The organism is Marinomonas fungiae, from assembly GCF_001418205.1.
Classification (GTDB): Bacteria; Pseudomonadota; Gammaproteobacteria; order Pseudomonadales; family Marinomonadaceae; genus Marinomonas; species Marinomonas fungiae.
On sequence record NZ_LIQF01000010.1, the window covers coordinates 1 to 57,671 of the forward strand.

The following is a 57,671-nucleotide window of genomic DNA, read 5'->3' on the forward strand; positions in this document are numbered from 1 at the left end:
CAGAAGTGACTCTTTACACGCCGCAGGCGCTCGCCATCGCCGATGGTAGTGTGGGCTTTTCTTAAGAATTGATGGGCATGTGAGAGTAGGTCGTACCGCAAGGGCATAAATATCGTCAAGCTTTTCATTAAGAATCCCTGATCGCTAACGCGGCCAGGGCTTTTTTACGTCTTGCGAAAAACACTCCGGCCCTTCATCCCCGATAGAGTCGGGTCATATGAGGTTTGCATCTTAGCTCGATAGGCAATGGGGCAGATCCCTCGACAGATGGCGGTCATTGATACCTGATGTAAGTATAGGGATCTGAGCCCTGAAGAAAACAAGTCCCGTAGGTTGGAGTCATCCAACAAATTTTATAAACACCGACTAGACAACGTCGGATGGCGTCACAAGCTCCTTATCCCGACGGCTCATTAGTAAATATGTCTAAACTTAATTAGCAGAGTACATATTAATTTTGGTTATTATTTCTTTCGCTTCCTCTTCCAGTGCTGCAATAAAGTCATCTAAAAAAGGGTTAAAGGGACGGTGTAAAGGCAAAAGTATATTGACGGTAAATGGGTAAGACACATTCAATGGACGAATTTGCAGGCCATGATCAATAAAATCCAGAGCGGTTAGCGGGTTGATGATGGCAATTCCCGCCCCTTTGCTTACCAGCTTACAGACAGACGCGGCGGTGGGGGTTTCTATCACTGTTTTACGATTGATTCCAAGTTTATGTAGCTCTTCATCCAATTTGATTCGATAAGGATCAGTAGGCGATAAGTTAACAAAAGGTTGACCTTCGAAATCTCGAATATCAATAGTATCTTTTGTTAATAATGGATGGTTATTTGGCAAAATACAGACTTCATCGATGCTTAACAAAGGTTTAAGTGTAGTGCCTGAAGGTGAGTAGTTGTTTTCGGTCAAACCAAGATCGTATTGCTGGTACGTTAAACTTTGCTCTAAATAAGGTGGTTCTTGTACCGAAATAGAGATGCCGACATTTTTGCTGGTGTTTAAAAACTTTAGACAAGCTCCCGGTAAAAGCGACTGAGAAAAAGCTGGTAATGTCAGTATTGAAAGTCTTCCTACCTGATCAATGCGCAAATCTTCAACGGTTGACCAAATTCTTTCCAAACCTATGTATGAGCGTTTCACCTCCTCAAAAAGAGTGTAAGCCGCATTGCTGGGCTTGAGTCGGCCTCGCACTCGTTCAAATAAACTGAACCCTAATACTTGTTCAAGTCTTGCTAACTCGCGACTAATGGTGGGTTGTGAGGTGTGCAATATATCTGCAGCGTTGGTCACGCTTTCCGCAGTCATCAAAGCATTGAATATTTCAATTTGTCGGAATGTTAGCTTCATGGGTCATATCAGAAGTGAATAGAAATTGAATAAATAGATATTATTTGTGTTTTTGTCTGAGCGCTATGATTGATTCACTTTCAATAACTAGAAAATTGACTCAAATAATCTATAGGGGCATGGCGAAGTGACTATTTTTAATCCCAATACACTAATAGAAATAACCCAGCAGTTTGGTACTCCTGTGTGGGTGTACGATACGGCCACTATTCGGCAACAGATAAGACGGCTTCGAGAGTTTGATGTCATTCGTTTTGCGCAAAAAGCTTGTTCGAACACGCATATATTACGATTAATGCGAGAAGAAGGCGTAATGGTAGATGCCGTGTCCGCTGGAGAAATTGAAAGAAGTTTAGTAGCGGGCTACAGCAACAGTGACAATCCCGAAAGCATTGTTTTTACCGCAGATCTGATAGATCGTGAAACGATAGAATTGGTAATTCAACACCACATTCCTGTCAATATTGGCTCTATGGATATGTTGTATCGAATTGCAGAAGTAAATCCTCACCATCCAGTTTGGATACGTGTAAATCCTGGGTTTGGCCATGGGCATAGTGAAAAAACCAATACTGGTGGACCAAATAGCAAACATGGTATTTCGCTTGAAGATTTGCCGCACGCCGTTGCTGTGATTCAACAATATGGTTTGGATTTAATTGGCATTCATATGCACATTGGTTCAGGTTCAGACTTTGCACATTTGTCTCAAGCCTGCCAAGTTATGGTCGAGATAGTGAAATTAGCCAATGTGGATATTCGAGCTATTTCTACTGGAGGTGGGCTTCCTGCGACTTATACAGAAAAGGATGTAGAATTAGATACCAATAGCTTTTTTAGATTATGGGATGAGGCTCGTAAAGAGATAGAAAATCATTTAGGCCACGTTATTAAACTAGAAGTAGAGCCAGGACGATTTTTAGTTGCAAACGCGGGTGTTTTGGTGGCGGAAATCCATTGCTTGAAATCAACGCAGCACCACAATTTCATTTTAGTCGATGCAGGTTTTAATGACCTGTTAAGACCGAGTATGTATGGCAGCTATCACAAAATTGAGGTGGTTCATCAAGCAACACATCAGAAGCCTGCAATAATACAATCTAATGAGCTTGAGTATGCGGTGGCTGGCCCTTTGTGCGAGTCTGGCGATGTATTTACTCAGGATGCAAATGGAGTAATTTGCCATCAAATATTAGTTAATGCTAAAGTTGGTGATCTGTTGGTATTTAATGATGCAGGGGCCTATGGTGCTTCTATGTCATCAAATTACAATAGTCGACCACTAGCGCCTGAAGTAATAATTGAAGAAGGAAAATATCGTCTCATCAGAAAAAGACAAACCATAAGTAATCTTTTGGCATTAGAAGCCCTTTAGAACTTCTGCTGTTTAATAAAGTCAAATGAGGCGGATGGTGTTGCAAGCTCCTTATCCCGGCTTACGCTTTTACTTGACGATCATAGAGTACCTGATCTCATCCGCGTTTTATGCTTGTCACAGACGCTCAGAAGTGACTCTTTACACGCCACAGGTGCTCACCATCGCTGATGGTAGTGTGGGTTTTTCTTAAGAATTGATGGGCATGTGATAGTAGTTCGCACCGCAAGGGCATAAATATCGTCAAGCTTTTCATTAAGAAGCCCTGATTGCTGATGCAGTCAGGGCTTTTTTTACGTCTGTCGAAAAGCACTCCGACCCTTCCTCCCCGAACTGAGTCGGGTCGTTCGAGAACGTGTTCCCGCGCTATGCGTGGACCTACGATGCAAGGGCGGTGATCTTGTAGGTCTTCGCAGTGCGAAGGAAGGTACAAGCAAGCTTAGGAAGAGCAGCTGTAATGACTAACACCACCCATTCGATAAAACTCTTCTGGGCGAAGGCGGTAGTATTTATCTTCCATTTCTTGAGATTGTTCTTGATAAGGATTGCTAAGAACTTCTTGCAGCTCTTTAATCAACGCGTAGTTACCCAGTTCTGCTTGCTGATATGCTGGAACGACGAGCCACTCGCGCCAAGTGTATTTTGGATTGACCTGTTTCATAGCGTGGCTAACGCTGGTTTGTTGTTCGTCGGCATTGATAGCCGTGCGCCACTGATCAAGCCATTGTTGCCATTGATCTAATTGTTCTTGAGTAGGGTTTTTGTAGAAGCTGCCTACTAGAGCAGAAGCTTCTTCTGGGACATGAGACAGCTCACGAAAGAACATATTAAAGTCGGCTCGATTGTTGATCATTAATGTTAACAGTTGCTCCACAAGCTCTGAGTCGTAACGTTCAAGTCCTAGCTTACCAGCCCACATAGTTTCAACTTTTTGCTGCATCACATGAATAAACTCATCACGGATTTGCAGCAGTGCTTCGTGTGCATTGGGTTCTTCTTGCAGTAAGGGTTCTAAGGATTTACAGAACATGTTGAAGTTTTGCTGTGCCGCTAGAGGCTGGTTTAAGAATGAGAAGTGGCGTCCGCCCCCTGTCCAAGGTTGGAAAACTGGGTCAAACATTTCACAGAAACCAAATGGGCCGTAATCTAAGGTGTAGCCTCCGACAGGACAGTTGTCTCCATTAAAGTTGCCTTGGCAATAGCCCACGCGAATCCAGTCAGCGATTAAGGAGCAGAGTCGGTCACGAAACAATTGCGCGATTTTGACTAGCTTATTTGGGAAAGTCAGAGCGGGATCAATTTCTGCTTGGTACTCACGGTCAATGACATGGCGAACAAGCATTTCAAGCTCTTTGAGTGCCGTTGGGTAGGCATTGGAACGAGTGCGACGAGCAAAAAGTTCAAGCTGCCCGACACGTATGAATGACGGTGCCACTCGAGTTGAAATGGCCACTGAGTTAGCTACCATGGTTTCTGGATCATTGGATTGAGAGCCTTCGAAGTACCAAGGGCGGTGTACTTGCTCTGACTTAGAAACGAACAAACTAAGAGAGCGAGACGTGGGAATGCCAAGGGCATGCATAGCCTCTTGTGCTAAAAATTCACGCACACTCGAGCGCAGTACAGCACGGCCATCTCCACCACGACAGTAAGGCGTGCGTCCACCGCCTTTTAGTTGCATTTCCCAGCGTTTACCCTTGAAGATTCCTTCGAAGATGGACATGGCACGTCCATCACCATAGCCATTTCCGGTACGAAAAGGGCATTGCTGTGTGTATTCAGTACCGTAGATGGAAAGTGCGTAACCAGTGGCCCAGCCAAGCTTTAACATCGGAGCAGGCGCATTAGATAGATCTCCTGAAAAGATGTGCTGGAATCCTTGTGTCTGGACCAGTCCATCGTCTAAGCCGAGTTCTTCAAAGAAGGTGCTACTGTGAGCTATGTATTCGGGGGCAGGCAAAGGTGTCGGTGTTACAGGGACATAGTGGCCGGAGTAGACTTGTCTTGGTTGATGCTCATTGCCATCTTGGTTGGCATCAGGATCGACGTTGAGTGAATCCATTAAGGAGTAGTTAGCTAACTTGGCGAACTCTTCAATGGTCGATATCTTAGAATTGAGGTCGCTGTTGCTGTCGTTTGCCATAGATTATCTTCTCTCTTAAATCGTTCTAGTTTGGATTCATCTTACTTTACATAAATTGTATTTATGCTGCCGCCTGATAGATAGACCTATGGGCATTTTTACTTCTGAACCTCATTACTTTGAGATTAGCTGCGCAATTTATTGAACTGATTCATTAGAATAGGTTGTACTGTATTGAGCGATATAAATAAGGATTTTGGTTGATGAACAGTCAGTCATGGGCAACGAGCCTGTATAAGTGGATGGTGAAATCTGAACAGAAGAAAGAAGGTGAGAAGGAGTCAACCGCAAGAAACTTTTTGCGCTTAATAAGTGCTCAGTTTCTGACTAATACTGGAGACGCCATCGTTAACCCTAAAGTGACTTTGCCTTGGCTTTTGCAAAGTGTTGGAGCGCCAACATTTCTTGTAGGATGGCTCGTCCCCATTCGTGAATCCGGGTCGTTAATACCGCAGTTATTTATAGCGAGCCTCATGCGACGCTTAGCTATACGAAAGTGGGTATGGGTTGCAGGGAGCGCTATTCAAGCGCTATCGCTTTTGCTGATGGCTGGGGTTGCAAACTATTTGGAAGGCTATAGCGCCGGTGTGGCAATTATTGCACTGCTTGCTCTATTTAGTTGTGCGCGGGGCCTTAATTCTGTAGCCACAAAAGATGTGTTGGGCAAAACGATTCCAAAATCAGAGCGGGGGCAGGTTACAGGGCTTTCTGCCAGCGCGGCAGGCTTAGTAACGATTGGCTTAGCTGTAATGATGGCATTGAGTTATGTCTATGATTGGCAGACATCAAGCTACTTTATTTGGGGGCTTATTGCTGGAGCTTTTTTGTGGCTGTTATCGGCTATTATTTTTGCTCGTGTTGAAGAGCCTGCGAGCGAAACGGAAAAAGAAGAATTCAGTATCGCCTCTTCTTTATCTCAGTTGTCCCTTCTTAAAACTGATAAGGAGTTTCGCCATTTTGTCTTCACTCGTGCTTGTTTTTTGGGGACTGCATTAAGCGCGCCATACTATGTATTGCTGGCGGAGAACCGTATTGGTGATTCTATTTGGGTGCTGGCGATGTTTATGGGAATCAGTGGTCTTGCAGGGCTGCTATCCGGTCCTTTCTGGGGCCGTTTTTCTGATCTCTCTAGCCGTAAAGTTCTGATTGCGGCATCTAGCCTTGGCGCATTGACGGGTCTTATACTGTTTGCCATTGCTCAGTGGATGCCTGATTTGCTGGCGTCTATTTGGTTACTCCCCTTATTTTATTTCGCACTGACCGTTTTTCACCAAGGTATAAGAGTCGGGCGTAAAACCTATTTAGTTGATATGGCCGATGGTAATAAACGTACTAGCTATGTGGCCGTCGGAAATACTGCGATAGGTCTAATGCTTTTGCTGTTTAGCTTAATTGGTCTGCTAAGTGAGATTATGTCACTTGAGGCCCTTATTTTAATTTATGCCATCATCACGCTTGCTGGCGTGCTGATGGCTATGCGACTACCTGATGTGTCTAAGCATTAATTAGGTAGAGGCACATGGCTACGCTGCTTAATTTGATTCAGGACGATAGTAGAGCTCACATCCCGTATGCCATCTAGACAGGAAAGCTCTTCAGTAATGAAATCTGATAAAGCAGCGAGATTATGAGAAATTACACGTAACCAGTAGTCACAGGAGCCGCTTACAGCATAGCATTCTAAGACGGTGTCGATATTCGTAACGTGCTCTTGGAAGCTTTGGCGTGCTAGGTTATTGCCCTTCTCTAGGGTAACGGAAATGAAAGCCGTTATTTGGTACCCCAATTCTGATATGTTCAGCTGAGTGTTATAGGATTCAATAAGGCTACTTTGCTCGAGCCGTTGTAGGCGCCGTGAGCATTGTGAAGGTGATAAATTGACCTGTTCGGAGAGGGCGACGTTGGATAGTCGGGCGTTGCTTTGCAGTGCTTTCAACAGCTTCCAGTCGAAGGCGTCAAGTTCTAAATTGTTCATTCAAAGTTCCTGAGCATTGTGACCCTGCTTATAATTTTATATTTAGAGGTAGTGCAGGGATTCTAGATATAGACTAAGGGAATATTTCGAATAAACAAGCGTCCTTTAAATCATTTTAGAGAGAAATACGCGTAAATTTGTAAGCAGGCGTAAAAAAGGCTGCCTTGAGCAGCCTTTTTCGCAATTAAGCGGAAGGAAGATTCTTGGCAAGCCAAGTCAGCGCTTCATCGTACGGCGCAGGCATGCTGCTAAGTGATTTAAGAATCGACTGGAGTTGATCTAGATCGCCAGAGCAGGCATTTAAATGGCCTACTTTACGACCTGGACGCACTTCTTTACGGTACCAGTACAGCTCAAGGCCTTTGATCGATAGCCAGTTGTAATCTACGTCAACGCCAATCAAGTTGACCATCATGCTTTGGTTTTTCACTTCAGCTGGAGCTAAAGGTAAACCGGCTACGGCACGGATATGGTTTTCAAATTGGTTGACGCTTGCGCCTGCTTGTGTCCAGTGTCCACTGTTGTGCACACGCGGAGCAAGTTCGTTGATAAGGAGCTTATCGCCACAACGGAAACATTCCATTGCCATAACACCAACATAATCTAGAGCATCCATTAGCTTACCTAACATGCCTTCGGCTTGCTCTTGTAGGTGTTCAAGACGCTGTAGTGGTGAAATAGACGCGTACAAAATGCCATTGATGTGAAGGTTCAGAGTCAGTGGGTAGAAGTATTTCTCACCGTTCTTACCACGTACACCAACCACGGACACTTCTTCGTCGAAGTTTATCGCTTGTTCTGCGATCGCTTGGCCTTTCCATTCCTCAGGAATTTCAGTGCCTTCTGCTTGCTTTAACCAGTACTGACCACGACCGTCGTAACCACCGCGGCGGCGCTTCATAAGCACGCGATCGCCCAGCGTGGCGTATGCTTTTTCAGCGGTTGAATCGTCTTCCACTGGGAACCAAGGCGCTGTGGCTAGATCAAGTTTGTCGATCCATTGCTTCTGTGTCAGGCGGTCTGCAAGCTGAGGGAACGTTTCTAGGTTAACGAAGTTAGGGTGTGCCGCCAGTTGCTTTGTCGCAGCCGTTTCAGGCCAGTCTTCACGTTCGGCGGTAACAATGTCGTCTGCTTGCAGAGGTAGCGTTTCATCCGTTTCAATATCAACCGGTTTTACGTCTAGACCAAGTGGATTAGCAGCTTGTTTAAGCATAGCGCCAAGTTGGCCTGCGCCTAGTACCCAAATAGATGACATGAATTAAGCCTCGCGTGGATCTGGATTAGATAGAACTGTTTCAGTTTGCTCGTTGCGGAATGCTTCGATTCGCTCAGCTAATTCGGCATCTTCGTTGGCTAGGATTTGACAAGCCAGTAGGCCAGCGTTAAACGCTCCTGCAGTACCAATTGCAAGTGTGCCTACGGCAACACCTTTTGGCATTTGCGCGATAGACAGCAAGCTATCCATACCGTTAAGAGCTTTACTCTGAACTGGAACACCTAGCACAGGTAGGCGAGTGTGTGCTGCAACCATGCCAGGAAGGTGTGCTGCACCGCCTGCACCACCGATAATTACTTTGAAGCCACGCTCAACTGCGCTTTCAGAAAATTCAGCCAGCTTTACAGGTGTGCGATGTGCAGAGACCACTTCAACGTGGTAAGCAACACCTAATTTATCCATGATTTCAGCCGCAGCTTCCATTGTGGACCAGTCACTTTTCGATCCCATAATAAGGGCTACTTTCGCTTGCAAAATCGTTCTCCTGCGCTGTTCTCCAACGGGTATGAGGGGGAGTGTCGGAGTTAATGTTCAAGTCATAGGAGGAGCTGTGCTCAACTCCAGTAAATAGGGGCGATAATATAGCCGATTTTCGCCGAAACCGCGAGTTAGTGAATGCTTAGAAACGACTTTTTTGTGTTGCAGAGAACGGATTATCTAAATATGAAAAAGGCGAGTTAGAGTCTCGCCTTGAGGTAACTATCATAATCTGGGATTTGCTTCTCAAACGGCTCATCAAACAAAGGTGAGCTAATTAAGAAGTTAGCCGAAGATACGCTACAGGCGATAGGAATATTCCACACTGCTGCCACACGCAGAAGGGCTTTAATATCAGGATCATGGGGCATAGGCTCAAAAGGATCCCAAAAGAAAATTAGGATATCGATTTTACCCTCGGCAATCAAACCACCAAGCTGCTGATCGCCGCCCAAGGGGCCACTGATTAGTGCATTAACCGGTACACCTAGTTGCTTCTGTAACAGGTTTCCTGTGGTGCCGGTGGCCATCAGTTCATGTTTGACCAGCTTGTCTTTGTGTTGAACCGCCCAAGCGGTTAGCTCGGGCTTCATGTTGTCATGGGCGACCAAGGCAACGCGCTTACGCGCTGCCGTGGTAATGGTTTTCTTATCCATTAAGCAACCGCGCCAACTTCAACCACTTTGATCATGTTGGTGGTGCCATGAGAAACCAAGTGATCACCTTTAGTTACGATCACTAGATCGCCATCTTTAACCAAACCAAGGGACTTCACTTTGTTCACTAGGCCAGAGATGATTGTGTCAACATCATGCTCTTGAGAAGAGAAAGCGACAGGTGTTACACCACGGTAAAGTGCTGTTTTGTTTAGTGTTTCTTGGTTCGGCGACAATGCATAGATTGGCAAACCAGAAGAAATACGCGACAGTAGCAGTGGTGTTGTGCCAGATGCTGTCAAACTAATGATCGCTTTCACGCCTTCCAGATGGTTTGCTGCATACATAGCGGCCATCGCAATTGTTTCAGAAACCGATGTGAAGGTGATATCTAGACGGTGTTTTGAGCGCATCACTGATGGGTGCTTCTCAGCGCCAAGACAAACACTGTCCATCTTCTTAACTACTTCTTCTGGATATGAACCAGCGGCTGTCTCTGCAGAAAGCATGACTGCATCAGTGCCATCTAACACAGCGTTGGCAACGTCAAACACTTCCGCACGAGTTGGCATGGCCTGCGTGATCATGGTCTCCATCATCTGCGTTGCCGTAATAACAGGACGGTTTAACTGACGGCAGCGTTTGATCATATGTTTTTGCACACCGATCAATTCTGCGTCACCAATTTCAACACCTAGGTCACCACGAGCAACCATGACCGCATCTGATGCCAAGATAATTGCGTCCAGGGTTTCATTGTCAGCAACGGCTTCAGCGCGTTCTACTTTTGCTACGATGCCTGTTTCAAGACCAGCTGCGCGAGCAAGTTCGCGAGCTTCTTCAAGGTCCGCGGCACTGCGTGGGAAAGATACGGCAAGGTAGTCCGCTTTTAGCGCTGCCGCTGTTTTGATGTCTTCTTTGTCTTTCTCTGTTAATGCCGCTGCAGATAGACCGCCACCTTGACGGTTAATGCCTTTGTTGTTTGAAAGCGGGCCACCAACGATAACTTTGGTATGAACTTCTAGGCCTTTTACTTCAATCACTTCTAAAACAACACGGCCGTCGTCTAGAAGTAGAATGTTACCCGGTGAAGAGTCTTGAGCAAGTTGTGGGTAATCGATACCAACACGCGACTCGTCACCTGCGTTTTTGTCAAAGCCCACATCTAGGATAAAGTGCGCGCCGTCTTTTAGCGTCACTTTTGTGTCTTTGAAACGTGCAATACGAATTTTTGGACCTTGTAGGTCGCCAAGAATGGCTACGTGGCGCTTGTTCTTTGCTGCCATTTCACGCACCACATTGGCACGATTAATATGATCTTCAGGTTGCCCGTGAGAAAAGTTTAAACGGAAGACGTTTGCTCCGGCTAAGATTAATTTTTCGATCATCTCTGGAGAGCTGGAAGCTGGGCCTAACGTGGCAACGATTTTGGTTCTGCGAGTCATATTAATTCCAAAAAATTTAAAGCGTGGAGTTAGAGTATAGAGACGACAAAGGCTGCATCAGCAGCCTTTGTTATTTAGAAGTATTATTTTGCGCTCATGAGTGCAAGTGTATTATCTAGCATTCGATTTGAGAAGCCCCACTCGTTGTCGTACCACGCCATAACCTTAACTAATTTACCTTGAACGCGGGTTTGGGTCGCATCAAAGTTGGAAGTATAGGTGCTGTGGTTAAAGTCTGTAGAGACTAGCGGCTCGTAGTTCACGCACAATACTTGCGCTAAGATTGGGTCGGCAGCGATCGCATCTTCAATGATTTTGTTCACTTCTTCTGCAGTGGTTTCGCGTGGTGCTAAGAAAGTTAGGTCCACCAAAGAAACGTTGATGGTCGGTACGCGAACTGCCATACCATCGAATTTGCCTGCTAGAGCAGGAACAACCAAACCAACAGCCGCTGCGGCACCTGTCTTAGTAGGGATCATGTTCATGGCTGCGGCACGAGCGCGGTATAGATCTTCATGATAAACATCCGATAAGCGCTGATCATTAGTGTAGGCATGGATAGTGGTCATTAGGCCACTTTCGATACCCAGCTTCTCGTTCAGAGGCTTAGCAATCGGCGCTAAACAGTTTGTCGTACAAGATGCGTTAGAAATAACGGTCATGTCTGACGTTAGCACTTCTTGGTTTACACCGTACACAACGGTCGCATCGACCTCTTTACCTGGTGCAGAAATGATCACTTTTTTCGCACCTGCTTTGATGTGAGCACCTGCCGTCGCTTTTGTAGTAAAGAACCCAGTACATTCATACACCACATCAACACCCAGGTCAGCCCAAGGCAAGTTCGCTGGGTCGCGCTCAGAAAACGTTAGAATTTTATCTTCGTTAATGTACAGCGCTTCCGTATCAAAATTCACATCCGCATTGAAACGTCCGTGAACTGTGTCATATTTAGTTAAGTGAGCATTGATTTTGGAATCGCCAAGATCGTTGATAGCAACGACCTGGATTTGGTCGCGCTTGCCGGACTCGTAAAGCGCTCGAAGTACGTTGCGTCCGATACGTCCATAACCATTAATAGCTACCTTAATCGTCATATCTCACTCCTAATATTTGAAGATACAGTCTGTCCTAGAAAATAAGTGTAGGACAGTTTCTTTTCAATGTTATTGTAAAAACACTACAAAAATAAAAAATCTCTCAGGAAGAAAAAAGCATAACTTACTAATTTTGTTCAAAAAATAGTCATGCTTTCGTAATCTTCCTTCATTTAGCCTGTTATATTGCTCTATTCTAACGAAAAAAAAGATGCTTGGTAGTATTTTTGGTAAAAAAATTACATAAAAGCCGTTTTTTGTCCGTTTAACTCTTGTTTGTTGCGGTTAAATTATTAAAATGTAGTAAAATTACATAAATCGGTTTCGCTGGCCTAGTTAACGAAATCTTGATGGAGAGCAAAGATGAACCCTATTGTGGAAAAAGTAACTCAAGCCATTATTGATCGCAGCAAAGAGCTCCGTTCTCAATATTTAGCGGATATGAAGCAGGCTGAGTTAAAGGGTCCACATCGTGGGGCATTGTCATGTGGCAACTTGGCACATGGCTTCGCAGCGTGCCAGCCGCAGGAGAAACAAAAGCTAAAGCTGATGGATGAAGCCAACATCGGTATTGTTTCTTCCTATAACGACATGTTATCTGCGCACAAACCTTATGAGCACTACCCAGATATTATTCGCCAAGCTGTGGCAGAAATGGGCTCGGTGACGCAGTTTGCAGGTGGCGTTCCAGCCATGTGTGATGGTGTAACACAAGGTTTGGAAGGTATGGAGTTGTCATTGTTCAGTCGTGACAACATCGCTCAAGGGGCTGCTATCGCTTTGTCCCATAACATGTTTGATGCGGCGTTGTTTTTAGGAATCTGTGACAAAATTGTACCGGGTCTTTTGATTGCAGCGCTTCGATTTGGTCATCTACCTTGTCTGTTTGTGCCAGCAGGGCCAATGCCTTCAGGTATAACGAATGCTCAGAAAGCTGCCGTTCGCCAGCGTTTTGCTAAAGGCGAAGCCACTCGAGTTGAGCTGTTAGAAGCTGAATCAGCTTCATACCACAGTGCGGGGACTTGTACTTTCTACGGCACAGCCAACTCTAACCAATTATTGGTTGAGATGATGGGATTGCAGTTGCCTGGCTCTTCATTTGTTAACCCTGAAGATCCAATGCGTGATGCATTGACTCGTTACGCTGCTCAGCTAGCGACCAAAACCACAGCGTTAGGTAAAGATTACCGTCCGATCTATAAAGTGATTGATGAACGTTCGATTGTGAATGCCATTGTTGGTCTGCTGGCGACGGGTGGTTCGACCAACCACACGATGCACATTGTGGCGTTTGCGCGTGCGGCAGGCATCATTGTTAACTGGCAAGACTTTGCTGAGTTGTCAAAAGTGGTGCCTCTGCTAACGCGTATTTACCCGAATGGTCAAGCGGACATTAACCATTTCCAAGCAGCCGGTGGTATGGCTTTCTTGACTAAGCAACTATTGCAAGGCGGTTTGCTACATGAAGATGTGAACACCATCGTTGGCCAAGGCTTGACGCATTACACCAAAGAGCCATTTATGGACGGTGAACAGCTGGTATGGCGTGATGGTATTGAAGCCAGTCTTGATGAAGACGTGGTACGCCCAATTGACAATCCATTTAGTAAAGAAGGTGGTCTTGCCTTACTAGAAGGCAACATTGGTCGCGCTGTGATTAAAGTCTCTGCGGTGAAAGAAGAAAACCGAATTATCGAAGCACCCGCTGCCGTATTCCATGATCAGAATGACCTCGTGGAAGCCATTCGTAGTGGTGAGCTGAAACGTGATTGTGTGGCGGTGGTTCGTTACCAAGGTCCCAAAGCCATCGGGATGCCTGAGTTGCATAAGCTAACGCCGTACCTAGGTAATCTTCAAGACCAAGGTTATAAAGTTGCACTTGTTACCGATGGCCGTATGTCTGGCGCGTCGGGTAAAGTCCCAGCGGCAATTCATTTAACGCCGGAAGCGCTTGCTGGCGGTGTGATCGGTAAAATTCAAAATGGTGACTTAGTGCGCCTAGATGCCGTGGCGGGAACGCTTTCGCTATTGATTGACGAAGTGGAACTTGCACAACGAGAACAAGCGCAGTGTGACCTGCGTCGTTCACACCAAGGTATGGGGCGCGAGCTGTTTGCCAGCTACCGCATGTTGGTCAATGGCGCAGAGCAGGGCGCTTGCAGTTTATTTCATGAGTAAAGTATTTCTCTGACTACTAACGTTTGTTAGTAATGGTGTTTTAGCCTCCCTCGGGAGGCTTTTTTTTGGTCTGCAATAGCTTCCCGTATCGATTGTTGGTCGCCAAATGCAAAAAAAGCCGAGCACTTTACAGTGCTCGGCTTTTGTTCTTAGCGAGAGAGCTTAGGCTAGTGTATCCAGCTTCTTCTCGTACTCATCAAAGGTGTTCAATACTTCTTGCTCTGGTTTGCCTGTCATTAGGCTCACAACAACAATTGCGATAGTTGAAAGGATGAAGCCTGGTACAATTTCGTAAATATCGAAAATGCCGCCAGAAATTTGCTTCCAAACCACAATCGTAATACCACCAACCAAGATTCCTGCTAGGGCGCCGTTGCGATTCATATTCCGCCAGAACAAGCTCAAGATGATGGCAGGACCAAACGCCGCACCAAAGCCAGCCCACGCATAGGACACTAGACCAAGCACGGAGCTTTCTGGGTTAAATGCGAGTAGCAATGCAATAATAGAAAGTGCCACCACACCTAAGCGACCTACGTTAACAATCTGTGACTGTGACGCATTTGGGTTGATCCAAGCTTTGTAAAAGTCTTCTGCCAACGCAGATGAAGACACCAGTAGCTGAGAGTCAGCAGTACTCATAATGGCCGCAAGAATCGCAGCGAGCAAAATGCCAGCAACAATAGGGTTGAACACAGCATTTACTAGAATCATAAAGATCTTCTCGCCGTCTTCTAAAGCGCCAGCCATATGGTTGTCCACATACACAATACCGACTAGGCCAATTAACAGGGCGCCGGCCATCGACAGTGCCGTCCAACTTACCGCAATGCGGCGAGCTGTAGTGAGGTCTTTGTTAGAACGTGACGCTTTAAAACGTGCCAAGATATGTGGCTGACCAAAGTAGCCAAGTCCCCATGCGGCTAACGAAATAATACCGATGATACTAAGTGGCTCACCGTTAATATCGTTCCACATGGTCAGCAACTCAGGGTTTTTCTCTGCCAAGGTGTTTGGTAGCTGAGACCAGTCACCCTCCATAATGGCAATGGGGACGATGACCAGAGCCGCACACATCAGTAACCCCTGTACTAAATCGGTCCAAGACACCGCTAGGAAACCGCCAAATAGGGTGTAAGACACGACACAAACGGTACCGATTATAACGGCCCAACGGTAATCTAGACCAAACACTGTCTCAAACAATTTGCCGCCTGCTACTAGGCCTGAGCTGGTGTAAAACAAGAAGAACAGCAGAATAAAGAAAGCAGAAATAGTCTGAATGAGTTTTGAATTATCTTTAAAGCGAGTAGATAAATATTCTGGAAGCGTTAGAGAGTTGTTGGCTTGAATGCTGTAAGTGCGTAGACGTTTTGCACAAATAAGCCAGTTTAGCCAGGTGCCGATTAGTAGGCCGCCAGCCAGCCAAAGTGATTCCATGCCTGCGGCAAAAGCGTAACCCGGTAAGCCCAATAGCAACCAGCCACTCATATCGGATGCGCCGGCAGACAGAGCGGTTGGCCAAGGGCCTAATGAGCGTCCACCAAGAAAATAGTCTTCCGAACTGGAAGTGCGCTTATAAGCGTATAAGCCAATGCCTAGCATCACCACTAGGTAGGCTAGAAAGGTAAAGCTTATTGCTAAGCTATTATCGATCATTCTTAAGTCCTCTTATTATCATAGTTTTGAGGTGCAGTTGTTACCGAGCCATCCATTCTACGTAGAGTAAAACGTGAGCAAGGGCGCTACTGCATTAGTTTTCTTTATTGTTATGAGCATGGGTTAAGTCTAGGGCTCGCCGTGGCTCTGCTCATAAATTTAACCTAGCCAGCGATTCTATGTGTCAGTAAAGAAAGCGTCTTTCAGAATACTCCGACAATTTGTCGAGATACTCTGGAAATGCATCGGGTATGTTGGGATTGATCTGGGGGAAGGCTCCAAGCCCAAAGGACTTGGAGCGGAAGTAAGATTAGTTATCTTGCTTAGGTAAACGTGTGTCTTGAACGCTCAGTTTCAGTTTACGTAAATGCTCATTAAACTCTGGGCCACGTTTTAGAAGAACTCCAGTTGCCAAGGCATCGATCAGCGTTAAATACACAATACGAGAACTCATAGGTGTGTAAATATCGGTATCTTCAGTCTCTTCGATTGGCAGCACAATCGAGCAATGCTCGGTCAGAGGTGAACCTGGGTTGGTAATGCCGACCACGGTTGCACCGGCTTCACGAGCAACGCGCGCGGTTTCGATCAAAGGCAAAGTACGACCCGAAAGGGAAATGACCACCACCGCATCACCTGGGTGAGTTCCTGCTGCAGCCATGCGCTGTACCAAAATATCGGTATACGCCACAACTGGCATGTTCAAACGGAAGAACTTATGGTGCGCATCTTTGGCAACTGGTCCCGAAGCGCCTAGACCATAAAACTCGATACGACGTGCCTGTGCTAACACATCTACCACTCGACTGATCAGTGTTTCAGGCAAGAGTTCTTGCGCACGAGTCAGGTTGTTTTTTGCAGCCTCAAAGATTTTATTGGTAATGGCGCCCGGCGCATCATCTGGCTCTACGTTCAAATTGACGTATGGCGTGCCCTTGGCAAGGCTTTGGGCAAGTGCCACTTTGAAATCGGGGAAGCCACTACCAATTAGGCTACGGCAAAAACGGTTAACCGTTGGCTCACTTACTTCTGCACGCGCGGCAAGCTTCGCAATGCTAGAGTGAATAGTCGTTTTAGGGTCAGCTAAAATGGCTTCAGCTACCTTACGCTCAGATTTACTCAAGGTACTGAGTTTTTCTTGGATTCTGCGAATAATGTCTTCGTGCTTATTCATTTATGTGCTTCAACAGTAAAATATTGACTCAAATGGGTATCAAGGACATTCTGACAGCGGTTGAGGACTCTGGCAATAAGTGATTGAAAATGTGTGCACTTTCTGAGTATTTGAAGAAAATGAACTCTATCTTACCTGAACATGATCACATCGATGTAGTTCCACTAGAAGAGGGTTTCTCCAATAAAACGTATCAAATCAGTTGGCAGAAACAGCCAAAGCTAGTGCTGCGTATTGCCGATTTGAATAGCCAAGCGTTTGGTATAGATCGACAAGCAGAGTTAGACATTTGCCGTTTGGCGGCAGCAAAAAAGTTGACCGCCCCCGTGCTTTGGCACAGTGAGCAAGCGATTGTTTGGGCATTTTTACCGGGACAAACACTGCCTTGGGATGTTCAGCATGATGCATCCACACTGGCGCCTTTGTGTGAAGCCATCGCGGAGCTGCATCAATTGCCTGCGGTGGCTCAGCAATACGATGTGTATCAATTGATCGAAAACTGGTTAGAAGTGTTAAGCAGTACTAAGAAAACTCCCCAGATTGAAGCTTTGTTGGCCCAAGTAAGCCATTTTTTTCAATCGCTTCCCCGTGTACCTAGGCCAAAGCAGTTGATGCTTTGTCATAATGATTTAAATCCCAAAAATATACTGCTGGATGGCTCCAAAGCGTGGTTGATCGATTGGGAGTCTGCGGGGATGAACGACCCTTTGTTTGATCTTGCGCTGGTGGCGCATGTACATCACTTAAGGCCCGAGCAACTTCGCCAAGCTTATCAAATGGTATTGGACGAAGAGCCCTCGGGTGTGGCACTGGCGTCGATTGAGCATTATCGTCAAGCCTACGTGGTGCGCGAGTTGGCTTGGTTGCTTCTCCGACATCAGCTCTGTGGCGCGCAAGATTTAGATTGCTTGCAGTGGTATCATGCTCTGCTAAACGACCCTGTCTTTAATCCCTACTTTAAAACGGACGATTTATGAACCTCGCATCCGATTGGCAAGCGTTGCTAGCTGATGAATTCAACAAAGATTACATGCAGCAGCTACGTGCATTTCTGGTCCAAGAAAAAGACGCGCGCAAAGTGATCTTTCCTCACTCCAATGACTGTTTTAATGCGCTAAACGAAACGCGCTTTGATAACGTTAAAGTGGTTATTTTAGGACAGGACCCATACCACGGGCCGAATCAAGCCCATGGTTTGTCGTTCTCGGTGAAGCCGGGGGTCAAAACGCCGCCATCGTTGGTGAACATCTATAAAGAGTTGGAAAGCGATCTGGGCATTCCCATGGCTGGTCACGGTTACTTGATTAACTGGGCGCGTCAAGGAGTATTACTGCTTAACAGTGTACTGACGGTGGAAGCTTCTAAGGCTGGCTCGCATCAGAATAAAGGCTGGGAAACCTTTACTGATCAGATTATTCAGCTGATTAACGAGCACCACCAAGGCGTGGTGTTTATGCTGTGGGGATCTTATGCCCAGAAAAAAGGCCGTCATATCGACCGCTCTAAACACTGTGTATTAGAAAGTGTTCACCCGTCGCCGCTATCTGCCTACCGTGGTTTTCTAGGCTGCGGACATTTCTCGAAGGCAAACCAATATCTAGAAAGCATCGGTAAAGCGCCGATCGACTGGAGTGCGCATTTACAGCCAAGCGAATAGGCGAGTTGCTCTTAGCTAAAAAAACGCGCCGATGTCTGCACTTGGGCGCTTTTTTTATCGTCGATTGGTGAGTGAAAAAGCTTAATTGCCCAATTCGTAAGGGAGGGGGATCAAGCTAATCTCGTAGCCTTCCACTGTGGCACTGCCCACTTCGCTTTGCTCCACATTTAAAATCAGTTGGGCCACATGTCGGTTGTCGATAGGCGCTGCATCAAATACCGTACCAATGGCTTTGCCTTCTTCGCTCATCAGCTCTGCGCCGATTTTTAACGGGCCTTCGCAGACACACAGTGCCAGATGTTTCTTCGATTTACCGCGATATTTCATTCGCGCGACGATTTCTTGGCCGGTGTAGCAGCCTTTAGTGAAGCTAATGCCTCCGTTACGGTGCATATTGATCCATTGTGGCAGGATCTCTTCTAAGTGCTCTTTTCCCAACAGTGGTCGCGCGGCCAATAGCTCCATCACCTTGTGCGCAGCAGGATCTTCTGCAGCGGGCAATTCCTCAGCCGCTAGCGCGACCGTTAAGGTTTCTTGATAGTAGGTATTATTCAGAATGAGCTGGCTGCAACCTTCTTGATAAGTCGTGGGGATTGCCAGTGGATACTGAGCTTGTGGCTCAAGCGTGTCGGTTAAAGCAAATAAAGAGCTAACGTGGTATTGCTCGCTGACATCGCACAGCTCGGTCTTAAAAAAGACAGCGTATTTTTTCAAATGTGCCAATAACATCTCTAGGACATCTTGTTTAAGCACCATCAAAAAGGCGTTGTCGGCCTTTTGCAAAATATAAAAGTTGGCAATGATGCGGCCCTTCGGTGTGCACACGGCACCAAACACGCTGGCGTGTTCGTTGACCAATTTCATATCTGCCGTGGTTTGCCCTTGCAATAGTTTGGCACTGTCTGGGCCTTGAATAGAGATGACACCTAGGTCTCGGCTGTGACCGTAGCTGGTCGCAGGAAGCGTCTCACTAAGAAGCTGCTGAAGCTGCATGATGACCTCAAAATGGATAAAAGAATATGTTCAATTATGTGGGGCAAGATTGAGCGAAATCAATGTGTACGACGGGCAAATCCTTTCTCTGTTCAAAAAGTGGCGCAAATTGATGCTTTTTGCTTGGTACTGATACGTAAAAAGCAGATTTCTTGTTTGCCATTGACTAACATCCGTCAACTTCTGACACTCAATGAATTCATCATAATAAGGCGTCGCTGCACTCATCTTTAGCAGGTACATGATATGTTTTTAGGGTTGGATTTAGGCACTTCAGGATTAAAAGGTGTTGTTATTAACGACGACGGTAAAGTGGTAGCGCAAGCCAGCCATGACTTAATGGTCAGCACGCCATATCCCACTTGGTCCGAGCAAGCTCCTGAAGATTGGTGGCAAGCGCTAGAACAAGTATGTGAGCAGTTATCCCAAAAGATAGAGCTGCGCGAGATCGAAGCGCTGGGGATGTCTGGACAGATGCACGGTGCGACGGTTTTAGATGCGGCAGGGCAGGTGTTACGTCCTTGCATCCTGTGGAACGACGGGCGTAGTAAAGCGCAGTGTGATGCGCTCATGGCAGCCCATCCTGAGCTGCTAGAGCTATCAGGCAACCTTGCCATGCCCGGTTTTACTCTACCGAAGATCCTTTGGCTTCAGCAAAATGAGCCAGATATTTTCAACGCGATTGATAAAGTGCTGCTGCCAAAAGACTATCTCATCTATCGCTTAACAGGGGGCTTCAGTACGGATTGCTCTGATGCGGCGGGTACGCTTTGGCTGAATCCTAAAACGCGCCAATGGGATGAGTCGCTATTAGCGATGACAGGGTTAACCAAGGCGAATATGCCAACGGTATATGAAGGGCAGCAGGTCGTTGGTTACCTCACAGCGGACATCGCAACAGGGCTTGGCTTTAATGAAATTCCCGTGGTAGCTGGAGCCGGAGATAATGCCGCTGGCGCGGTTGGTATGGGTATAACTGAGCCGGGACAGGGTTTTGTGTCATTAGGCACATCTGGTGTGTATTTTGCGGTCTCGGAAGCCCACAACGCCAAGCCTGAACAAACGGTGCATGCTTTTTGTCATGCGTTACCTAATCGTTGGCATCAAATGGGTGTCACCTTAAGCGCCGCTAACTCCCTCGCTTGGTTTGCAAATGTGGTTTCTAAGTCAGTGCCCGAGCTATTGCATGAGTTGGAGCAGAGTAACGTGATGCAAACGACAGTGGTGTTCCTGCCTTATTTAAACGGTGAACGAACACCCATTAACGATGCGCTGGCATGCGGTCAATTTTTTGGATTAGTAAACGCAACTCGACGAGAAGAGATGACCTTAGCAATTTTGGAAGGGATCGCTTTCTCGATTCTGGATTGTCAAAATGCGCTTGCCAGTGCCGGTACAGCGGTTGAGTCATTATCTTTAATCGGCGGAGGGGCTCGTAGCTCACTGTGGCGTCAGCTTATCGCCAATGTGTTGAACAAAACGCTGACCTATCGTGATGGTGGTGACGTCGGACCTGGGTTAGGTGCTGCTCGTTTAGCGTTATTGGGTGTGCGTGAGTTGCAAGGTGCAGACATTGAGCAGCTGATTAAACAGTATTGTCTCCTCCCGAATGTGATCGCTACCCATCACCCCGAAACGAGTTTGCAACATTATTATGAAGCGAAATATGCCCTCTACCAACAGCTTTATCAACACACAAAGAGTCTTAACAGCGACTTGGCGAAGTTAAGAAGTAAATCTTAGTGTGGCTGATAAAAAAGCCGCCTGCTACGCGACAGCAGGCGGCAAATCTTCCTCAGGAGGTCGAGGAAGCCCCTTTTTAAATTTTATCGTTAGATCCGATTGTAGTACTGAGTGCGAAAATCCCGCGGTGTCACGCCCTTAAGTTCATGAAAACGGCGGTTAAAATTCGCTACATTATTAAAGCCAACTTGGAAGCATATGTTTGCGATCTGCTGATCCGTTTCGGTCAATAGGTTGCATGCCCGACTGATGCGCATACGATTGACGAACTCGGTAAAACGGTTGCCAGTGGCTTTTTTAAAGAAGCGTGAAAAGTGGCTGTCGGACATGCCAATTAAGCTGGCGACGTCCGCTAGCGTAATGTCATTGGCATAGTTCTTAGATACGTAATCCACCACAGTATTGATTTTTCGCTGTAAAGTTTCACTGGATTTTAAGTCGATCTGAACCGTTGAAAGCAGGCGATAGTTACGGCTTTGCGAGAGTTTATGTAGTAGGGGGAGGGCGTTGATGACGCGTTGTAAGCCAGAAGAATCCCGTACCGCTGCAAAGCTCTCCTTGAGAAAATCATAATCCAAATCGAAAAACTCGACCCCCGATTTTGCTCGTAAAAGCATTGGCATGACTTCGGCTAGCTCTGGAAAAATCTTGGCGCCTACTTCAAACGTCTCATGGTCAAAACGAATCACCATATCTCGTAGCGCTACACTGGCGTCGCCGTCTTGGCAGATCCAATTATGAGGCAGCCGCGGCCCAGTTAGGATCAGTTGCCCCGGTTTGTAATTGCCAATGTAGTCGCCGACAAACACTTTGCCTTGGGATGCGACAATAAAATGTAGCTCATAGTCGTCGTGCGCATGCCAGCGAATCAGTTCGCTTGGGACCCCATGCTCTAAATAACGGATGGTTTCGATACCATCGATAAGCTCGTATTCGGGCGTAACTCTTTTTGTTGTTATCGTTGACATAGCCTTACCTATCTAAATCTCGCAACGCATTTACCCCATGACGATTAGTTGTCATGGGGCTTACTGCGTGATATCTCATTAAAGCAGAATTGCTTTACGAATATTTCTCCTGCATCACCATAATAGCTTGGCTTAGTGAGTCGACAAAGTCAGGATGATCTTCTGGCACCTCTCCCCATAAGAAGCGATCGTTCGCAAAGGCCCGTATTCCTTCGGCGTCGTTAGTAAAGTGTGCCAACGCGCTTAAGTTTGGCTCATGGTAGGGAGTAGTGACCGTACCTGCTCGCGCTTTTTGGAAATAGACAAACCAAGCTGCTATACCTTCGATGGTCTTTATTGGCGTGCGTCCCAGCTCATAACAACCTATGAGTGATGGATAAACGAAGATTGGGAACTTAGCGTAGCCGTCGGTGCAGATACGTTCTACAGTATCGCCAATGTTGGCATTGCTGAAGCGGCGCGCAATGATCTTGGCGTAATTCTCAAGGTCAACAATGGACTCTCCAATCGCTGGAATTGAATCTTGAAAAATAAAGTCTTCGAAATATTGGCGCAGCTCGTCATCACGCATGGCTTCATCAAAATAGGTCATGCCCTTTAGCGCGGCTTGGTAGACCACATTGGTATGACCAGCGTTGAGAATGCGGATTTTTGCTTCTTCATAGGGGGCAACTTTATCAACAAATTGCACGCCCACTAAATCCAATGCAGGTTTGTCCCCAGCGAAGCGGTCCTCGATGACCCACTGAATAAAGTCTTCACCCATGATGGTCATTTCATCGTCTGTGCCAAAGCGTTGCTGTACATCTTGAACATGAATAGGGCTTGGTTTTGGCGTAATGCGATCCACCATGGCACAGGGAAAGGCGACATTTTCAGTGACCCATTGGAGCAGTATTTGATCGCCTTTGGCGTCTAAAAATTGCATCAAACCAGCTTTTAACACTTCGCCATTGTGGCGCAGGTTGTCGCAGCACAGTAATGTGATTTTGGCGTTAGAGGTTTGGCTGCGAAGTTTAAGACCGGCGTACAAAAAGGCGTAAAGCGTCTGACGGCCCCCTTCCAAGTCGGCCTTGATGGCAGGATGGTCGGTCATCAATTGACGTGTTTCGTCTAAGTAATAGCCGCCTTCGGTGACCGTTGAGGTGACTAATTGAATACCAGCATCGGCCATGGTTTGATCAACCAATTCGGGCGTTTGCGCACCGTCGATTTGATTAATGATAGAGCGAATATGCTCGTAAACCGTGGTGCCTTCAGCATCCATCGTCTTCAGCACATACTCGCCTTTTTGCTCCATAAAGCGGGCAAATTGAGCGCTATCTTGTGGTCGAATGTTAACCCCAGTGATGCCCCACTGTTTCCCTTCAGGTAGCGCGAGCAGCCGATCAAAGTAAACTGCTTGATGCGCGCGATGGAATGCGCCAACACCTAAGTGCATCACTCCCGAAGTAATATCTGAGCGCTGATAGTCTTGGCTCAGCATCTGCTCTGAATGGGTTGGCATTTGAAGTCGATTAGTCATGGCTTGCATCCTCAGCAATCACTGAAAAAACACGGTTGTTGTCGTTAAAAAGAATGACTTCGTTTCGATCCACCTGAATGTGAACTTGTTCGCCATCTTTGATAGAGGTGCGAGCAGGGGCTTTAACGATGATGGTTTGATCATTGGATAGGCGAATATGGGTGTACGCTTCAGAGCCTAAATGCTCGATTAATTCCACTTTTCCGACTAAATCGCCACCCGTTTCAACGAGGTGCATGTGTTCTGGTCGTATCCCCATAATGATTTTATCGGGTAGTGGTCCATGGGTACGTGAAACAGGAAAATCGATGCTGGCATTTAATAGTTGTAAATGCAGGGTATCGTTTTCACGCACAACATTGTCTAGTTCAATTAGGTTCATCTTCGGTGTGCCGATGAACTCTGCGACAAAACGGCTGTTTGGAGATCGGTAAAGTTCTAATGGTGTGCCGACTTGCTCAATTTGGCCGGCATTCAAAATCACCACACGATCAGCCAAGGTCATGGCTTCGACTTGGTCATGGGTGACGTAAATCATGGTGGTGCCCAATTTTTTATGTAGGCGCGCTAACTCCAAACGCATTTGTACACGTAGTGCCGCGTCTAAGTTCGATAACGGCTCGTCGAATAGAAAGACTTTAGGCTGGCGCACAATGGCACGGCCAATGGCGACACGTTGGCGCTGACCACCAGAGAGCTCGCGTGGTTTGCGCTCTAATAGTTTATCTAGCTGCAGTGAAGCGGAGACCGATTTCACTTTTTCATCGATGACGCTTTGCTCTTCTTTGGCAAGGCGCAACGCGAAGCTTAAGTTTTCCGCCACCGTCATGTGTGGGTAGAGGGCATAGGACTGGAACACCATCGCCAAATCACGTTTTGACGAAGACAGCTCGGTGATATCACGGCCGTCTAACTCAATGGTGCCGCCAGTGCTTGATTCAAGGCCCGCAATGGTACGTAGTAAGGTCGATTTACCACAGCCAGATGGGCCAACGAAGACGATGAATTCCCCTTCATTGATGGCAAGGTTAATACCACGTAGCGCGTGGTAGTTGTCGTAGTGTTTTTGTAGATCGGTAATGTTTAGGTAAGCCATTGTTATTATTCCTATAAAGCTATTTCACAGCGCCAAAAGTGAGGCCTTGTACCAGTTGTTTTTGACAGAACCAGCCAAAAATAACGATCGGGGCACAGGCAAGAGTGGACGCAGCCGATAATTTGGCCCAGAACAAACCTTCAGGGCTTGAGTAGGAGGCGATCATCGCGGTCAGTGGTGCAGCTTCTGAAGCCGTCAAGTTCAATGACCAGAAGGCTTCGTTCCAGCATAGAACGATGGACAAAAGACCGGTTGACGCGATACCGCCAACGGATAGAGGCAGCACGACCCTAACCATTTCATCCCAAGGGGTAGCACCGTCCATGCGCGCTGCTTCTAGGATTTCTTTAGGTAAATCTTTGAAGTAAGAGAACAGCATCCAGACAATGATGGGCAGGTTCATCAGAGTGAAAATAATCACCAAGCCCAATTTTGAGTCCAATAGGCCATAGTCACGAGACAAGATATAGATTGGAACTAATACGCCCACGGCTGGAAGCATTTTGGTGGACAGCATCCACAGCAGAATGTCTTTGGTTTTCTTACCCGGGAAGAAAGCCATAGAGTACGCTGCTGGGATGGCAATGATGAGTGCCAAGAGCGTCGCGCCAAACGAGGTCACCACAGAGTTCCAGGCGTGTTTCAGATAGTCGCTGCGCTCTTGTACGATCGAGAAGTTCTCAAAAGTCGGTTCAAAGAACAGTTGCGGTGGCACGGAAATCGCCTGCAATTCGGTTTTAAAAGAGGTGATAAACATCCAAAAAATCGGAAAGAACAGTAGTAGTGCTACCGTCCAGGAGGCTAAGCCGACGAGCAGCGTTTTTAATTTGCGTTGTTGCGTTAAAGTCATGATCGTCCCCTTACACGGTGAGATTTTTGCCGACAGCGCGGATTAAGAAGAAAGCCACAATGTTGGCTAGAATGACCGCGAATAAACCACCTGCGGAAGCCACACCAACGTCGTATTGCAGCAGAGCTTGGTTGTAAATGAGGTAAGCAAGGTTGGTGCTGTCGTATCCCGGACCACCGCCTGTAGAGACGTAAATCTCTGCAAACACCGCTAACAGAAAGATGGTTTCGATCATGACGACGACGGCAATTGGGCGGGCAAGATGAGGGATGGTTAGGTAACGGAAGATATGCCAGCCGTTCGCGCCGTCCATTTGTGCCGCTTCTTTTTGCTCTGTGTCTTGTGACTGCAAAGCGGTAACGAATACCAAAATGGCAAAGGGTAGCCACTGCCAGCTGACCATGATGATGACCGACATTAAAGGGTAATCTGATAGCCAGTCGATGGGTTCAAATCCGAGGGTTTGTGAAATCCATGCAAAGATGCCATAGACAGGATTCATCATCATGTTTTTCCAAATCAGAGCATTTACTGTTGGCATGATAAAGAAAGGTGAGATCAGCAAGACGCGTACAACGTTGCGTCCGTAGAAGGGTTTATCAATTAAGGCGGATAAGGCCACTCCAAGTACCACGGTAATGACCAGCACGGAAATCAATAAAATCAACGTGTTAGAGATCGCAATCCAAAAGCCAGGATCGGTGATGAAAAATTCGAAGTTCATCCAACCAACAAAATTATTACGACCCGGATATAGAAGGTTGTAGTTGATGGTTGAGAAGTAAATGGTCATTGATAATGGCACTATCATCCATGCCAGCAGCAAAATAACTGATGGCGCCATTAATAAGCGAGTGATGGAACGCTTCATGGGATAATTCTCTCGTGATTAGCTTTTGGCGCGTCTCGCGACGATTATTTATAAGCAGGGAAGAGGGGTGTTGGCCCCACTTCCACTGCATGAGCGAGTTGTTACTGTTAAATGCAGTAATTCGCTTTCTAGTAGTAGCCTGCTTGGCGCATCTGACGATCGGCTGAGCGGTTGGCAGACTCGAGAGCTTCATCCACAGATAAACTGCCGGAAAGTGCTCCCGAAATCATTTGCCCTGTGGTTGTGCCAATGGCTTGGAACTCAGGAATAGCTGCGAACTGAACCCCGACGTAAGGTGATGGTTCAAGTGTGCTGTCGTTTGGATTCGCCGAATTGATGGCTTTTAACTCGGCGTCAGCAAACACAGCGGCTTTTTGGAATGCTGGGTTTTCGTAAGTGGATGTACGAGTACCGGTTGGTACAGCGCCCCAGCCGTTATGCTCAGCGACAAGCTTAATGTATTCCTTAGAAGTCGCCCAACGGACAAAGGTTTGCGCCGCTTCTGCGTTTTTCGTCGCAGCAGGAATACCCAGTGCCCAAGACCAAAGCCAGTTAGCGCCTTTCTCGGTTACTGCATAAGGAGACTGTGCGAAGCCCACTTTGTCAGCGACTTTAGATTGTTTAGGATCTGTGACAAATGACGCGGCGATGGTGGCGTCTATCCACATACCACATTTGCCTTCATTAAACAGGGCCAAGTTTTCGTTGAAGCTATTGCCGCTCGCACCTGGCGGCCCGTAGTTGTTCATCATATCTACATAGAAGGATACGGTATTTTTCCACGCATCCGTCGTTAACTGAGGTTTCCAATCCATATCAAACCAGCGGGCACCAAATGAGTTCGCCATGGCTGATAGGAAGGCCATGTTGTCGCCCCAACCCGCTTTGCCTCGAAGGCAGATACCATAGACGCCGTTGGCAGGATCATTCATGGCTTTGGCGGCATCACGAATGTGTTCCCAGCTATCGCGATCACCGATGGTCACGCCAGCTTTTTCAGCTAGGTCTTTACGGTACATAACCATAGAGCTTTCGCCGTAAAACGGTGCTGCGTACATGGTGCCGTTATAGGACAAACCTCCGCGAATGGATGGTAAAATATCCGCCACATCGTAGTCACCACTGGTGTCTACAGGCTCTAACCAGCCACGCTCTCCCCAGATCGGCGCTTCGTACATGCCAATGGTCATGACGTCGTACAGACCACTGCCATTGGCAATGTCTTGAGTCACGTTTTGACGCAACACGCCTTCCTCAAGTGTCACCCATTTTAGCTTGATATCAGGGTACTGTTTTTCGAACTCTGGCGTCAGTTTTTGCATTTCGATCATGTGACCATTGTTAACGGTCGCAATAGTGATTTGCGTTTCTGCGAACGCGTTGAAGGCAGCGAAAGACACCGCGCATGCGATGGCTGTTTTACTAAGACTTGTCATAGGTTCTCCCACTTGGGTAAGTTTCTTTTTATTGTCGCACCTAGAGGTCTTGATCGATTGTTGATCAAGTGGGGTAAGAATAGAGCAAGTTCTAATTGACTCACTAGTACATAAAGAGTGGATAGTTGTACTTTTTTGTTTCTAATGGTGAGAGTTGATTAAAAATGTAGTCAAAATAATACTCTTTTGACTGTGCGATATTTGCTGGCCAAATCAGCAAAATAGCGAGATAGAGGTCAAGAATGCATTAGTTTGCTTTTTCAATCGGTTTGCCGAGTGCGGGTGAATGGCTATAATGGCGCCACTTAATTGGGGAGATCTCTCATGACAGATATGATCGAATCGAAAGATTCAGCCAGCTTCAAGCGCTTAAAGTGGCAATGTCGTCGCGGTATGTTGGAGCTTGATGTATTGTTTGAACCCTTCTTGGAAGACGTATTTTTAACGTTAGAAGAAGAGGATAAACAGCGTTTTTATAAGCTAATTGAATGTGAAGATCAGGAAATCTTCCCTTGGTTTATGCAGAAGGAAGTGCCTGAAGACCCTGATCTAGCTCGCATCGTTCATTTGATCGTGACTCGTGTTCAGCCAGAAAACTACCGTCGCGTTTAAACCCTCACGGCTTGCGCGTAAGCTGTCACTGCTATGGTTGATAGCAGTGACAACTGTCTTAGCAATTTTGCAGTGGCCGATTGAGTTACAGTGGCTCGTTGTCATTATCTGGGGAATAAAGCTGGTGCGGCCTCCACAGCCTCCCAGTTTCTTGTTAGATCTGTCAAAAGATGTATTGCACTGGCAGCGACAAGGTGAGTCTGGCGCCCTTTCTTTGCTTTATCAAACCGAGTACTGGAGTGTGGTGATGTTGCACTCCGACCCACAGCAATCCTTTCTAAAAAGGCTTCTGCATCATCTGTGTCGCTATCGTTGGCTATATCGGGATCAGCTGGCGGAGGCAGACTATCGTTATCTGCGCTCGCGCCTTAATGTTGAGAAACTGATCGGGTTGCCAGCTCAGAAGAACGAATCCGCGGTTTCAAAATAGTCGGTTCACTGTTGTCGAGTTTTTCCGGGTAATCTAAGGTGAAGTGTAATCCTCGGCTTTCTTTACGAGCCATGGCTGATTGGATGATTAAGTCCGCGACCACAGCTAAGTTACGTAGCTCCAATAAATCCGCCGTAACGCGATAATTTGAGTAGAACTCTTCAATTTCAGACAGCAACAAATCGACGCGGTGCTTTGCTCGAAGTAAGCGTTTATTGGTGCGCACAATGCCAACATAGTCCCACATAAAGCGGCGTAATTCGTGCCAGTTGTGGGTAATAACTACGTCTTCATCCGAATCGGTTACTTTCGACGCATCCCAATCCGGAATCTGGTAATCCCTGCGAGGGGCATCATCGGAAAGAATCTGAGATGCCGCGGAGCGGGCGTACACAATACATTCCAGTAATGAGTTACTAGCAAGACGATTGGCGCCATGCAGACCTGTGTAAGAGGTTTCACCAATGGCGTAAAGGTCTTTCAAATCAGTGGCACTAAAGCGATCAACCACCACGCCACCACAGGTATAGTGTGCGGCAGGCACGACTGGGATTGGCCCCTTAGTCATATCGTGACCATAGCTCAAGCAGCGTTGATAAATGGTGGGGAAATGTTCTTTGATAAATTCGGGGTCTTTATGGGAAATATCCAACAGAACATGATCTACGCCTAAGCGCTTCATTTCATGGTCAATAGCACGAGCCACGATATCGCGTGGGGCTAATTCTCCGCGTTCGTCGAAGTTGCCCATAAAACGTGTGCCATCAGGTAGTAGCAAGTGACCACCTTCACCACGTACCGCTTCGGAAATCAGGAAAGTTTTCGCCTTAGCATCGTACAAACACGTCGGATGAAATTGGTTAAATTCCATATTGCCAACACGGCAGCCTGCACGCCAAGCCATGGCAATACCATCCCCCGACGCTGTATCGGGATTACTGGTGTAAAGGTATACTTTTGAACTGCCACCGGTTGCCAAAGCAATACGGTGGGCATGAAACACTTCTACTTGTTTGCTGTCTTGGTTTAGAGCATACAAACCGATGACGCGGTTCTCTCCTTCTAAGCCAAGCTTTTGCGTGGTGATCAAATCAATGGCTACGCGATCAGGATAGAAATGAATGTTAGGATGAGCTAAGGCGTTTTTAACCAAGGTCTTAGAAATCGCCAAGCCTGTGGCATCTGCTGCGTGGATAATGCGACGATGACTGTGACCACCTTCTTTTGTGAGGTGATAATCTTCGTTGTCGCCATAGCGGGTAAAAGGCACCCCTTGTTCGATTAACCAGTCGATGCTGGCTTTAGAATGCTCCACTGTATAGCGAATGGCGTCTTCATCACCTAACTCAGCACCCGCCACAATGGTGTCTTGCACATGCGAGTCAATGGTGTCTTTTTCCGACAAGACCGCCGCGACACCACCTTGGGCGTACAATGTCGAGCCTTCGGAGATGTCTCCTTTCGTTAAAATAGCCACCTGATGCTTGTCAGCTAATTCAAGTGCTAGCGTAAGTCCCGCCGCACCGGCGCCGATAATAACTATGTCGTGATGAAGATGTTGGCTCATGTTGTTGTTCTAAGTAGTGTTAGACGTCCTGATTTTACACCTGTTTGCACTACCAATGAATACCTCAGTGCGACACTACAAGGTTACAGCTTGGTAAACAAATCGAATACAATGCACGAGAACGAGAGCAAGTTTTTCTTGGAACTCTCTAAATAGTCCGTTGTCCATATAATCATCAACATGGTGGGCACAGTATGTTAGCGAATTATGAGGTGCCTATGCAGCACGAAACGTCTACAGATGAGGCGTTGGTTCAGCGAGTTCAGAGTGGTGATAAGAGAGCGTTTGACTTATTGGTGTTGAAGTATCAGCACAAGGTTGCCGCCCTTATTTCCCGATATGTTCAGGACAAGCAAGAAGTGCTGGATGTGGCTCAAGACAGTTTTATCAAAGCATATCGGGCAATTGACAGCTTCCGAGGGGAGAGCGCGTTTTATACTTGGCTCTACCGAATAGCGGTCAACACAGCGAAAAACTATCTGGTGAGTCGATCTCGGCGTCCACCATCGAGTGATGTGGAGCTGGATAATGAAGATGTCCACGCTGTTTACAATGAGTTATCGGATTCCGGTACACCGGACGCAAATTTAAACCGCGATCGTCTAGAGGCGGAGATCCAATTGGCGATCAAAGATCTACCAGAAGAATTACGTGGCGCCTTAACGTTACGAGAGTTTGATGGATTGAGTTACGAAGACATTGCCCAAGTCATGGATTGTCCTGTGGGAACGGTTAGATCGCGAATTTTCCGCGCTCGTGAGGCGGTGGAAAAACGTATTCGTCCCATTATGGGAGGAGGAGAGTAATCATGACGAAATTTCATGATAAGCACGGCTCAGAACGTGACGACAGCCTATCAGCATTCTTAGATAATGAAGCGACCCCAACTGACATTGAAATCTTGCTTAATAGCGACATCAATGATCTCGCCAGTAAGTTGGATCATTACCATCAGATTCAGCAGGCGATTCAGCCGGATCAGGTTTCATTGATTGATGATTCAGGGGCGTTTTTAGCGCAGATGCATGCCAAGCTTGAGCAAGGCAAACCAGACACCAATGTCGTTGCTTTCCCAAAGCAAAATACGCATTTACTAAAGTCTGAAAAACTTGAGCAAGTTGCGTTGCCTAATTTAAGTCAGTCGCATGGTTCTAAACGCTCATTTTTCTCAGGACTGGCGGTGGCTGCGAGTGTCGCCTTTGTCGTTGTGTTGGGAGGTAATGTTCTACTTGAAGGCGGTTCGGCTACGACAAAGACACCCACTTTTGCAGCAACTAGTACACCCCAAGTGACGCCTTTGGAGCCCATTACGGCGCTGAGCGCAGAGGAAGCTTTGCAGAACAATGAACGTTTGCAAAATTACTTGCGCCAACATGCGCAACAGGCCTCTATGACCGTTGGCCAAGGCATGATCCCGATGGCGAAAGTCGTTGGCTACCCGCAAGGGAATGATCAATGATTCGTGGTGTCATCATTGCCCTTCTAGTGTCGGCAAGCAGTACGTTATGGGCGGCGCAGTCAGGTGTTGATTGGTTAAGCCGTATGACAGAATCGTTTGATTCTCTGTCCTACGACGGGGTATTTGTACATCAAGAAGCGGGTGCGATGAACTCTATGCGAGTCCGTCGAGGTTTGATTGGCGGCGTGGAATACGAAAGCCTAGAAGACTTAGATGGTCAGCGCATTGCGGTGATTCGCATTGATGACAGTGTGATTTGCGTGTTTCCTGAGAAAGACGATTATGTAGCCGGTTTTGTACCAGCGGAGCCGTTTCGCCGTTTTCAGGAGCTTGATAAAGAGCGACTAAAACAAGCTTATGACATTCAAGTAGTGGATAAAAATCAGCGTATCGCGTCGCGCCAAGCGGTGAAATTAAAGTTAGTACCAAAAGACGAATACCGTTACGGCCACGAGTTTTGGATCGATAAAAGTACTGGGTTCCTACTTAAACACGATGTCATTGGACGCGATAATAAGTTGTTAGAGCGTATTCAATTTACATCGGTTTCTTTTTCTCCTGACTTGAAAGCCGCCGACTTCGCCCCAAATGACGATTCCTATACGCAGCGCTTTATTGAAGTTGAGCCACAAGTGGTAAAACGTGACTGGCATTTTGATTGGCTACCAGATGGGTTTGGACTGGTTTGGCAAGATGCTCGTCGTATGAATGACAGCACCAATATGATGTTGTTATCCGATGGTTTGAGTACGGTTTCTGTGTTTGTGGAGCAGACAAATAAGAAGCGACCAGAAGCTTTTATGCATCTTGGCGCTACCATCGCTGGTGAAAAGAGCATTCAGGTAGACGATCAAATATACTTGCTGACCTTGGTTGGCGAAGTGCCTGCGCAAACGATTCAACGTCTAATGGCTGTGATTATGCCGGGTTCAAATAATGATTGAAGAAAATGGTATTGTCCTTTCGGTTGAAGACGGTATTGCCGAAGTGGAAACCATCCGCACCAGTAGTTGCACCAGCTGCCGAGCTCGCCATGGCTGTGGCCATCATGCCATTGCCAAAGTATCCAATAGCAACCGTATGTTGATGAAAGCGATTGCTCCGTCCAATCTTGAAGTCGGGCAGAGTGTGGTGGTGGGCATTCCTGAGGATACCTTGCTACAAGCGTCCTTGTGGATGTACGCCGTGCCGTTACTAGGCTTAGTACTTGGCGCAGCGTTACCAACAATTTTTTCGGAACAAACTATAATTTCGATTGTCGGAGCGTTAAGTGGGTTTGCTGGCGGTTTATGGGCGGCGAAATGGAAGTCGTCTCACGAAGCTAACAATCCAGACTTTTACCCGCGAGTTTTGAGAATCAATAAAAATCAGGCGCACATCATTCCGGTGGTACAAAAAGCCTGAAAAATCCTCTTCACCTGACACAATAGCAACAACCTACTTTGGTACATCTGAGGAGACCAATACATGAACAGATTGCTAAAACGTGTGAGCTGGATCAGCGTCATTTTTATGATGTTGTTCTCAACACTTTCTAACGCGGCTAATTTGCCGGATTTCACCGAACTGGTGGAGGACGCTTCCCCGGCGGTGGTCAATATTAGTACTGAGCAAACGACAACGTCTAAAGCGGCCCAGCTCAGTCCTGATGCCAGAGAGTTGAATGAGTTCTTTCGTCATTTCTTCGGCCAACAGCCGTTTGGTCAACAGCAACCTCAGCAGCCGCGTCAACAGCAGCGCAGCTCACTAGGTTCTGGTTTTATCATTTCACACGATGGCTATGTGCTCACCAATAATCACGTGATCGATGGGGCAGATGTGATTCATGTGCGTTTGAACGATCGACGTGAATACGAAGCCAAGTTAGTGGGTACCGATGCGCGTACCGACTTAGCCCTACTTAAAATCGAAGCGGACGATCTGCCAATTGTTAAGATGGGCGATTCAGACGACCTGAAAGCGGGGCAGTGGGTGCTTGCGATCGGTTCGCCTTTTGGTTTTGACTATACCGTCACCGCAGGGATAGTCAGTGCCATTGGCCGTAACTTGCCAAGTGACAACTATGTCCCATTTATTCAGACCGACGTGGCCATTAACCCTGGTAACTCGGGCGGACCATTGTTTAATCTAGATGGCGAAGTAGTGGGTATTAACTCACAGATCTATACTCGTTCCGGTGGCTTTATGGGGGTTTCGTTTGCCATCCCGTCGAATGTGGCCATGTCTGTGGTGGATCAACTTAAGAAAGATGGCAAGGTATCCCGTGCTTGGTTAGGGGTTTTAATTCAAGACGTCAACCGTGATTTAGCTGAATCCTTCGATTTAGACCGTCCACACGGTGCTTTGGTTAGTCGTGTGATGCCGGATTCCCCAGCAGAAAAAGCTGGCCTACAAGCTGGCGATATCATCATGGCGTTTAATGGTAAAAGCATTGAACATTCCTCTGAACTTCCCTACCTAGTAGGTCAACTGCAGGTAGATGAGGATGCTAAGGCTCAAGTATTCCGTGATGGTAAAGAACGAACGATCACCATTACTCTTACGAAGCGTCCAGATGATGTGAATCCTGAGCAGCAACAGGCAGATGAAAGTCGTTTGGGTATGATCGTTGCCCCAGTGCCGGAAAACATGGCCGATCGTCTAGGCGTGGATAATGGCGTGATGGTCCAGCAAGTGATTGGCGGTGCAGCGGCTCGTAATGGTCTGCAGCAAGGTGATGTCATTACCATGCTAAATGGTGAAACCATTAAAGATGTGAACGAGTTTAATCGTATCGCACAAACTCTACCGTCAAATCGTTCGGTGCCAATGCGTGTGATTCGTGATGGCTACCCAATGTTTATTCCCTTTAAAATTGTGGAGTAATTTTTCTCTAAGATAATAAAAAGCCCGCTGCGATTACTCGTAACGGGCTTTTTGTTGTCAGTTTGCAATACGTTGTTACAGCTTTTTGGCAAAGATTTTAGAGTTGCGCTGGTAGTTGTACAGCTCTTGTTTTTTGAGCGGTAATGTCGACAGTGAGGTTTCACGGAAACCGCGTTCGACAAACCAGTGTGCAGTACGGGTAGTCAGCAGGAATAGGGTATCCAGACCAAGGCGCTTGGCTTCATGTTCAATGCCTTTAAGTAAGCGCTCACCACGGTTGGAACCTCGGTATTCAGGAGACACTGCCACACAAGCTAATTCACCAGCGCCTTCTTGCTCGAACGGATACAAGGCCGCACAAGCGACAATGGCACCATCCCGTTCAATCACGAGGAATCGTTCGATTTCGTTTTCAAGAAGCTCACGTGAGCGGCGTACCAAGATGCCTTTAGCCTCTAGGGGTGCTAACAAATGCATCATGCCGCCGACATCGTCGATGGTCGCGGTACGCAGTTTTTCGTAGCTGTCTTCATCGATCATGGTGCCCGACCCTTCACGGGTGAACAGCTCACTTAACAGGCCGCCATTTTCGTTAAAGGAAATGATATGCGCGCGTGGTACGGCCGCTCGCACTGCCATCAAACAGGCTTCTAGCGCATCGCGCGTGATCGGAGTCAAAGAGCTCTGTGCCAGAATCGTATCGGCGTGATGTGCCAGTAGCTCAGAATACAGCTCATCTTTATCATCGAAAATACCCTCATCTTCGGTGAAGATGATTAGCTTATCGGCTTTGAGCTGAATCGCTGCTTGCGTGGCAACGTCTTCGGCTTTTAGGTTAAACACCTCACCGGTTGGCGAGAAACCTAAGTGCGGTAGCAGCACCATGTTGTCGTCTTCCAACAAACGGAAAATCGCATCACTGTCGATACGACGGACCTCTCCAGAATGGCCATAATCTATGCCATCAACGACCCCCAACGGTTTAGCAACCACATAATTACCACTGCACACCTTTAAGCCTGCATTGGCCATTGGTGTGTTAGACAAGCCCATGGAGAGCTGGGCTTCGAGTTGTACACGCACAGCCGCCGAGGCTTGGATAATATCGATTAAGTGATCCTGCGGCGTAACACGGTAGCCATCTTCAATGCGTGATGGCAAATCGCGCTCCGCAAGTGCACGGTTTATTTGCGGGCGAGCACCTTGCACCAGTACTAGACGGATGCCAAGCGAATCCAGCAGGGCAAGGTCATGGATAATGTTGGAGAAGTTCGGGCTCTCGAACGCTTCACCTGGGATCAAGATCACGAGAGTCTTGCCACGGTGAGCGTTAATGTAGGGCGAAGAGTGGCGGAACCAGTCTACATAGTTGAGTTCGTCAGACACGCGTTGCCTCATTTATTTTCGGTACTCGGGGTTAAACAGTAACGTTCCACTAATCCTTTAATAACGTGTTGCATCGGCACGATTTGATCAAGTGCCATAAACTCGTTAGGTTGGTGGGCTTGGTCGATTGATCCTGGACCTAAGATTAGGGTTTCCATCCCCAATTGATTTAAGAAGGGACCTTCGGTTGCAAAGGCGACAGTTGTCGCTTCTTTTTGCGTGAGTCGTTCACAGGCTTTGATGATGTCGGACTCTTTAGCGGTTGAGAACGAGGGCACATCGGCAAACAGATGATGTAATTCTATTTGCGTATTAGTTTGTCGTTCAATGGCAGGCAACAAGTTTCGGATTTCTTGATACAAAGATTCGTTGCTCATGCCCGGTAACGCGCGAATATCAAATTCTAATTCACAGCGGCCACAAATGCGATTTGGATTATCGCCCCCATGAATACAGCCAAAGTTCATGGTTGGGTAGTCAATCACAAAGTTGGCATCACGATACTTTTCTTTTAAACCATGGCGGTACACCATCAGCTCGGACATCACCGAGTGCATGGCGTCTAAAGCGTTGTTGCCAAGTCCTGGATTAGACGAATGACCCGCTTTACCAGTAATGCGGACTTTCTCCATCATAATGCCTTTGTGGGCATGAATTGGCGTCAACGAAGTCGGTTCACCGATCAAGGCGTAACGGGCTTTCGGTCGTCCCGCTTCAACCAGAGCACGGGCACCGTCCATAGAGCTTTCTTCGTCAGCTGTCGCTAAGATAATCAACGGCTGTTTGAGTTTCGACAAATCCATATCGCGCAAAGTGTCTAACACAATCGCGAAAAAGCCTTTCATATCACAGGTGCCAAGGCCGTACAGCTTGTTGTCACGCTCTTCTAGTTTGAATGGGTCGCTTTGCCAACGGTCGTCGTCATAAGGCACGGTGTCCGTGTGTCCTGATAATACCAAGCCGCCAGCACCTTGCCCAATCGTGGCGATCAGGTTCATCTTGTCCGGTTGTCCCGGCAACGGCATGACTTCACATTGGAAACCTTGGCTTGAGAGCCAATTTTCCAATAATAAAATGACGCCTTTATTTGACTGATCCCAGCTTGCTTGACTACAACTGATAGAGGGCGTGGCGATCAATTGTGACATCATGCTCAGCAATGATGGAAGTGAGGACATGGGATGCTCCTATGGCGTAATGCCGAAAGTTATTTAGCCTGCATTCGCTTCTGGTAAACTTGCTTCTTTGACACTGTTGTCTCCGGCAATCCGGAAGTTTAGAGGTTTTGAAATATGGCTACCGAGCTTGAACTAAAGTTAATGGTTCAACCCGAGTATCTCAAGTCGGCATGTGCTTTTCTCGATGATTTTTGTGAAAAAAATAATAGTGAAAAAGACGCTACGTCAGGCAATACCCGCCAAGCGACACTCGATCTAATGAATGGTTACTACGATACGGCCAATGCATTGCTGATGGAAAATGGCATTGCCCTACGTATCCGTGCGGTCAACCAGCAATACATTCAAACCGTGAAAACCCGCGGCAGTAGCCGTGTGGGCATGCATGCTCGTGGTGAATGGGAATGGTCGATCTCGTCCGATACGCTGGATCTAACCAAGCTGTCTGACGTGCCGCTGCCTGAAGCATTGCAAGATATGACTTGGTCACGTGATTTAATTGAAGTATTCCGTACCGATTTTCAGCGTCATGTCTGGTTGATCCATTTTGACGGAGCGACCATTGAAGTGGTATGTGACGAAGGTGCGGTCTCCTCGGCTTATGGGCAAGACCCTATTTGCGAGCTTGAGTTAGAGCTGAAATCTGGTCCTGAAACCGCTTTATATGGCTTTGCTAAAGTCATCGCACATTCTGTTCCTGTGCAGGTAAGCGTGGTCTCGAAAGCGCAAAAAGGGTCACGTCTGAAACATCGCCGTATTGAGTTTCCCGAGAAGCCCAATGCTAAAGCGCCGTTACTGCGCTTTGCTGAGTATTGGTATGAAACTTGGCTAGTGTACTGGGAGGCCATGTTCTATTTGAAAGATGAAGCCTTGTTGCAACCGATTCGTAATGCGTTATATCAGTTGAAGCAATGTGTGCCTGCGAGCCTCAGCGAGCAATTGGAAGCTTTGGATATACGCTATGACACATTATTCAAAAATCAAAACGCTAAGTTGCTACCTGGATTGGCAGGCTCGTTAGAAACGGGAATAATGATGTTAGAAACAGGTCATTGGTTAAATAAACAAATCGCCTGATACGACCTTCGCGTGAAACACAATAAGGAAGATAACTTGACGCTGACACCGTTTTCCCAAGTACAGTCTCTGTTTACTGAAGAACAGGTAAAGATCAAACATCAGGCCATCAGTGACGCCATCGCGCGTCGCAATGGTTTGGATATCCCAGAACACACGCTAGCGCAAGCACAACGGGTGTATCTACTCAGTGATTACGTGTTTAAACAGCTCTGCCGTTCACCGCAATGGTTAGCCGATTTTCTATGCCCCGCGGAGCAGTTGATTGAGCCCAGTGTGGCGCAGTTTTATGCGGGTGAAGCGCATTGGGGGCAAACGGTTGCGAACGATATTACGTTGCCAGATTGGGACGAAAAGACCTTGATGCAGCAACTGCGCCGCTACCGCCATTGGTGGATGACCCGTCTAATCACTAGCGATCTTGAGCAAACCGTTACGCTTGAAACCCTTACCGCTCACTTGAGTAAACTCGCGGATGTGGCAGTTAATGTCAGTCAGCAATGGACGATGCGCAATTACTTAGCGTTGTACGGGCAAGCATTGGACAGCCAAAGTCAGCCGCAAAAATTGATTGTGATTGGTATGGGTAAACTGGGTGGGTTTGAACTCAATTTATCGTCCGATATCGATTTGGTGTTTGCTTTTCGTGAACACGGTGAAACCCAAGGGGGCAAAAAGTCCCTTTCCCATCAAGAGTACTTCACTAAAATCGGCCAGAAACTGATTCAACACTTGGATCAAGTCACCGCTGATGGTTTTATGTTCCGCGTCGATATGCGCTTGCGCCCATTTGGTCAGTCTGGTGCCTTGGTGATGAACATGGATTCCTTGGAAAACTACTACCAAGACCAAGGTCGTGACTGGGAACGTTATGCCATGATCAAGGCTCGGGTGATGGCCGGTGATGCTCAAGATGTGCGTGAATTTGAAGCGCTACGTCGTCCGTTTGTGTACCGTAAATACCTTGATTTTGGTGCCATTGGTGCGCTACGTGATCTGAAATCTATGATTGCCAAAGAAGTGCGACGTAAAGGCATTGAACACAATATCAAGCTTGGCGAAGGGGGTATCCGAGAGGTCGAGTTCATTGTGCAAGCACTGCAAATTTTGCATGGTGGTCGCAACCAGAGTCTGCAAAAGCCCGCATTGTTTAAAGTATTGCCAGTGTTGAGCGCAGAAGGCTATTTACCCGAGTCACAGGTGCAGGATTTATTACAAGCGTATCGCTACTTGCGTCGTGTGGAGCATGCCTTGCAAGGCTATGCCGACGAGCAAACCCAATTATTGCCTGCTGGAGACAAAGAGCGTGAGCGCTTGGCTTATCAAGTGGGTGAAAGTGGCTGGCAAGCATTGCATGATACCTTATGGCAGCACCGTCATAAGGTGCACCGTTACTTTCAAGCTCTGATCGATGATGGTGAAGAGAACTCAGGTGACGAGCTGGCGCAGGAAGCGTGGCGCATGATTCTGAAACAGCCAGATGACGCGCATTTGATCGGTGAAGCTATTGAAGCAATTGCTTGGCAAGACTTAGACGAAGTCAGTAAACAGTTGCAGCAATTCTTAAGCTCACGGGCGGTGGCTTATATGCAGCCGATTGGACAAGAGCGATTAGCGGTGTTTTTGGCGGCGCTCATGACCTGTCTACCAGAAGAAGCCAATCCTGATTTGGTGCTACAGCGCATCATTCCGATTATGGAAGCGGTGACGCGTCGTACCGCTTATTTAGTGTTGTTATCAGAAAACCAAAGTGCCATCGTACACTTGATTGGCTTGTGTCGGGAGAGTGTTTGGTTCTCAGAAATGATCTCCAACTCACCAGCATTATTGGATGAGCTATTGGATGCCAATACGCTGTTTTCTCCGCCATCAAAAGCACAAATGGCACAAGAACTGCGTCAGATTCTATTACGCTTGCCAGAGGAAGACGAAGAAGCTCATATGGACGCTATGCGTCGTTTCCGCCGCTCTATCATTATGCGTATTGCCGCCTGTGATATCACAGGGATCTTGCCACTGATGAAAGTAAGTGATCACTTAACTTGGTTGGCGGAAGTGTTATTAGAGCAGGTGTTGCAGCAGTCTTGGCATTACTTAACGCATCGACATGGTTATCCAACCCGTGACGGTGAAGCGGTTACTGATCCTGAATTGGTAATTGTCGGTTATGGTAAATCCGGTGGTATTGAGTTGGGTTACGACTCGGATTTGGATTTGGTGTTTATTCATAACGCTGTCACCAACGGCTCTACTAATGGTGAGCGTAGTGTTGATAACTTGGTGTTTTATACCCGTCTAGGGCAGCGCATTATCCATTTACTCACCAGCTTTACTTCGGCGGGACGTCTATACGAAGTGGACATGCGTTTGCGACCCTCTGGAAATTCCGGTCTCTTGGTGGCGAGTTTAGGATCGTTTAGAGATTATCAGCAGAAAGAAGCTTGGGTATGGGAGCACCAAGCCCTTTGCCGTGCCAGAGCCTTAGCCGGTAACAATGAATTGATCGCCCAGTTTGATCAGACCCGTGCCGAAATTTTGGGACGGGAGCGAGACCGTTCTGAGCTAAAGCAAGAAGTGCTCAAAATGCGTGAGAAGATGCGTGCCCACTTGGATACCAGTGGTGCCGACAAAGGCTTTGACTTGAAGCAGGGGGCGGGCGGCATTATCGACATCGAATTTATGGTGCAGTATATGGTGCTGGCGTGGTCGCACCGTTATCCTGCTCTGATGACGTATTCCGATAATATTCGTCAGTTAGAAGCGGCACTGGATTGTGGTCTGTTAGAACAAGAGCAAGTGGAGAAGATGAAAGAAGCCTATACCTTCTATCGCGCTACTGCTCATCGACAAACTCTACAGAAGCAAGGCCGTTTGGTGCCGGTGGAAACGCTCGAAGAAAATCAGGCATTGATTGCTCAGTATTGGGATGTTTTTGCCAATCAGCCCTGTGATTAACGGCGAAAGCCAACATAGAAAAGCCCCTAAGCGAGAACGCTTAGGGGCTTTGGGCTTTCTTAAGGGGGAGAGTGAATGCCAGTTAGAAAGAAACGTTTACTTTCGCTTGATAACGACGGCCATCTAGCACCTTATCGTAAGTCTCTTGATCGATTTTCTTATCGAATAAGTTGTAGATACCTGCGTAGAAGGTTACCGAGTCATTAGCTTTGTAGCTTAGACCAGTATCTACCAAGGTGTAGTCTGGGAGCTCTTCGGTCATGCTGACTCGGCTAAGCCCTTGAGTGGTTTCACCAATGTAGTTGGCTTCGCCCCAGATGTTCAGTTTCTCGGTGGCGTCCCAAGACAAGTTGGTGTGCACGCGGTGCTTTGGAATACGGTTCAGTGGTTGGCCAGAAAATTGACCAGACTTTTGCTCTGAATCGGTAAAGGTGTAGCCAATATCCCACGCCAGTGCAGGTAACAACTGCATACCAAATGAAGCTTCCACCCCTTGCGTCACCACTTCGTTTACGTTCATGCGTTGACTGATAAAGTTGTAATCATGGCCTTGGAAATTACAAGAGTCAGCTTGACCGTCTGGTGTTTCACAAATACGTTCTTCGGTAATTTTGTCGTCAAACTCTGTGTAGAAGGCCGTGATTTCGGCTTTTGTGCCTTGATGATCGGTCCATGCCACACCCACTTCATGGCTTAAACTTTTTTCAGCCTTGAGATCTTCACTACCAATGATTACCGCGTTACCGCCACGGCCACCAGTGGCTTGTCCCCAACCTTCTGTTGCTTGACGCAGGTCTGGTGAGCGATACCCCGCGCTGATACCACCTTTAATCGTCACGTTATCCGTAGTTTGCCAAACACCGTATACGCGGGGAGTGACTTCGCTGCCGTAGTTTTCATCTTCGTTATAACGCAAACCTGCTGTGAGCGCGAAAGTCTCAGTTAGGTAGTACTCATCTTCAGCAAACAGGGCACCTTGCCAGCGTTCAATTTCATTCAAACCGCTTGGTAAACTGTTACCGGAATCATTGAGAGTTTGGTTCTCAAACTGACCACCCACGGTTAATGTGTGCTGATCAAAGAACAGATGGCTTTGGTGGTTTAGCACAGTGGATTGGTACTGCATGTCACGGGTTTTATTATCGTTGTCTTCGTAGCTTAGGTAAGTAGTGTGCTGACCATTGTCGGTTTTTATCTCATGGGTCACCGAGAAATGATCTCGTTGGTATTCTTGGTTATTCACCGTATTGGGATTGCCGTTACGGTCCAATGAATCAATAGAGTTTCCGGGGGTGTTGATACGTTTTTGTGTTTCGGTTCCAGCTTCAAATTTGATCGATTGCTCTTCGTTTAGCATCCATGTCAGTTTACTGGTGATGTTCTGCATATCTTGATCCGCGTAGCCATCAAGGATGCTGTCCTCATCTCGCTCAGCGATTTGGCCGAAGACTTCAAGCCCCAGCTTATTGTCAACTAATGGACCTGCGGCATAAAAATCTGTGCTCATACTGTTGCCAGAAGCACTGTCTTCTTGAATGGTGGTGCCCAAGCCCAGTTGACCGTGCCATTCAGACTGTACTTTTTTAGTGATGATGTTGATCACCCCCCCGAGAGCATCAGAGCCGTACAGGGAAGACATGGGGCCACGGATCACCTCGATACGCTCGATTGCCGAAATAGGTGGCAGCCAACCTTGCTCAATACCGGGGCCATCAGAGTTAGGGCGAGTCTCACGGCTGCCTTGGCGCTTACCATCGACCATGATCAAGGTGTACTTGCCTTCTAGGCCTCGCATGGTGATGTCTGAAGAAGAACCTCCACCGGTAACAAAGACACCTGGTACCGCAGACAGAGCGTCAGTCACATCACGGTAACTCTTTTTCTGTATCTCTTCGGAATTAAGTACCGTAATGGATGCGGCTGCATTTTGTGTACTCTGTTCGTACCCCGAAGCACTGACAACCAATTCATTCAAGTTGACGGTGTCGGCATGTGCGGTATGAGCCAGCGCGATGCTCGCAGCAATGACAGAGAAAGAGAACTTACGCATGGTATGCAATATCCTTAAAAATGAACGAAAAAAGCAAAATTAAATGGTAATGTTTATCATTTGTATTCTTGCTGATTTGTGTAAGATTGTCCTGCGATGGTGCGTTGCAGAAATGACAACGGTAACGACTCAAGAGGGAATGACAGTGTACGATTTAAACGATTTGAAAAGCTTTGTGTCGGTGGTGGAAACGGGAAATCTCAGCGCCAGTGCAAAAGAGATCGGGGTATCGAAGTCGACGTTAAGTCGTCGAATCTCACATCTTGAAGAGGTGATGCGTCAGCCGTTGATGCGTCGCCAAGCCAACCGCATGTTCGCTAACGATGCGGGAAACGCCTTTTTACCGTTTGCCAAATCGATTTTAGATACCGTTAATCGTGCCCATCGCACTGTGGACGATTTAAAAGAAACCGTTTCAGGTCATCTCAATGTTGGTGTGTTTACGGGACTGAGTCGCTCTTGGGTAACACAAGAAATCTTTGATTATTTAGAGGCCTTTCCGGAAATCAATATTGATGTCTACACCCTGTCTACATTCGATGATGTGCGTGAACAGACTGATGTCGCAGTGTTTATGGGGGCTTTGCAGGATAGTAATTTCAAGTCTGAATTGTTAGGCGAGCTAAATTGCAGTCTGTATGCCCACAAGTGCTTTTTAGAAAGTCATCAAGCGATCGATTCACCACAGGATTTGGAGCAGTATGAGTGGGTGAATCTGCACGATTTCTATTCTAATGACACAACCGTTTCTCTATTCCATGAAGAACATGGCTACCATGAAATCCCCATGCCTAGGTCTCGTTTAACGACGGACTTGATGGGTTTTCACTTGGACAGCATTGTTAATGGTCGAGGCGTGGGTATCTTACCGGATTACTTAGTGGCCATGCGCGAGCGTCATCATCCGGGTGATTTGATCAGGGTGTTACCCAATTGGCGTGCGCCTAAATTACCGCTCTACTTACTCTATGCCTACGGTCATTTACCTAAGCGCAGCCAAGTACTGCTGACACGCTTAAAGAAAGCTTTTTCAGCCAGTTTGCTGCTGGCTGAGTAGCATGGTTATTTAGGCGTGGGTCATGTGTCCTTGGCGTTCGCCTACTGTCTGCGTCTTAGCGACCTCTGCTTGATGGCACCGCTGCATGGGCGTATGGCTGCGACGAACGTTTAATAAGATCGGTGCACCAGTATGTGGGTCTTCGAGCAAATCACACTGTATACCGTAAAGATGGTCGAGAATATCCTGTGTGATCACATCTTTTGGAACCCCTTGCGCCACGATTTGCCCCCCTTTCATGGCTATTAAATAATCAGAATGGCGTGCAGCCATGGCCAAGTCGTGTACCACCATAATCACTGTTTTACCGGCCTTGGACAGTTCACGAATCAAATCAAACACTTCAATTTGATGGCCTAAATCTAGTGCCGAGGTTGGCTCGTCAAGCAGTAACAATGGTGTTTCTTGCGCGATCGACATGGCAATCCAGGCGCGCTGGCGCTGTCCTCCAGAAAGGGTATCTAACAGTCGATCACCAAGATTCTCTAGACTGGCGGCACGCAAAGCGAATTCAATAGCGCTCTTATCATCCATGCTCCATTGTTTTAAAAAACCTTGGTGTGGATGGCGACCAAAGCGAATTAATTCGCGTACGGTGATGCCATCCGGGGCGGAGGTTTCTTGTGGCAGTAGGGCCAGCTTTTTGGCTACCTGTTTTGCTGGCAATTTGTGGATATCTTGGCCCTCTAACACGATTTGGCCTTTGCTTGGATGATGAACGCGTGACAATCCATTCAATAAAGTGGACTTGCCACAACCATTCGGGCCAACGATAGCGGTTACTTTGCCTTCTGGAAATTGAACGCTTAAGTCTTCAATGATGACGTGATCCGAGTGTTGTAAGGTAATCGAATCGGTGCCTAAAGGCGCTTGAGTAGTTTGACTCATAGGGAGCTCTGCTTAGGTTTGCGAATCAGGATCCAAAGTAGGTAAGGACCACCGACAACAGCGGTAATCACCCCCACTGGGATTTCAATTGGGCTTAATAAGGTTCTGCCAGCGAGATCCGCCAACACCATAACAATGGCGCCGCAGATAGCACTGGAAAGCAGTGGTAAGCCTTTGTGGCGGGCAAAGGTGCGTGCCATTTCCGGCCCGACTAGGGCCACTAAGCCGACGGGGCCGGCCACGGCGACGGCAAAGCCTGTCAAAACCACCGCAATGACTACCGCGGCAAAACGCAGTCTATTCGGCGTGTGTCCGAGAGCTGTGATCACCGCATCGGCAAAGGCCATCAGTTGAAAACGATAGCAAAGCACCATGCTGACCAAGACGCCAACTAGCGTGATCCAACCCATAACAGGTATTTGTTCTTCTGGACGTCCTGACAAACTGCCCACTGTCCAAGGGTAGGCTTCGTTGGCGGTATCAATATGTACCTGAGTTAATAGTAGCTGCGAGGCAGCTGCAGACACTGAACCAATTGCTAAGCCAGCGACGATAAAACGATAACCTCGGGTACCACTGCCACCACCAATAATAAAAGCCAGTGCGGTAGCGGTGGCAGCCCCCGTTAACGCCATTGCAGAGGGGGCAAAGCTAATTCCCACACCCACAACTGAGGCCACAGCAAACGCCATGGCGGCGTTATCGATACCGATAATGCCGGGTGTGGCGAGACGATTGCGAGCCACAGTTTGCATCAAACAGCCAGCGATACTAAAGGCTGCACCGGTATATATGCCGGCGAGCAAGCGGTTCAGGCGTAATTCGTTAATGACGAATTGGGTCATGCTATCGCCTTGACCGAGAAGGGCAAGTACCACCTCTTTGGGGGTCACGGATAAGGTGCCGATGCCGAGGCTGACAATACCCGTTACGAGTAGCGCGAAGCTTAGCATTAGGTTGCGTTTAATAGCGCTTTTATCCAGCAACATGGTGCTCGTACCGAAAGACAGCAACCAATGCCCTGTTGGGGCACTTAAACGAGGCTGAGAAGCATCCGAAATAGACATCAATCAATTCTCCTAAGCCAATGTAGGTAGCCGTTTGGCGCGCACAATCAACATTAAAACTGGAGCCCCGACGATAGCGGTCAAAACGCCCAGTGGCATCTCGGCAGGTTGAGCAATCAAGCGCGTTAAAATATCAGCACTGATAATCAACAATGGCCCAATCGGTAAGCACATAATCATAGTGCGGCGAATATCTGGCCCCACTAAGGATCGCGCGGCAAACGGTACGACCAAACCGACAAACATAATCGGTCCCGCAATCGCCGTTGCCGAGCCAGTTAGTAAAGCAACGGCCAGCATAACGAAGTAGCGAACGACTCGCGGATTATGACCTAGGCCGAGGGCCACCTTTTCACCCAATGCCATGGAGGCTAGTGGGCGCGACACATAAAGCGTTAATAGGGCGGCGACTAGAAAATAGGGCAGAACGGTCAGCAAACTATCTAACGAGCGACCTGCGACACTGCCGGTGACCCAAAAGCGAATCTCATCGGCGGCACGTTGATCGTACATCAGCAGAATAGAGGTGAGTGCGGTAAGCAATGAACTGAGTGCGGCACCCGCCAAGACCAAGCGCACAGGGTCTTTAAATTGACCTTGCAAACGAGCGGCAGCCATGACAAAAAAACAGCGACTAGAGCGCCGATTTGCGCCACGCCAGCTGATAAAGTGGCAGCGCTGGCGCCCATTAATAACGCCATTGCCACGGCAAATGAAGCCCCAGCACTGACGCCAAGTAGGCCAGGCTCCGCTAGAGGGTTGCGTGCCACCGCTTGCATTAAGGCGCCAGCGACGCCCAGTGCCATACCTACCACCAGCGCAACCAGAGTGCGCGAACAGCGTAACTCCGAAACAATAAAGGCGGCTTCATCGGAGCCTTGGCCGAGCAGCACTTGCCAAGATTCTGAGATGCCAACACTGCCTGCACCCAGTAGCAAAGAAAGCAGAATGGTCACGATTAAGGCAAATGATACGAGGCTAAAACAAACGACTAAAGGGCGCTGCGATGGCGCCCTTTGAAAAAACTGAACCAGATGAAACATTAGTGTTGTTGGTCCAATAACTGTTCAATGTCATCCAGAACCACCTGGGCTGCCAAAGGGCCTGAAGTGCTGCTCCAAACCTGACCATCTACTGTCTGAACGTGATTGCTTTGAACAACGTTTAGGCGGGAGAAAGCGCTGGATTGCTTGGCAGCATCGAAGGCTTCTTGACCATCTTTATTCAAGGTCGCCATAATCAGCCAGTCTTGGTCGATCACGCCAATGTTTTCAAGACTAAGTATGCTCGAATGAGGGCGACCTTGTTTCAGCAAGCCACCGTCTTGTGGCTCAAAACCTGTTTGCGCCAATAGGCTACCCGCGAACAGATCTTTTGACATGACCATTGGGCCTTGCGGCATCCAGCGTGCGATATAAACTTGACGTTCGTCTGCTGGAATCGTCTGCTCGACTTTTTTCTTAATCTCAGCTGCACGAGTATCAACAGCGTGCAGTGCTTGTTCTACTTCCGCGCTTTTGCCAGTAACTATACCGAACAGTGCCGCTTCTTTACGCCATGCGTTAGGTGTGTCAAAACTCCACTCAGGCACAATGGTTGGTGCGATTTTCGAAAGGATCAAATACTGCTCTTTAGACAGAGTGTTGGACGCCAAAATCACATCTGGCTGCTCTTTGATAACCGCTTCAAGATTGGTCTCTCGAGCGCTACCTACGATATGAATGTTAGGCTGGCGATCGGCTAAGTAGTCCGATACGGTTTCACTACCACGGGTTGCGACAGAGCCTGCAACAGGAAAGTTAATAGCAGACATTACGTCCAGTGCGCCTTCGTGTAGAGTCACGATGGTTTTCACGTCATCCTTTACTGTCACAGGACCATATTTGGTCTCCACGGTCACATCCGCAAAAACGCCGTTGGCAAACAGAGTCACAGCTGTTGCGGCGGTGGTTAGCATTAGGCAACGCTTAAAAGACATAACGTCTCCTTTAATAAGAATGAATTAACATTTTTGATGATAATGTTTCTTATTTCTATTTGATATCCTGTTTCGCGTTTTTTGTGCCGTGCTAGGCTCAATGGTTTGTTGCGCTTTTTGCAACGATAGGAGATAAACAGAGTCGTTACTTTCTATGTAACGTTTTGTATCTTTTGCCTATTTGAGTAAATTTCTGTTAAAGTGACTAATAAGTAGGCCGTTAACACGGTAGAGCACTATTGGGAAGTACCGCTCATTTATTGAACTAAAGGCAGGATGCCAAACTAGTGAGGTGACCATGAATAGTGTTACTAATGTCAGCACATCGTACGCAATGGAAATGATGGGTGTAGCAATGGCGAAGACTCAACAGGAAGAACAGGGACGACAGTCTTTGCAGCTTCTTGAGAGTGCTGCGCAAGTCTCTCAGAAAATTCAGTCTAGCGCACCAGCGGTCGGCAATATTGGACAAAACATCAATATCAAAGTGTAGTTTGATGAAGGTGTTTAAAAGCCGCCCGCATAACGCGTGAGCGGCTTTTTGTTTTTAAGGACGTTATAAATGCGGCGCCAGCACAGTTTTGGCTGGCTCGCCGGGGATTTCTTTGGCCAGTTTTGGCATCAGATAGCCCGGTAGCTTCTGTGCAACTTGGCCCATAAGCCGCTGGGCTTCCTCAACGGAGATATCAAAGTGTGCGCCGCCTTCTATAGGATCAAAAGTGAACATGTAGTACGGTAAAATTCCGGCATCGAACAGGGCTTCACTTAACTCTACTTGTGCTTCGACCGAATCATTGATGTCTTTTAACAGAACCCCTTGATTTAATACCGTGACGCCCGCTTGCTTCAATAAGGTGACCTTATCAGCAATGCTCTGATCAATTTCATTGGCATGATTGCTGTGCAGCACCAGCACCACATCCAAACGCGTTTTCCCTATCCAATCCAATAGTTCGTCATTGATGCGGCTGGGAATTACGATTGGTAAGCGTGAATGAATGCGCAGACGCTTTAACTGCGGTAAATCGTTTAAGCGGGCAATATGTTGTCTTAGTTGGCTGTCCTTAAGCATCAGTGGGTCGCCACCGCTTAAAATGACTTCATTCACTTCGGGGTGATCTTTTAAGTAGTCGATCACGCTGTCCCATTCTTTTTGTGCCAGTTGGTTATCCCCATAAGGGAAATGGCGACGGAAGCAATAGCGGCAGTTCACGGCGCAGGTCCCCGTGGTGATCACCAAAATACGACGTTCGTATTTATGCACGATGGCTTTTTGGGGGTTGTGGTTGCCTTCATCCAGTGGGTCTTTACTATAACCTTCGACGTGCAGCATTTCGATATCATCTGCAAGAACCTGTTTCAAGAGAGGGTCATGAGCGTTACCGAATTCCATACGGGAAACGAACGGTCTTGGCACCAGCATTTTGAAAGAGGTCATGGCTTTTTGGGCGTCAGGCAAGTCTTGTTCACTCAGGCCAAGCAAAGGCCGCAGCTCGGCTGGAGATTTAATTGCTTGTGCTAGTTCAGTAGACCAATGAATTTCGGTCGTATTTTGAATCGGGATCACGTCAAATATCTGCAAAATTAAGTTAAATTGGGTTATTATGGCCGCCAATCTTTGGCCCTATGGCCTCCGCTCTTGTGAGTCTCGCACAATTATTCCGCGATGAACTCCTGTGAACATCTTGTTCGTTCAGAGCTTTTTATCTAAATCATGACATTGTGAGGATTTATGGCGAGTTATTCTACCAGCGATTTGCGCAGCGGTAACAAAGTAATGGTCGATGGTGAGCCTTGTGCTGTACTAGACAATGAACACGTTAAGCCAGGTAAAGGTCAAGCGTTCAACCGTATCAAACTACGTAACCTAAAAACAGGCCGTGTTTGGGAACGTACGTTTAAATCTGGTGAATCTCTAGACGCAGCAGATGTAATGGATACGGATATGGAGTACCTATACACTGACGGCGAATTCTACCACTTTATGGCAACTGACGGTTCTTTCGAGCAGCACGGTGCGGATGCCAATGCGGTAGGCGACACAGTTAAGTGGTTGAAAGAGCAAGAGTCTTACATCATTACACTTTACAACGGCGCGCCTCTAGCCGTAACCCCTCCTAACTTCATCGAGCTTGAAGTAACGGAAACCGATCCAGGTGTGAAAGGCGATACCGCGAACGGTGGTTCTAAGCCAGCGACACTTTCTACTGGCGCAGTAGTGCGTGTACCACTATTCATCAACATCGGTGAAGTGCTACGTATCGATACTCGTACGGGTGAGTACGTATCGCGCGCGACAGGTAAGTAATTACCTTTTAAAAGAAGCCCCCAGCCGCAAGGTGTGGGGGCTTTTTTGTGTTGTTGACTCATGGTTGACCACTAGCTTCTGCTGCATTGTAATCAGTGACTAACACATCCTCCCTTTTTCTTCGTTTTTCGAATAATTAATCTGTTTTCTCTTAGATTTTTGAATCAATTCTTTTTTTATCTCGTCTTTAGCCTTCTGAGATTTTCCTCTCAAATTTTTAAAAAAAATCACACCACCTAACTGCTTGGAAAACAATGGATTTATTTAAAATGATAGGTTTTGTATTGTTTTTGTGTATTTTTTTGTGTTGACGAATCGTATTTAGTCAATAATGATAAGTATCGTATCGCTATGGACGATAAGTGTAGAAATATAAAAATAATTCTTGGGCTATGCCCGATACACAATCAAAGGAATATCTCATGCATCGCATCACTCGTTTTCTTAAGCACTCTCTTGTCTCTTCCGCTGTGGCTTCTGTATTAGTCACCACTTCAACAGGCGTTATCGCGGCCGATGAAAAGATTCGCTGGAAAGTACAGGCAGTCTTCGGGACGCATTTGCCGGGTCTAGGTGACCCAATCAAGTTGGTGGCTGAACAGATCAACAAAGCCACGAATGGAGACATTCAGTTTAAGGTCTATGAACCAGGCAAAATAGTGCCGCCGTTTGGTATCACGGAAGCTGTGAAGAACAAGCAGTTGAATGCAGGGTATGCTTGGTTGGCCTATGATCAGGGCCGAATTCCAGCTGCTTCGTTATTAGCGGCAGTGCCTTTTGGCATGGAGCCTTGGGAGTACGCAGCGTGGTGGTATGAAGGAGAGGGCCAAGCTCTTGGTGAAGCTTTGTATGCAAAGCACAACATTCACCCTGTGTTGTGTAGTGTTATTGGGCCCGAGACGGCGGGGTGGTTCAAAAAAGAAATTAACACAATGGAAGATTTTCAAGGCTTGAAAATACGTTTTGCGGGCATTGGTGGAAAAGTACTGCAAAAAGCCGGCGCATCGGTTACTTCTATGCCGAGCAGTGAGATCTTCCCTGCGCTCGAAAAAGGCGCTATTGATGCAACTGAATTTTCTATGCCTGCGATTGATGAAATCCTAGGCTTTGATAAAGTAGCCAAAAACAACTATTTCCCAGGTTGGCATCAAACCTTTACTGCCTCCCATCTTGTGGTTAATAAAGACGTGTGGGACGGTCTTTCTCCTGAATCGCAAGCGATCATAGATATGGCTTGTACAGCTGGTACTATGCGTGCGTTGACTCATGGGGAAGCGCTGCAAGGGAAGGTCTTACAACGTTTCAAATCTGAAGGCATCAATACTCAAAAACTACCTCCTGAAATGTTGAGCGGTTTGAAGCAACTGACCGATGAAGTCATGCTTGAGATTGCGGCAACCGATGAAGATTTCGACAAAATTTATCAATCGCAGAAAGCCTTTTCCAAAGAGTATAAGGCGTGGCGCGAGCTTGCTTATCTCCCAACTGACTTGTAATAGCTCCTCATTAATTGGCCTATGTGGTCGCTAATGTCGTTCCCCTATTTACGCTAGAGCGCGAGGGTAGGGGAACTTGCACACTATTGCTGTGGAGGACTCTATGCAACAGGGATCAATAACTACTCAGGAACAAGACATCAACATGTCCGTGTTCTCTCATCATACGACGTTGCCTAATACGTGGCTTTCCAATCGAATTGACCCATTCCTTCGTACTGTTGGCAATGCGGCCTCATGGATTTGGGTTGTGCTGATGGGCATCATCATTATCAATGTATTCATGCGTTATGCCTTGGGAGAAGGGCGTATCGAGTTCGAAGAAATGCAGTGGCATTTATACGCTGCGGGCTGGCTTTTTGGTTTGTCGTATTGCTTCAGTTATGACGAACACGTACGTGTTGATTTGATCTACGACCGCATGTCCCTAAGGGCTCAGGCTTGGGTAGAATTTTTAGGCATTCTCTTTCTTTTAGGGCCTTTTGTGGCCGTGGTGATGTGGTACGCCATTCCCTTTATCAATTACTCATGGCAAATGAGTGAAATCTCCACCGCACCTGGGGGGCTGCCTTATCGTTGGGCGATTAAGGCCATGCTTTTGGTTGGCTTTATGCTGTTGGCGCTGGCGGTAATCTCTCGCTTTTCCAAAGTGGTCTCTTTGTTATTTGGTGGGCACGTGCCTGCTAATCGTCGCGTTTTAAGCCAAGCCTAGGAGACCATCATGGAAATTAATGAAATCTTAGCGTTACTAATGTTCGCTACATTCATCGCTTGTTTGTTTAGCGGCTTTCCTGTGGCTTGGGTCATGGGGGGCGTTGCAGTCGCATTTGCTGTTTTGGCGATGGGGGCAGACTACTGGTTAGATGCTTTTATTGGTATTGACTGGAATTATGTATCGATAACAGTGCCTCGCATTTGGGCCGTTATGACCAACTGGGTGTTGGTGGCATTGCCTATGTTTGTATTTATGGGATTAATGCTCGATCGTTCTGGTGTTGCAGAGGACCTTATGGCTAATCTCGCTCGACTATTTGGCCGTGTTCGAGGGGGATTGGCTGTAACCATTACTTTTGTGGGTCTTTTGCTTGCCGCGTCTACAGGGATTATTGGCGCGTCGGTAGTGCTTCTGGCTGTACTGGGCATACCAATGATGATGCGCGATGGTTACAGCAAAGAATTAGCATGTGGCACAGTCTGTTCAACTGGCACGCTTGGTATTTTGATTCCACCTAGCATCATGCTCGTTATGATGGGAGATCGCATTGGTTTGTCCGTCGGCGATTTGTTCTTAGGGGCGTTGTTTCCTGGGTTGCTGTTGGCTGCCTTGTACATTGGCTACATTATGATTTATGCGTGGTTAAAACCTTCTGCTGCGCCGGTAGCCGAGGATAGTACACGTGTAACCTTGTTGATTTTATGGGAGGTATTGAAAGCCGTTTTACCTACTACAGGATTGATCTTAGCGGTCTTGGGATCTATTTTCTTCGGCATTGCGACGCCTACTGAGGCCTCTGGTGTAGGGGCTTTTGGCGCAACATTGTTGGCTGCGAGCAAAGGTCGATTAAATCTCAAGGTGTTACGCGAAGTTGGCCGCGAAACAACCAAAACGACCGCGTTTATTTTCGCTCTTCTACTGGGCGCGACGGCTTTCTCACTTGTGTTCCGAGGACTTGGTGGCGACGAAATAATAGAGGGGGCACTGCATGGCCTACCTTTTGGACCAACTGGCGTAGTAATTACTATCTTATTCGTGACATTTTTACTGGGCTTTTTCTTAGATTGGATAGAACTCACTTTAATCATTTTACCTCTGGTTGCACCTGTTGTAGCAAGTCTAGGTTTTGACTTGGTATGGTTTACTATCCTCTTTGCAGTGTGCCTACAAACCTCATTCTTGACTCCGCCCGTTGGGTTCGCACTGTTCTATCTCAAAGGGGTAGCGCCAGCGGGTATTTCGCTGGGCAATATCTATCGAGGTGTTGTGCCCTTCATCTTAATTCAACTGTTTGGTTTGGTGATTGTCTTCTATTGGCAAGGCATCGTCACTTGGCTACCCAGTATCGCATACTGATTCTAATGTTTAGTCGCGTTAGCTGCGACAAACAGACACTAAAAATGGTTATACGGATATTTAGGAGCACACCATGTCTAGTCAAATTATCTTGCCTCGTATAATGCAAGTAGGGGCCTCTGTGTCCACTGAGCTACCAAACATATTGCACGATTTAGGCTGTAAAAAGCCGCTTATTGTAACCGACAAAGTTATGATGAAGTTGGGGTATATCCAAGGGGTTGCTGACCACTTGATGAGCCATAATATAGCTTATGATGTTTTTGATGATACGGTACCCGAGCCAACAGTCACGTCCATCAAAGCTGGTGTTGAAATGGTTGCTGCTGGGGACTATGACGCCATTGTAGCCGTAGGAGGCGGTAGCCCCATCGACAGTGCTAAAGCCATTGCTATTTTGGGGAAATATGGCGGAGAAATGCGTGATTACAAGTTTCCTCGGATTGTGAATGAGCCTGGCTTGCCGATCATTGCCATACCGACTACAGCGGGCACGGGCTCAGAGGTAACACGGTTTACGATCATCACTGACGAAACCTGTGATGAAAAGATGCTTTGCGTTGGCACTGGCTTTATGCCGATTGCCGCTTTAATCGACTATAACCTCACGCTAAGTTTACCTCCTCGTACTACGGCTGACACTGGTATTGACGCTCTTACTCATGCAATGGAAGCTTATGTTAGTAAAAAAGCTAATCAGTACAGCGATTCTCAAGCCATCGCAGCAATGAGGTTGATCGGCCCAAATTTACGAGCGGTGTTTCATGATGGCTGCAATCAACAAGCTCGTGAAGCCATGATGCTAGGGTCAACGCTGGCAGGCATCGCATTCTCAAATGCATCAGTAGCTTTGGTCCATGGGATGAGCCGACCAATCGGTGCGTTCTTCCATGTTCCACATGGGCTTTCTAATGCGATGTTGCTACCCAATGTGACGGCATTTTCCATTCCGGCAGCACCTGAGCGCTATGCTGACTGTGCCCGTGCTATAGGCGTAGCGTCTGAATCGGATTCAACCGAGCAGGCTAATGAAAAATTACTAGAAGAGTTACGTGCCCTCAATTTAGAACTGAATGTACCTACCCCAGAAAAATTTGGCATCAATAAAGATGTGTTTTTCGACAAGATTCCGATGATGGCTGCCCAAGCAGTAGCGTCCGGATCACCAGCGAATAATCCTAAAGTACCTTCTGAAGCTGAGATAGCCAAACTTTACGCGCAGCTTTGGTAATACCGAATTTCATTTTTAAAAGAGGAACATGCAATGATCACTATCGGACATTTGATTAACGGCCGTAGCAATATGGATGGCGACAGACAACAGCCAGTATTTAACCCTGCAACGGGAGAAGCTGAAAAAAACGTATTGTTAGCCAGTAAAGCTACCGTAGAGGATGCGATCACTGCTGCACAAGCGGCATATCCAGCTTGGCGCGACACACCACCGATTAAACGTGCTCGAATTATGTACAAATTTAAAAATCTGCTGGAAACCAACGCGGAACGGATTTGTCAGCTTATTGGTGAAGAGCACGGCAAAATTTTCCACGATGCGATGGGCGAATTACAGCGAGGTATAGAAAATGTTGAGTACGCATGCGGAGTTCCAGAGCTACTTAAGGGTGAGCATAGCCGCGATGTTGGTCCAAATATCGACTCTTGGAGCGAGTTTCAGCCGCTTGGTGTAGTCGCAGGAATTACCCCCTTTAATTTTCCTGCAATGGTGCCCTTATGGATGTTCCCCATTGCCATTGCGACAGGTAATACTTTCATATTGAAACCATCTGAGCGAGATCCTTCAGCCACGCTTTACGTGGCTCAACTACTGCAAGAAGCAGGATTACCTGATGGTGTCATGAATGTGGTGAACGGCGATAAAGTGGCAGTAGATACCTTATTGAAGGACGAGCGAGTAAAAGCGGTCAGCTTTGTTGGCTCCACACCGATTGCAGAGTATATCTACAGCACTGCCACCGCTCATGGCAAACGCTGTCAAGCTCTGGGTGGAGCGAAGAATCACGCGATTGTTATGCCTGATGCGGACATGGAGAATGTCGTTAACCAACTTTTAGGCGCAGCGTTTGGCTCATCTGGTGAGCGCTGCATGGCGTTGTCTGTTGCTGTTGCTGTGGGGGATGATGCCGCGGATACGTTAGTTGCCAAAATGAAGGAGGCTATGAAACAGCTTAAAGTTGGGGCTGCTACCGATAACAGCAATGATTTTGGTCCGGTTATCACCAGAGCTCATCAGGATAAAGTCATCGGCTACATCACGAGTGCTGAACAAGATGGAGCATCGATAGTAGTCGATGGTCGTCACCCAAATGTAGCGGGTTATCCCAATGGATTTTTCGTTGGAGCGACGTTAATTGATGGTGTTACGACTGCAATGCAAAGCTACCAAGAAGAGATTTTTGGTCCGGTGCTTCAGGTCATGCGAGTGGCGACTATGGAAGAAGCCATGCAATTGATTAATGACCACGAATACGGGAATGGTACCTGTATTTTTACCCGCGACGGCGAAGCCGCGCGCTATTTCTCAAACCATATTCAAGTGGGCATGGTTGGAATTAACATTCCGCTACCCGTACCGGTGGCTTACCACAGTTTTGGCGGTTGGAAACGTTCGTTATTTGGCGATTTGCATGCTTATGGTCCGGATTCAGTACGTTTTTACACTAAGCGTAAAACCATTACTCAGCGCTGGCCATCAGCTGGTGTGCGAGAAGGGGTTTCGTTTGCAATGCCAACGATGAAATAAGCGAATGAAGGACTTAGATACGTCATTTTAGTGAGTCTATAAGTGGCGTATCTAAGAGGAGGCGGGCTTGTTAACGGTCGCTGCCACTTTAATTATCGGTAGGAGGGAGCTTATAATTTATCATTTGTATAGGTAGCGTGATTCTATGGTCAATCAGAAGCGGGAAAAAGGGTCTAGTATAACTCGTGTACTTGAAATCATTGAAACGGTGTCTAAGTCTGAGCACCCTCTGAGTGCTGCTGATCTTGCCATCATGCTTGATATTCCCAAGCCTAGTGTGCATCGTTTATTGCAACAATTAGAGGCGGAAGGATTTTTACAAACGAATATGCGTGGCCTGGTTGTACCCGCTGACAGGCTGCATAACATTGCCTTGGGAATACTTTATACAAGTCAATTCAAGGCTCAGCGACAAGCTATACTGAAAGACTTGGCTGAAAAAGTGGGTGAAACCTGCGGTATCTCCATTCCGAATGGAACGGATATGATTTATTACGATCGGGCACAAACAAATTGGCC

Annotated in this window: 49 protein-coding genes and 1 pseudogene (1 of these 50 running past the window's edge); 24 read left to right on the forward strand and 26 right to left on the reverse strand. The window is 47.2% G+C overall.

The window, feature by feature from the left end; translation table 11 throughout:
- Window positions 1-432 precede the first annotated feature (432 nt).
- Window positions 433-1,353, reverse strand: a complete 921-nt coding sequence (locus ASC49_RS14105; protein WP_055463897.1) for a LysR family transcriptional regulator — start codon at window positions 1,351-1,353, stop codon at window positions 433-435.
- 127 nt (window positions 1,354-1,480) lie between these two features.
- On the opposite strand from ASC49_RS14105, the gene lysA reads away from it, so the two are divergent.
- Window positions 1,481-2,728, forward strand: a complete 1,248-nt coding sequence (gene lysA / locus ASC49_RS14110) for a diaminopimelate decarboxylase (RefSeq protein WP_082443850.1) — start codon at window positions 1,481-1,483, stop codon at window positions 2,726-2,728.
- A 439-nt stretch (window positions 2,729-3,167) separates the two neighbouring features.
- Here lysA and ASC49_RS14115 read toward each other — a convergent pair whose 3' ends face one another.
- The gene (locus ASC49_RS14115; RefSeq protein WP_055463898.1) at window positions 3,168-4,871 is read right to left on the reverse strand and encodes a protein adenylyltransferase SelO; all 1,704 of its coding nucleotides are present in this window, start codon (window positions 4,869-4,871) and stop codon (window positions 3,168-3,170) included.
- A 203-nt stretch (window positions 4,872-5,074) separates the two neighbouring features.
- Here ASC49_RS14115 and ASC49_RS14120 point away from each other — a divergent pair, with 203 nt between their 5' ends.
- The gene (locus ASC49_RS14120) at window positions 5,075-6,376 is read left to right on the forward strand and encodes an MFS transporter (protein ID WP_072242125.1); all 1,302 of its coding nucleotides are present in this window, start codon (window positions 5,075-5,077) and stop codon (window positions 6,374-6,376) included.
- On the opposite strand, the gene ASC49_RS14125 is transcribed toward ASC49_RS14120, so the two are convergent.
- From ASC49_RS14125 to gap, 6 genes are all read right to left on the reverse strand, one after another.
- Window positions 6,373-6,846 (reverse strand): Lrp/AsnC family transcriptional regulator, encoded by a 474-nt coding sequence (locus ASC49_RS14125; protein ID WP_055463899.1) that lies wholly within the window; start codon window positions 6,844-6,846, stop codon window positions 6,373-6,375. The genes ASC49_RS14120 and ASC49_RS14125 overlap by 4 nt on opposite strands.
- A 184-nt stretch (window positions 6,847-7,030) precedes the next feature.
- Entirely contained in the window at window positions 7,031-8,101 is a 1,071-nt protein-coding gene (purK, locus tag ASC49_RS14130) for a 5-(carboxyamino)imidazole ribonucleotide synthase (protein WP_055463900.1), read from the reverse strand.
- A gap of 3 nt (window positions 8,102-8,104) precedes the next feature.
- Window positions 8,105-8,596: a 5-(carboxyamino)imidazole ribonucleotide mutase gene (purE, locus tag ASC49_RS14135; RefSeq protein ID WP_055463901.1), complete on the reverse strand. Its 492-nt coding sequence runs from the start codon at window positions 8,594-8,596 to the stop codon at window positions 8,105-8,107.
- A gap of 203 nt (window positions 8,597-8,799) precedes the next feature.
- Window positions 8,800-9,255 (reverse strand): methylglyoxal synthase, encoded by a 456-nt coding sequence (locus tag ASC49_RS14140; protein ID WP_055463902.1) that lies wholly within the window; start codon window positions 9,253-9,255, stop codon window positions 8,800-8,802.
- Entirely contained in the window at window positions 9,255-10,700 is a 1,446-nt protein-coding gene (pyk, locus tag ASC49_RS14145) for a pyruvate kinase (protein ID WP_055463903.1), read from the reverse strand. The genes ASC49_RS14140 and pyk overlap by 1 nt, the downstream gene beginning before the upstream one ends.
- An 83-nt stretch (window positions 10,701-10,783) precedes the next feature.
- Window positions 10,784-11,797 carry a type I glyceraldehyde-3-phosphate dehydrogenase gene (gap, locus tag ASC49_RS14150; RefSeq protein WP_055463904.1) on the reverse strand — a complete coding sequence of 338 codons (1,014 nt, stop codon included), beginning with the start codon at window positions 11,795-11,797 and terminating at the stop codon, window positions 10,784-10,786.
- A gap of 363 nt (window positions 11,798-12,160) precedes the next feature.
- Between gap and edd the strand changes: the two genes are divergently transcribed.
- Window positions 12,161-13,975 (forward strand): phosphogluconate dehydratase, encoded by a 1,815-nt coding sequence (gene edd / locus ASC49_RS14155; protein ID WP_055463905.1) that lies wholly within the window; start codon window positions 12,161-12,163, stop codon window positions 13,973-13,975.
- A gap of 162 nt (window positions 13,976-14,137) precedes the next feature.
- Here edd and putP read toward each other — a convergent pair whose 3' ends face one another.
- Both putP and hexR read right to left on the reverse strand, forming a co-directional pair.
- Entirely contained in the window at window positions 14,138-15,634 is a 1,497-nt protein-coding gene (gene putP / locus ASC49_RS14160) for a sodium/proline symporter PutP (protein WP_055463906.1), read from the reverse strand.
- 310 nt (window positions 15,635-15,944) lie between these two features.
- Entirely contained in the window at window positions 15,945-16,808 is an 864-nt protein-coding gene (gene hexR / locus ASC49_RS14165) for a transcriptional regulator HexR (protein ID WP_055463907.1), read from the reverse strand.
- 89 nt (window positions 16,809-16,897) lie between these two features.
- On the opposite strand from hexR, the gene ASC49_RS14170 reads away from it, so the two are divergent.
- Window positions 16,898-17,785 carry a phosphotransferase gene (locus ASC49_RS14170; protein ID WP_055463908.1) on the forward strand — a complete coding sequence of 296 codons (888 nt, stop codon included), beginning with the start codon at window positions 16,898-16,900 and terminating at the stop codon, window positions 17,783-17,785.
- Window positions 17,782-18,465, forward strand: a complete 684-nt coding sequence (gene ung, locus ASC49_RS14175) for a uracil-DNA glycosylase (RefSeq protein ID WP_055463909.1) — start codon at window positions 17,782-17,784, stop codon at window positions 18,463-18,465. The genes ASC49_RS14170 and ung overlap by 4 nt, the downstream gene beginning before the upstream one ends.
- An 81-nt stretch (window positions 18,466-18,546) precedes the next feature.
- Here the strand turns inward: ung and ygfZ are convergent, their stop codons facing one another.
- A complete protein-coding gene (ygfZ, locus tag ASC49_RS14180) occupies window positions 18,547-19,458 on the reverse strand; it encodes a CAF17-like 4Fe-4S cluster assembly/insertion protein YgfZ (RefSeq protein ID WP_055463910.1) in 912 nt (303 codons plus the stop codon).
- Between the two features lie 246 nt (window positions 19,459-19,704).
- Between ygfZ and xylB the strand changes: the two genes are divergently transcribed.
- Window positions 19,705-21,201, forward strand: a complete 1,497-nt coding sequence (gene xylB, locus ASC49_RS14185; RefSeq protein ID WP_055463911.1) for a xylulokinase — start codon at window positions 19,705-19,707, stop codon at window positions 21,199-21,201.
- A gap of 89 nt (window positions 21,202-21,290) precedes the next feature.
- On the opposite strand, the gene ASC49_RS14190 is transcribed toward xylB, so the two are convergent.
- From ASC49_RS14190 to ASC49_RS14215, 6 genes are all read right to left on the reverse strand, one after another.
- A complete protein-coding gene (locus ASC49_RS14190) occupies window positions 21,291-22,169 on the reverse strand; it encodes a helix-turn-helix domain-containing protein (protein WP_055463912.1) in 879 nt (292 codons plus the stop codon).
- A 94-nt stretch (window positions 22,170-22,263) separates the two neighbouring features.
- Window positions 22,264-23,694 (reverse strand): mannitol dehydrogenase family protein, encoded by a 1,431-nt coding sequence (locus tag ASC49_RS14195; protein ID WP_055463913.1) that lies wholly within the window; start codon window positions 23,692-23,694, stop codon window positions 22,264-22,266.
- Window positions 23,687-24,790 (reverse strand): ABC transporter ATP-binding protein, encoded by a 1,104-nt coding sequence (locus ASC49_RS14200; RefSeq protein ID WP_055463914.1) that lies wholly within the window; start codon window positions 24,788-24,790, stop codon window positions 23,687-23,689. The genes ASC49_RS14195 and ASC49_RS14200 overlap by 8 nt, the downstream gene beginning before the upstream one ends.
- Window positions 24,791-24,809: 19 nt before the next feature.
- The gene (locus ASC49_RS14205; RefSeq protein WP_055463915.1) at window positions 24,810-25,640 is read right to left on the reverse strand and encodes a carbohydrate ABC transporter permease; all 831 of its coding nucleotides are present in this window, start codon (window positions 25,638-25,640) and stop codon (window positions 24,810-24,812) included.
- 10 nt (window positions 25,641-25,650) lie between these two features.
- Complete coding sequence (locus tag ASC49_RS14210) at window positions 25,651-26,511, reverse strand: carbohydrate ABC transporter permease (RefSeq protein WP_055463916.1); 861 nt, start codon at window positions 26,509-26,511, stop codon at window positions 25,651-25,653.
- Window positions 26,512-26,639: 128 nt separating this feature from the next.
- Complete coding sequence (locus tag ASC49_RS14215; RefSeq protein ID WP_055463917.1) at window positions 26,640-27,947, reverse strand: ABC transporter substrate-binding protein; 1,308 nt, start codon at window positions 27,945-27,947, stop codon at window positions 26,640-26,642.
- A gap of 333 nt (window positions 27,948-28,280) precedes the next feature.
- On the opposite strand from ASC49_RS14215, the gene ASC49_RS14220 reads away from it, so the two are divergent.
- Window positions 28,281-28,559 carry an FAD assembly factor SdhE gene (locus ASC49_RS14220; RefSeq protein ID WP_082443854.1) on the forward strand — a complete coding sequence of 93 codons (279 nt, stop codon included), beginning with the start codon at window positions 28,281-28,283 and terminating at the stop codon, window positions 28,557-28,559.
- Window positions 28,560-28,605: 46 nt separating this feature from the next.
- The gene (locus ASC49_RS19800; protein WP_141656855.1) at window positions 28,606-28,989 is read left to right on the forward strand and encodes a hypothetical protein; all 384 of its coding nucleotides are present in this window, start codon (window positions 28,606-28,608) and stop codon (window positions 28,987-28,989) included.
- Here ASC49_RS19800 and nadB read toward each other — a convergent pair.
- On the reverse strand, window positions 28,928-30,556 hold the full coding sequence (gene nadB / locus ASC49_RS14225) for an L-aspartate oxidase (RefSeq protein ID WP_055463919.1): 1,629 nt from the start codon (window positions 30,554-30,556) through the stop codon (window positions 28,928-28,930). The genes ASC49_RS19800 and nadB overlap by 62 nt on opposite strands.
- A 218-nt stretch (window positions 30,557-30,774) precedes the next feature.
- Between nadB and rpoE the strand changes: the two genes are divergently transcribed.
- The 5 genes from rpoE (at window position 30,775) to ASC49_RS14250 (ending at window position 34,880) form a co-directional block, all read left to right on the forward strand.
- The gene (rpoE, locus tag ASC49_RS14230; protein ID WP_211262068.1) at window positions 30,775-31,362 is read left to right on the forward strand and encodes an RNA polymerase sigma factor RpoE; all 588 of its coding nucleotides are present in this window, start codon (window positions 30,775-30,777) and stop codon (window positions 31,360-31,362) included.
- A gap of 2 nt (window positions 31,363-31,364) precedes the next feature.
- Window positions 31,365-32,015 carry a hypothetical protein gene (locus ASC49_RS14235; RefSeq protein ID WP_055463920.1) on the forward strand — a complete coding sequence of 217 codons (651 nt, stop codon included), beginning with the start codon at window positions 31,365-31,367 and terminating at the stop codon, window positions 32,013-32,015.
- A complete protein-coding gene (locus tag ASC49_RS14240) occupies window positions 32,012-32,959 on the forward strand; it encodes a MucB/RseB C-terminal domain-containing protein (protein WP_055463921.1) in 948 nt (315 codons plus the stop codon). The genes ASC49_RS14235 and ASC49_RS14240 overlap by 4 nt, the downstream gene beginning before the upstream one ends.
- Window positions 32,952-33,419: a SoxR reducing system RseC family protein gene (locus tag ASC49_RS14245; protein WP_055463922.1), complete on the forward strand. Its 468-nt coding sequence runs from the start codon at window positions 32,952-32,954 to the stop codon at window positions 33,417-33,419. Before ASC49_RS14240 ends, ASC49_RS14245 begins: the two co-directional genes overlap by 8 nt.
- A 63-nt stretch (window positions 33,420-33,482) precedes the next feature.
- Window positions 33,483-34,880: a DegQ family serine endoprotease gene (locus ASC49_RS14250; protein ID WP_055463923.1), complete on the forward strand. Its 1,398-nt coding sequence runs from the start codon at window positions 33,483-33,485 to the stop codon at window positions 34,878-34,880.
- A 75-nt stretch (window positions 34,881-34,955) separates the two neighbouring features.
- Here the strand turns inward: ASC49_RS14250 and argA are convergent, their stop codons facing one another.
- Together argA and argE are read right to left on the reverse strand one after the other, a co-directional pair.
- Complete coding sequence (gene argA / locus ASC49_RS14255) at window positions 34,956-36,278, reverse strand: amino-acid N-acetyltransferase (protein ID WP_055463924.1); 1,323 nt, start codon at window positions 36,276-36,278, stop codon at window positions 34,956-34,958.
- The gene (gene argE, locus ASC49_RS14260; protein ID WP_055463925.1) at window positions 36,275-37,444 is read right to left on the reverse strand and encodes an acetylornithine deacetylase; all 1,170 of its coding nucleotides are present in this window, start codon (window positions 37,442-37,444) and stop codon (window positions 36,275-36,277) included. Before argE ends, argA begins: the two co-directional genes overlap by 4 nt.
- A gap of 114 nt (window positions 37,445-37,558) precedes the next feature.
- Here argE and ASC49_RS14265 point away from each other — a divergent pair, with 114 nt between their 5' ends.
- Window positions 37,559-38,521, forward strand: a complete 963-nt coding sequence (locus ASC49_RS14265) for a CYTH domain-containing protein (protein ID WP_055463926.1) — start codon at window positions 37,559-37,561, stop codon at window positions 38,519-38,521.
- 12 nt (window positions 38,522-38,533) lie between these two features.
- A complete protein-coding gene (gene glnE, locus ASC49_RS14270) occupies window positions 38,534-41,476 on the forward strand; it encodes a bifunctional [glutamate--ammonia ligase]-adenylyl-L-tyrosine phosphorylase/[glutamate--ammonia-ligase] adenylyltransferase (protein WP_245624727.1) in 2,943 nt (980 codons plus the stop codon).
- A gap of 82 nt (window positions 41,477-41,558) precedes the next feature.
- Here the strand turns inward: glnE and ASC49_RS14275 are convergent, their stop codons facing one another.
- On the reverse strand, window positions 41,559-43,526 hold the full coding sequence (locus ASC49_RS14275; protein ID WP_055463927.1) for a TonB-dependent receptor domain-containing protein: 1,968 nt from the start codon (window positions 43,524-43,526) through the stop codon (window positions 41,559-41,561).
- A 112-nt stretch (window positions 43,527-43,638) separates the two neighbouring features.
- Here ASC49_RS14275 and ASC49_RS14280 point away from each other — a divergent pair, with 112 nt between their 5' ends.
- Entirely contained in the window at window positions 43,639-44,583 is a 945-nt protein-coding gene (locus ASC49_RS14280; RefSeq protein WP_162265216.1) for a LysR family transcriptional regulator, read from the forward strand.
- 9 nt (window positions 44,584-44,592) lie between these two features.
- On the opposite strand, the gene ASC49_RS14285 is transcribed toward ASC49_RS14280, so the two are convergent.
- From ASC49_RS14285 to ASC49_RS14300, 4 genes and pseudogenes are all read right to left on the reverse strand, one after another.
- Complete coding sequence (locus tag ASC49_RS14285; protein WP_082443851.1) at window positions 44,593-45,471, reverse strand: ABC transporter ATP-binding protein; 879 nt, start codon at window positions 45,469-45,471, stop codon at window positions 44,593-44,595.
- Entirely contained in the window at window positions 45,468-46,538 is a 1,071-nt protein-coding gene (locus ASC49_RS14290) for a FecCD family ABC transporter permease (protein WP_055463929.1), read from the reverse strand. Before ASC49_RS14290 ends, ASC49_RS14285 begins: the two co-directional genes overlap by 4 nt.
- Window positions 46,539-46,637: 99 nt before the next feature.
- Window positions 46,638-47,581 (reverse strand): annotated as a pseudogene (locus tag ASC49_RS14295) (FecCD family ABC transporter permease); the annotation flags it as partial.
- Window positions 47,581-48,516 carry an ABC transporter substrate-binding protein gene (locus tag ASC49_RS14300; RefSeq protein ID WP_072242126.1) on the reverse strand — a complete coding sequence of 312 codons (936 nt, stop codon included), beginning with the start codon at window positions 48,514-48,516 and terminating at the stop codon, window positions 47,581-47,583. The pseudogene ASC49_RS14295 and the gene ASC49_RS14300, both read right to left, overlap by 1 nt.
- A 298-nt stretch (window positions 48,517-48,814) precedes the next feature.
- Here ASC49_RS14300 and ASC49_RS14305 point away from each other — a divergent pair, with 298 nt between their 5' ends.
- The gene (locus tag ASC49_RS14305) at window positions 48,815-49,009 is read left to right on the forward strand and encodes a hypothetical protein (protein WP_055463930.1); all 195 of its coding nucleotides are present in this window, start codon (window positions 48,815-48,817) and stop codon (window positions 49,007-49,009) included.
- Window positions 49,010-49,072: 63 nt separating this feature from the next.
- Here ASC49_RS14305 and epmB read toward each other — a convergent pair whose 3' ends face one another.
- On the reverse strand, window positions 49,073-50,083 hold the full coding sequence (epmB, locus tag ASC49_RS14310; RefSeq protein ID WP_055463987.1) for an EF-P beta-lysylation protein EpmB: 1,011 nt from the start codon (window positions 50,081-50,083) through the stop codon (window positions 49,073-49,075).
- Between the two features lie 165 nt (window positions 50,084-50,248).
- Here epmB and efp point away from each other — a divergent pair, with 165 nt between their 5' ends.
- The 7 genes from efp to ASC49_RS14345 all read left to right on the forward strand — a co-directional run.
- Window positions 50,249-50,824 carry an elongation factor P gene (gene efp, locus ASC49_RS14315; protein ID WP_055463931.1) on the forward strand — a complete coding sequence of 192 codons (576 nt, stop codon included), beginning with the start codon at window positions 50,249-50,251 and terminating at the stop codon, window positions 50,822-50,824.
- A gap of 422 nt (window positions 50,825-51,246) precedes the next feature.
- The gene (locus tag ASC49_RS14320) at window positions 51,247-52,320 is read left to right on the forward strand and encodes a TRAP transporter substrate-binding protein (RefSeq protein WP_055463932.1); all 1,074 of its coding nucleotides are present in this window, start codon (window positions 51,247-51,249) and stop codon (window positions 52,318-52,320) included.
- 103 nt (window positions 52,321-52,423) lie between these two features.
- Complete coding sequence (locus ASC49_RS14325) at window positions 52,424-53,032, forward strand: TRAP transporter small permease subunit (RefSeq protein WP_055463933.1); 609 nt, start codon at window positions 52,424-52,426, stop codon at window positions 53,030-53,032.
- Between the two features lie 9 nt (window positions 53,033-53,041).
- Entirely contained in the window at window positions 53,042-54,391 is a 1,350-nt protein-coding gene (locus tag ASC49_RS14330; protein ID WP_055463934.1) for a TRAP transporter large permease, read from the forward strand.
- Window positions 54,392-54,464: 73 nt separating this feature from the next.
- The gene (locus tag ASC49_RS14335; protein WP_055463935.1) at window positions 54,465-55,622 is read left to right on the forward strand and encodes an iron-containing alcohol dehydrogenase; all 1,158 of its coding nucleotides are present in this window, start codon (window positions 54,465-54,467) and stop codon (window positions 55,620-55,622) included.
- A 33-nt stretch (window positions 55,623-55,655) separates the two neighbouring features.
- Window positions 55,656-57,152, forward strand: a complete 1,497-nt coding sequence (locus tag ASC49_RS14340) for a CoA-acylating methylmalonate-semialdehyde dehydrogenase (protein ID WP_055463936.1) — start codon at window positions 55,656-55,658, stop codon at window positions 57,150-57,152.
- Between the two features lie 145 nt (window positions 57,153-57,297).
- Window positions 57,298-57,671, forward strand: the 5' portion of a protein-coding gene (locus ASC49_RS14345) for an IclR family transcriptional regulator (protein WP_055463937.1). The gene runs 406 nt beyond the window's last position; only the first 374 of its 780 coding nucleotides appear in the window; the start codon lies at window positions 57,298-57,300; its stop codon lies beyond the right edge, outside the window.

Excerpts from the sequence above, each read along its gene's own strand:
- edd (WP_055463905.1), top strand. The coding sequence starts at position 12,161 with ATGAACCCTATTGTGGAAAAAGTAACTCAAGCCATTATTGATCGCAGC.
- ASC49_RS14235 (WP_055463920.1), top strand. The coding sequence starts at position 31,365 with ATGACGAAATTTCATGATAAGCACGGCTCAGAACGTGACGACAGCCTA.
- ASC49_RS14305 (WP_055463930.1), top strand. The coding sequence starts at position 48,815 with ATGAATAGTGTTACTAATGTCAGCACATCGTACGCAATGGAAATGATG.
- ASC49_RS14210 (WP_055463916.1), bottom strand. The coding sequence starts at position 26,511 with ATGAAGCGTTCCATCACTCGCTTATTAATGGCGCCATCAGTTATTTTG.
- ASC49_RS14170 (WP_055463908.1), top strand. The coding sequence starts at position 16,898 with ATGTGTGCACTTTCTGAGTATTTGAAGAAAATGAACTCTATCTTACCT.
- ASC49_RS14200 (WP_055463914.1), bottom strand. The coding sequence starts at position 24,790 with ATGGCTTACCTAAACATTACCGATCTACAAAAACACTACGACAACTAC.
- ASC49_RS14265 (WP_055463926.1), top strand. The coding sequence starts at position 37,559 with ATGGCTACCGAGCTTGAACTAAAGTTAATGGTTCAACCCGAGTATCTC.
- argE (WP_055463925.1), bottom strand. The coding sequence starts at position 37,444 with ATGTCCTCACTTCCATCATTGCTGAGCATGATGTCACAATTGATCGCC.
- ung (WP_055463909.1), top strand. The coding sequence starts at position 17,782 with ATGAACCTCGCATCCGATTGGCAAGCGTTGCTAGCTGATGAATTCAAC.
- ASC49_RS14290 (WP_055463929.1), bottom strand. The coding sequence starts at position 46,538 with ATGTCTATTTCGGATGCTTCTCAGCCTCGTTTAAGTGCCCCAACAGGG.
- ASC49_RS14330 (WP_055463934.1), top strand. The coding sequence starts at position 53,042 with ATGGAAATTAATGAAATCTTAGCGTTACTAATGTTCGCTACATTCATC.
- ASC49_RS14205 (WP_055463915.1), bottom strand. The coding sequence starts at position 25,640 with ATGACTTTAACGCAACAACGCAAATTAAAAACGCTGCTCGTCGGCTTA.
- xylB (WP_055463911.1), top strand. The coding sequence starts at position 19,705 with ATGTTTTTAGGGTTGGATTTAGGCACTTCAGGATTAAAAGGTGTTGTT.
- ASC49_RS14220 (WP_082443854.1), top strand. The coding sequence starts at position 28,281 with ATGATCGAATCGAAAGATTCAGCCAGCTTCAAGCGCTTAAAGTGGCAA.
- ASC49_RS14280 (WP_162265216.1), top strand. The coding sequence starts at position 43,639 with ATGACAACGGTAACGACTCAAGAGGGAATGACAGTGTACGATTTAAAC.
- ASC49_RS14275 (WP_055463927.1), bottom strand. The coding sequence starts at position 43,526 with ATGCGTAAGTTCTCTTTCTCTGTCATTGCTGCGAGCATCGCGCTGGCT.
- efp (WP_055463931.1), top strand. The coding sequence starts at position 50,249 with ATGGCGAGTTATTCTACCAGCGATTTGCGCAGCGGTAACAAAGTAATG.
- ASC49_RS14215 (WP_055463917.1), bottom strand. The coding sequence starts at position 27,947 with ATGACAAGTCTTAGTAAAACAGCCATCGCATGCGCGGTGTCTTTCGCT.
- gap (WP_055463904.1), bottom strand. The coding sequence starts at position 11,797 with ATGACGATTAAGGTAGCTATTAATGGTTATGGACGTATCGGACGCAAC.
- ASC49_RS14320 (WP_055463932.1), top strand. The coding sequence starts at position 51,247 with ATGCATCGCATCACTCGTTTTCTTAAGCACTCTCTTGTCTCTTCCGCT.
- ASC49_RS14140 (WP_055463902.1), bottom strand. The coding sequence starts at position 9,255 with ATGGATAAGAAAACCATTACCACGGCAGCGCGTAAGCGCGTTGCCTTG.
- ASC49_RS14325 (WP_055463933.1), top strand. The coding sequence starts at position 52,424 with ATGCAACAGGGATCAATAACTACTCAGGAACAAGACATCAACATGTCC.
- nadB (WP_055463919.1), bottom strand. The coding sequence starts at position 30,556 with ATGAGCCAACATCTTCATCACGACATAGTTATTATCGGCGCCGGTGCG.
- hexR (WP_055463907.1), bottom strand. The coding sequence starts at position 16,808 with ATGAATAAGCACGAAGACATTATTCGCAGAATCCAAGAAAAACTCAGT.
- putP (WP_055463906.1), bottom strand. The coding sequence starts at position 15,634 with ATGATCGATAATAGCTTAGCAATAAGCTTTACCTTTCTAGCCTACCTA.
- ASC49_RS14250 (WP_055463923.1), top strand. The coding sequence starts at position 33,483 with ATGAACAGATTGCTAAAACGTGTGAGCTGGATCAGCGTCATTTTTATG.
- ASC49_RS14195 (WP_055463913.1), bottom strand. The coding sequence starts at position 23,694 with ATGACTAATCGACTTCAAATGCCAACCCATTCAGAGCAGATGCTGAGC.
- ASC49_RS14240 (WP_055463921.1), top strand. The coding sequence starts at position 32,012 with ATGATTCGTGGTGTCATCATTGCCCTTCTAGTGTCGGCAAGCAGTACG.
- ASC49_RS14190 (WP_055463912.1), bottom strand. The coding sequence starts at position 22,169 with ATGTCAACGATAACAACAAAAAGAGTTACGCCCGAATACGAGCTTATC.
- argA (WP_055463924.1), bottom strand. The coding sequence starts at position 36,278 with ATGAGGCAACGCGTGTCTGACGAACTCAACTATGTAGACTGGTTCCGC.
- ASC49_RS14115 (WP_055463898.1), bottom strand. The coding sequence starts at position 4,871 with ATGGCAAACGACAGCAACAGCGACCTCAATTCTAAGATATCGACCATT.
- ASC49_RS14105 (WP_055463897.1), bottom strand. The coding sequence starts at position 1,353 with ATGAAGCTAACATTCCGACAAATTGAAATATTCAATGCTTTGATGACT.
- ASC49_RS14125 (WP_055463899.1), bottom strand. The coding sequence starts at position 6,846 with ATGAACAATTTAGAACTTGACGCCTTCGACTGGAAGCTGTTGAAAGCA.
- ASC49_RS14245 (WP_055463922.1), top strand. The coding sequence starts at position 32,952 with ATGATTGAAGAAAATGGTATTGTCCTTTCGGTTGAAGACGGTATTGCC.
- ASC49_RS14300 (WP_072242126.1), bottom strand. The coding sequence starts at position 48,516 with ATGTCTTTTAAGCGTTGCCTAATGCTAACCACCGCCGCAACAGCTGTG.
- pyk (WP_055463903.1), bottom strand. The coding sequence starts at position 10,700 with ATGACTCGCAGAACCAAAATCGTTGCCACGTTAGGCCCAGCTTCCAGC.
- ASC49_RS14120 (WP_072242125.1), top strand. The coding sequence starts at position 5,075 with ATGAACAGTCAGTCATGGGCAACGAGCCTGTATAAGTGGATGGTGAAA.
- rpoE (WP_211262068.1), top strand. The coding sequence starts at position 30,775 with ATGCAGCACGAAACGTCTACAGATGAGGCGTTGGTTCAGCGAGTTCAG.
- ygfZ (WP_055463910.1), bottom strand. The coding sequence starts at position 19,458 with ATGCAGCTTCAGCAGCTTCTTAGTGAGACGCTTCCTGCGACCAGCTAC.
- ASC49_RS14340 (WP_055463936.1), top strand. The coding sequence starts at position 55,656 with ATGATCACTATCGGACATTTGATTAACGGCCGTAGCAATATGGATGGC.
- ASC49_RS14285 (WP_082443851.1), bottom strand. The coding sequence starts at position 45,471 with ATGAGTCAAACTACTCAAGCGCCTTTAGGCACCGATTCGATTACCTTA.
- purK (WP_055463900.1), bottom strand. The coding sequence starts at position 8,101 with ATGTCATCTATTTGGGTACTAGGCGCAGGCCAACTTGGCGCTATGCTT.
- ASC49_RS14335 (WP_055463935.1), top strand. The coding sequence starts at position 54,465 with ATGTCTAGTCAAATTATCTTGCCTCGTATAATGCAAGTAGGGGCCTCT.